Source organism: Microcoleus sp. D3_18_C2 (genome assembly GCF_036702395.1).
GTDB lineage: Bacteria > Cyanobacteriota > Cyanobacteriia > Cyanobacteriales > Microcoleaceae > Microcoleus.
On record NZ_JAUBTG010000021.1, the window covers coordinates 1 to 49,694 of the forward strand.

Here is a 49,694-nt window from a genome sequence, read left to right on the forward strand (position 1 = left end):
TTTGTTGATTTTGTAAATCAAATCTTGAGTGTTTACTTATCTTAACATGATTTGGTTTTTTTACGCCTACCTACTTATTAGCCAGATTACTTGGGTGGAGGTACACAGCGCTTTTGCACGCCGTCTGCGGGATAGAAGTTTGTCTGCGGAGCGTTTTGATTTAATTGTGCAAAAAGTTAGGGAGGATTTTGAAAATGAATACCGAGTCATAGATGTCGATCAAACTTTGATAGAAACAGCCACCGAATTGGTGATGCAACATCCACTGCGGGCTTATGATGCTGTGCAATTGGCGGCTGCTTTGCGCGTTCAATATATTTTAACATCCATACCAGAAACTCAACTAATTTTTGTTTCTGCGGATAACAGATTGCTGGATATTGCTCGTTCGGCAGGGTTGGCGACGGACAATCCTAATAATTATCCGTAATCAAGCTGTTTGTAGTGAGGAATGCCAGTCCTCATACAGCGGATTCCAGGTTTATAAAGTACACCCCAGAAACCGGGTTTCTTCTGGATTTCTCGCCAGAAACCGGTTTTATTCAAGAAACCCGGTTTCTCTGTACTTCACTTACCTGGAAAGTGCTGTATCATAAAATTTTGAGGACTGGCATTCCTCACTACAAACTAATTTTAGTGCGATCGCTCTTTATAGGATTTCTTTCAAAGTTTTAACTAAGATTTGATTCTGTTCCTCCGTACCTACACTAATCCGCAATTTGTCTTCTAATCGGGGCTGATTGAAGTATCGAATCAATATTCCCCGTACTTTGAGTGTTTGATAAATTCTTTCTGCATCGCCGTTTGGTGGCCTAACTAACAAAAAGTTGGTTTGCGAGGGCCAAACTTCAAAGCCTAATTCCTGGAAGCTAACGGCTAGTTTTGCTCTGGAAGCCTTAATTTTTTCGGCGTTGGCTATTTTGTGGTCTTGATCTGCGATCGCCGCTGCCCCCACTGCATAGGCTAAAACATCTACATTATAGCTGTCTTTAATTTTATTTAATTCAGCCAGCAGCGCCGGATTTGCTATGGCCAAACCCAGCCTCAATCCTGCGAGGGAATAACCTTTTGAAAGCGTTCTCAAAACTATAACATTACTGTACGTTTCTGTCAAGTTCAAAGCATTTTCTTCGGCGAAATCTACATAAGCTTCGTCGATGACAAGAATGCCCGATAACTCTTTAGCTAGTTTCTCCAAATCTGCCACAGATAGGGCTGTTCCCGATGGGCTGTTTGGCGAAGCTACAAAGGTTACTGCCCCTCTGGCTGCTATTAATAAATCGACTGGTAACTTGTAGTCGTCGGGATAAGGAACTTCGACAAATTCTGCCTCTTGAATTTCTGCCAAAGTGCGGTACAATACATAGGTAGGCGCGGGACAAACAATCTGTTTCCCAGATTCGCCGACAGCGCGAACTATCAAGTTTAATAAATCATCGCTGCCGTTACCTACCGCAATCCAATCGTCAGGTACTCCTAAAACTTTACTAGCAGCAATGCGGAAACTTTTGCCCGTTGGATCTGGATAGCGCCGCAGCATTTCTCCGTCTATTTCCTCAAGCACTTTTAAGGCTTTGGGAGAAGGCGGATAGGGATTTTCATTAGAATTTAATTTAATAATTTTTGTGCCTAGCGGTGGCTGTTCTCCCGGCACATAGCCAGACATTTCGTGGATGCTTTTGCGAAAGTAATTCATCTATATAATTGAGTTTTGTGGAACGTGCCGGAGAGCCCGTTCTTGATAATGGTGCAAGATATCAAGTTAAACAAATTATATCAAACAATTAGTGACTATCCGCGTTATACCCAAATCAATTAACTTTTGCATATCCGCTCGATCGTCCACCGTCCAGGCTACAATGTCAACTCCCTGACTCCGGCTTTCTGGAATTAGTGCGGGGTTTTCCAGCAACACGCGGTACTGGCTGCTAATCAAATTATCCTGATGCGCCACAGCTTGAGCAAATTGAGTTTTGTATGCTTCTAGATTAGCAACAATGTGTCCGATCGCCAAATCGCCAGATAGCCGCCGCACTTGTTCCAGAAATCCATCGTTAAAGGAGGTAATAACGCATTTGTGTTGGATTTCTTCGCCCTTCAAAGTCTTGACAAAATCCGCGACATCTGCATCCGACCACTCGCAGTGCGGCTTGACATCAAAGTAAAGAAATTTGTCAACATTTTTGAGGATAGCTAATGATTCTTTTAAGGTAGGAATTTTTTGTTGTGAAAATTCATCGCTAAACCATTTTCCCGCATTAAGTGTCTGCAATTGAGACAGGGTTGTTTCCCTAACTTTGCCAGAAACTCCAGTGATTCTATCTAATGTGGCGTCGTGAAAAATCACTGGTACGTTGTCGGCGGATAGCTGGATGTCAAATTCGATCGAATGAGCTCCACGGGCGATCGCCAGTTCAAAAGCTGCTAAAGTATTTTCGGGGGCGATCGCCGAAAATCCCCGATGTGCGATAATTTCTACATTCACTGTCTTGTGCCCTCTAAAAAATCTGCCACAGTTTGATTAAAAGTTTCCGGTTGAGTCAAAAAAGACCAGTGATTCCCCGGTACTTTTGCAACAGTAAGATTTTTCAAGTATCTCTTGTATGGCTGCATTTGCCAAGCCATGCGATTTACGCCTTTTTCCGGCTGTACAAACAAAGTTGGGATCTCAATATTTTCAGTTAAACCGGCAACTTTCATCACTTCTGTAAATATCTGATTTCTGGCTGTAATCGCAAATTTACTGCCCCAATTTCCGTCGGATTTTGGTTCGATTTGCTGTTGGAATACCATTTGCTGCACATCACTCCAATCTGCGAATTCTCCCGATTGTTTTGCCGCTGCTTCTGCTTGGGATAAAGTCGCAAACGGGCCCACACATTTGAGACAGTCTAATTTTCGGTAAACAATTGGCAGGGTGAGTTTCATCGCGGCGGGCATTTTGGTGATGAAGATGGGGTCTACTAAAATCATACTGCAAAAGCGATCGGGATTTTGCCTCGCCCAAATCGGTGCTAGTTTTCCCGTCCAAGAATGTCCTAAAATGTGGGCGTCTGGCCAGTTGAGATGTGCCATCAAAGCTTCTAAATCTGCGATCGCACTTTCAAAAGTATAGCCTGTTTTCGGTTTGCTACTCTCTCCGTGACCGCGCATATCTGGCGCTACAATATGATAGCGGTTGGACAAGTAATTGCCCAAGTTAGTCCAGACACACGCACTATCTGCTAAACCGTGTAACAGCAGCAAACGGGGAGATTTTTCTTTCCCTGTGTCTGGCTGCCATTCTAGGTAGGAAAGTTCAATGTCTGGTAAGTGCAAAGTATTACGAGTTGGCATAATTAGGGTATTTTATAGTTGGATAAATGTAATTTAAATTTTTTATGAACAGGCAAGATGCCTGTTCCACAAAGAGTGAATTTTTTTGTACGGTTTTCATCAACAGGCAAGATGCCTGTTCCACAAAGAATAAATTTTATTGTGGGGTGGGGTGGGCTTCTAGCCCGCCCTTCTGACTTAACCTTTGCCCTTCAAACTCAACAAGATAAACTGAGTTTTCTGCGCTTCATCAAAATTGTCATCGCTGACCAAAACTAAACTCTGGCTGCCATCTGGCAAGCGCGGGCCGAGGGTCATCCCCTCTAAATTGTACAGCGGAATTCCGAGTTGGCTTAAGTCTAGGAGCAACTTTTTCTTAACAGGTTCGACGGCCACTCGTCCTTTGAAACTCTGGATTCTCGAAGTATCTGTAGCCGCCCCAACCGCTACTTGATAAATCCTAGCGCTGTATCCCGACAGGCCAAAAGAACGTTCTAAACTCAGAATCTGACCGCCACCGATTGTCACTAATTCTGTTAAACCGTTCAAAATAGTCATGGGAACCTGGTCTAGTGTGTAAAGATTTTCTGAGACTAATTGCGGCGTTTTATCGACGATGATATAATGTAAAAGACGAAGTTTGCTTGCCTGTTCTGGGTCTAAATCTTGCATTAACGGGGCTTCCGTAGCTGCGAACAAACGAAACGGGTCTAGACCGCCTGGACTAAAGGTTTCTGGGTCGATAGTTAAAGATTCAAAACCTAAATTGTCCACCACTCCTTGCTGCTGTTTTTCATCGCTGGCATCGGGAATATAGCGCTTTGGTATCGGCAAATTTCCCCGCATTTGCCCGGTTTTGAGGTCAAATTCTCCGAGAAAAGGAGGGATGCCCACATGAGTAACGCCTTCGCTGGCGACAAATATTGAATTGCGGGGAGAAAGGGCGATGCCTTCGGGATTTATGGAACCCCAAGAGAAGGTTTCACCGTCTGATTTTTTGAGGGAGGTAACGCCGTCAACGGTAACTTTTTTCAGGCGAATATTTGCTGGGTCACTTGATGTGAGGTCGAGTCGGAGACTGTAAAATCTCGCTTCTCCGTTTTCGCTGGGGTCGTCGGAAAGAGCGTAAAAGCGATAAGCTTTGGAAGTGACTTCGCTAATACCTTTGGGATCGTAGGTAATTCCTGACAAACCGCCGACGGGTACTCCTTCAAAATTCATTTTTGGCAATTCGTACTCGCCCAAAAATTCTAGGGACAATTCTGGAAAAGAGCGGTCTTTTGCAACTGCGGGAGGGGGGGCGCAAGCTGTGCAAACAGTTAAGAGAATTAGGGCTAGACTAAATAAGCGTAAAATGCGTTGGCGAAGCCCGCCCCTACGGGGGCTACGCCAACGAAGAGGATCGCCCAGCGTCTTTAAATCCCAATAATTGCTCAGTGCGGTGACATTTATTTTGTTGCTCTTGTTGAACTGTTTGCTTTTGTGCCATCTTTGTGACATAATTTATACCGTTTTGTAGATATGCAAAACTTGATGTTTCCAGAAAAGATGCCGAATCGCGGCAACCAAATTTTAAGAATGAGAAGTTCTGTACCAATTGGGTGCTTGCTTTTCTTGTGGCTGTGTGCTGGTTCTATTGCTAGCGCCCAAACTAATCCACCAGCCCTCGATCAATTTTCTCCTAATCCTCTAGAAATTACCACACCCGATCCCCTAGCTCCTGCTAACGAATCTTTGAGCAGCACTCAGCGGGACGAACTGACAGCGGCTTTGGAAGAGTTAAACTTAGAAGCAGCGACTAAACTGCAAGCTGGAGACGGCGCGGGTGCTTTTGAAATTTGGTTCCGAGAATTGCGGCTGCGGAGGTATCTGGGCCCGGCGGCGGAAATTGCTGCTTTGAGTCGGGTGGGAAGTGTTGCTTGGAGTAATGGTAAAAACCTCGAACTACAGCTTATTACCAAACGGTTGCAAGCAATTCAAAAAGAAGTCAAATCCCAAGTACCACTTAATACTGAGTTGCTACCCGCCTTCGCTGCGGCTTTTCAGCAGGTGCGCGCTAAAGGGCCGACTGTAGAAGTTTACCAAGAAATTCTCGAAAATGCGCGCCAAAACCAAGATATATTGGCCCAAGGTCAGATTTTAAAGGCGATCGGGCTAATTCACATTAATTGGTTGAGTTACGATAAAGCTGCTCCCGTGTATGAGGAATTGGCAACTTTAATTCAGGAAAACCGCGATTTATTTGCTGCTAATTCTGCTGTGCAAACTTCTGCTGTTGTTGCGGGAAACGGCGCACCGCCACAGCCTGTAACTCCTCCAACTGAGGTAGATACTCTGAGACAGTTGGCCTATGTTTACCAGCAGTCGAAACAACCCCTAAAGGCGATCGCAGCAAGGGAAAAACTAGCCTCAGTGTATCTTAACTTACAAACTCCCAGCGCTATACCACCGCTCAAAATTGCGATCGCCAGTGATTACCAAACCATAGGTCAAATCAACTTAGCAGCTCAATACTATCAGGAAGCCTACAATTTAGCCGTCCCCATTCAACAGTATGCCCAAGCTAGCGAAGCTTTAGATAAATTAGCATTACTTTATCGATCGCAAAAGCAGTGGGAGCCGACTTTGCGGATTTATCAAATGCAGTTGCTGTTAGAAGAGCGGGCTTACAATTTCTACGGATTGATGAACACTTATGACAATATCGGTCAAGTTTATCAGGAGATGAAGGCTTACGATAAAGCTTTGGAATCCTATCAAAAAGGGTTGGACGTGGCTAAAAAATTGGGACACAGACAAGAGTATTTTGCTAAGAAAATTCAAAAAGTTAACAAGCAGTTGCAAAGGACTTCGTAGTTGTCAGCAGGAAATAATGACAAATTGCAATGTGAGTAATTTAAATGCAGTAAGGTGTGCAACGCACGCCTTACAAAACTACTTTTGCCTGGTAACTTTCTCGCGATATAGAATAATATAGTACATCAGTTTCGTAATAACGAGCATTTTTTTCATATTTCATGCCAACTTTCTGTATTACCCGCTGGGAGGCGATATTTTCTGGGCGGGCGATCGCAACTATTCTCTCCAACTTTAATATTTTAAATCCATAGTTGAGACTAGCAAAAGATGCTTCAGTCGCCAATCCTTGATTCCAATAAAGTTTGTCTAGCGCATAGCCCAGCTCAACTTCCGGTGTCTGATCCAGAAAAGCCAGTCCGCAGCGACCAATCATTTTATGGTCTATTTTATGTACTAAAGCCCACATTCCGAAGTTGTTTTCTGCCCAACGTTTGAGCATAGTATGAATGGCGATTTCTGTTTCTTCTATAGTTTTAACTCCTCTCAAGTATTTCATTATTTCTGCATCACTGTAGATGCGGTACAGCTCATCTAAGTCGTCTGGCGTAAATTGTCTCAGATACAATCGGGCTGTCTCTATTTCTTGCATAAGTTATACCCAAAAAGGCTAATACACTTTCATTGGGACGACGGTGAAATGTAAAATCAATTTCTTCAATGCAGTGAACTGCATTTTGAAAACCCAGCATTTGACACAGTAACTAAAACCAGTGGTCAACTCTATGTCTAAAGGCATAAAGTGGCAAGTAGCGGATATCCGCAATTGTAATAAATATGGGTGACTGAGCGCTGTCAGGTTTGATAATTTGCTGGATCTGCACAATATTTCCTAATTTGACTGACTCTATTTGCTACAATTATTAGTTGGATATATTGTACAGCTTTTTTGCTCAAAGCTGAGCGAACTGATCTCGCCCGCGGGCCCTACAAGCCGCGCAGCGAAAAAAAAGCTCGATATCCTCACAAAAAGCCGCCGAATTTAGCAGCATAATAGCTTCTGCAATCTAAAATCTAAAATCTAAAATCTAAAATCGGATGACTCTTTCCTCACCAGTAGCAGACACCAAAAACAAATCCGGCCAGGAAACAGACTGGCGGTTATTCATGAGGTTGGCATCTTACGCAACCCGCAGCAAACGCTTGCTGATTATTTCGATCGCACTATTAGTACCGCTAGCAGTCTCAGGAGCAATTCAACCCATTCTCATCGGACAGGCAATTTCGGTAATTCGCTCGGAACCTACCTACGAATTCTTGCGGGGAGTGCCTTTATCTGGTGCATTGAATATTTTGGCTATTTTGCTCATGCTAACTATAACACTTAGATTAGCACTGCAATCACTTCAAGGGTATTTAGTCACGAAAGTAGGGCAAATAATTACTACAGATATTAGAAATGATTTGTTCGCCCACGTCACATCGCTAGCAGTGAGATTTTTCGATCGCACTCCTGTAGGCAAATTGATGACTCGCCTCACCAGCGATGTAGAAGCTTTGGGAGAGGTTTTTTCTTCAGGGGCGATCGGCATTGTCAGCGATTTATTTTCAATTTTAGTAATTGCTATTTTCATGTTTACCATGCAGTGGCAACTAGCTTTAATGTTGGTGCTGATGATGATACCAATTACCGCTGTCATAGTTTATTTCCAGTACCAATATCGCATAGCCAATTACAATACCAGAGAAGAACTTTCCGAACTCAACGCCCAACTGCAAGAAAACTTGACTGGTATTGGCGTAGTGCAGCTATTCCGCCGCGAAAGGTTCAATTCACAATTGTTTCGTGTCACCAATAAACGGTACATTAAAGCAGTTGACAAAACTATATTTTACGACTCAGCCGTATCTGCGACATTAGAATGGATTGCGTTAGTGGCGATTGCAGCCGTTTTGTGGATGGGCGGCCAAAGGGTTTTAGCGGGTAATCTTAACTTCGGTACTCTCTCAGCATTCATTTTATTTGCTCAGCGTCTCTTCGATCCGCTGCGGCAATTTGCTGAGAAATTCACTGCAATTCAAGCAGGATTTACCGCTGTCGAACGGATTAGCGATATTCTCAACGAACCGATCGAAATTAAAGATCCAACTAGCGGGAAGAAGGAAGGGCACAACACGGATTTTGACACGGATACACGGATGTTTGAAGCCAGAGGGAAGAGGGAAGAAGGAAGAAGGGCAGGTTATTCACCGTTGTTGATAACTGGACATCCAGAGTCAACGGCTTACAACTTGTCTCCGTTCGATCGAGAATTGCCAGATAATCATCAAAATCCAGCAAGTTCCGAATATCGTTTAGTGCCTAACAATCCCAACCCCCCGAAGCTTAGGGGAGGAGAAAATGCCAAATGGCATAATTCAGAATCGGGAGAAATCCAATTTGACAACGTGTGGTTTGCTTACAAACAAGACGAATATGTCTTGCAAAATCTCAATTTCACCATCAAATCCGGCGAAAAAGTAGCATTAGTTGGCCCCACCGGTGCGGGCAAAAGTTCGATTATCCGTCTCCTGTGCCGCCTTTACGAACCTAGCCGAGGACGGATTCTGGTTAATCATGTGGATATTCGGGATTTGCCTCAAGCAGAGTTACGCAGGCACATAGGCGTGATTATCCAAGATGGCTTCCTATTTGCTGGTGACGTGAAGAGCAATATCAGCCTGGGAGAAAGTTACTCGATTGAGGAAATTCAAGCAGCAGCAGAAAAGACAAATGTTGCCCGTTTAATCGAACAGTTGCCTCAAGGTTATGATACGCAATTGCGGGAACGGGGAACCAATCTTTCGGGGGGACAAAAGCAATTATTAGCCTTTGCTCGCGCGGCTATTCGCAATCCCAGTATTTTAGTTCTAGACGAGGCAACTGCTAGTTTGGATGTGGGGACGGAAGCTTTAATTCAAGAAGCTCTAGAGCGTTTGATGGCTGACAGAACGGCGATAATTATTGCCCACAGGCTCTCGACTATCCGAAATGTCGATCGTATTTTAGTGCTCAAACGCGGGCAGTTAGTAGAGTCGGGCAGCCACGAAGAGTTGTTGCAGCTAGAAGGGTTGTATGCCAGTTTGTACAAGTTGCAAATGCTGGGAAGTTAATATACTGAGATGTTGCACCCTTCTCAATAAGCTTTTTATGAACAGGCTTTTCGGCCTGTTCCACAAGACAATTCACTCTTTGTGGAACAGGCCGAAAAGCCTGTTCTTGAGAATGGTGCAAGATGTGAGTATATGAAGGAGGGCACGACACGGATTTTGACACGGATACACGGATGAATTATCGATAAGAGGGAAAATTATCCGAATACCCAGATACCCGACTTCTTGAAGAAGTCGGGTATCTAAAAGAATCTAAAATCTAAAATCTAAAATCTAAAATCGGCTCACTTGCCTGAAATTATTTTCCCCAGGGTTTCCGGCAAGTGAATTATATGTTGGAAAAGCTGGTTTGGGCCGATGCCAAACAATAACTGCATCGCCAGCACAATTGCTGCTAAACCAATCGCTGTCCCGATGCTGGCTTTCAATACTTTAAAAGCCCAATTAAAGACTAGCCAAGATACAAGTAAGGAAGCAATTAAGATAATTATTTCTATTGGCATATAACATTTTTAACTCTATTTTAACTCTACATAAATTACGTATCAATACCAAAGAAAGCGGGTTTTTTCTCTGTGTTAAAAGCTCAATTTCAGTATTTCCGTAAAAAACCCGCTTTCTGCGGCCAGGACTGTACTTATTACTTTAAGCAATACTGCCGCGCTTCCGTGTTTCCTTATAAGAAATTCCGACATTTTTTAAGCCGGCTTTAATCATTTGCTGCTCTAACAAAGCGAAAAAGCGAGTTCGATCGCCCCCCGTGACTACCGCTTGATTGTGAGCTTCTGCTAGCGTCACCGGATACCCGCCGCCTTTATGTACTTGAGCCAGCATCATTCCTAATGCTAAATCTAGCTGTGCTGTATCTTGTGCTACCCATTCCGGCACTTCTATTCTAGCAATTTCTGTGCCAACGTGAACGTAACAGAAATAGACGGAATTAATGCCGTACAAATCTAAAATTCGAGCTTGGGATTTCCACAAAGGGCTTCTTTGTCCCGGTGACAGGATTGTTGCCCACAATATGGCATCCCGCAAGGGTTCAAATTCTTGACAAGGTGCTTTGTCGGCGAAAGAAATTGTGGCGGCAAATCCGACGTTCGGGCAATTTGTCATGCAGTCTGGTACTTCGTGGGTGCAAGCTTCAAACCGCAAAAAAGATAAACTTTCGCTGCTGCGAGAAGCGCTTAAGTATCCTAACAGCGGAATTCCTGCTAAACGCAACTTGTCCCAAGATTCTAAAATTGGCAGCAAAATTTGATCGCGCGCTTCGGTGGGTAACTGTTCCAAAAACCAATAAATCAGGGAACCGTCTACCATTGCTAAAGCTGGCGCGGGCAATTTATTGTCGTTAACTTTTGCCCAATTGCAGCCCATTTCTGCTAAGGCAATTGCTTCGGAAACTGCTCGCCGATATCCCATCCATTCTTCGGTTCTAATTCCCCACTGTCGCGAACCGTACAAGTCTTCGGGTTTGTAGAAAACCTCGGGTACGCTGTCTAAAACTGGGTGGCGACTTTGGCCGTAGTGTAGCATGACTGTGCCGACGTTTAGCAGGTAGCAGTAGGCTATTTCGTGATGGTTGGGGGAAATTTGCGATCCGTCTGTGGCAAAGACTGTGTGAGAGGCGGGGGGTGCGGTGATGTAGGTGCGATCGTCTAAGGGCTCGATCGGCGTGGCAGCATTGAATAAAGTGCGATCGCGCCAATTCTCTTGCAATTCCACCAATTTTTCCTGTTCCGCTGCAGCCTTTACCAGCAAATTCTGAGCCACTTCCAAACGTTGGCGAGCGGCAGCCGCTTCCACATTCAAATGTTGGCTCATTCCCTGCATTGCCTTGGCTGCTTTAGTTAAATCGAGCATGGGTTTTAAGTCTCAATATTAGAAAGCTTTCAAGCTGATAAATTATCAAAACACTTTTCAATTTTTTGGTTCCGAATCTGGTTTTTTTGTGATAGACGCGGTTTAATTAACTAAAACACTTCGTGCGTGCGCGCCCCCAGAAATAGTAAAAAAACCAGGTTTTTGAGGTCAAGAGTACCTGCAATAGTCTAAAAAAAAACCTTTTTTTTTTGTCGATCGGCTTGCTTTTTTGAGAAATTTCTGTTATATTTATCTTATAATGGGATGGTGGCAAAAATAATATTTTTGCCACCATCCCATTATATTAAAATACCATGTCTACGCCGCAAAAGTCAACCAAAAAAATGTAAATTTTTGTGATTTTTTTTAAAATCTGAAAAGCGAAAAAAATCACCACTGTGAACAAATCTAACATCAACAGTCGATCGGCAGCCAATCGGCAAAATCTCCGGCAAACTGCGACAGAGAAAGCAATTGAACTGGTGGATTTTGAGCCACAGATTCCCGTTCTGGCAAAGTATTGTAACCCCAATCAGCCAAAAATAACCTCACCTGAGATAAATCCGGCTGCTGCTTCACCGACAGCAAAGTTTTTAACCTGTCTTCCACAAACCAAATAGTCGAATCTTTGCCAGACGCAGCCAAAAATTCCCGCAAAATTTGGTGTTTCGGCTTGTTGTATTCCTTACCAAAAATTAACTCCTGCGGCATTTGTACGCCTGCTAGCTGCAAAAGTTCCCGCACAAAACGGCCTTCCTTTGTAGTGACGATCGCCACTTTCACAGAACTCCCTTGCAACGAATGCAAGCGATCGGCAACCCCTGGATAAAAGCGGTGCAAAGACAGCCACCCAGATAAATCCTCAGCAATCCAATTATCGCGCAATCCGTCTAACATAGCACCGACAGATTGCGCTTTTAAATTATTTTCGGTCAACAAATACGGTACTATATTGGGCCACTCTAGCAAAATTTGCTCTGGAGAAATTCCTGTCAGCAGTGCGCGGATTAGCAGTGGCATTTCCCAACCGGTTTCGATGGCGGGCCGCACTCGGTAAAAACTCAAAGCTAAATCTGGATCGGGCACTGTTTCGACTGGTTTCCAGATTTGACAGTAGGTACGCCAAGCGGTTTGGAAATATTCGATTAGTCCGTCACAAATCACACCGTCAAAATCAAGAGCTAGAATTGTCGGAAAGTTATTAGCCATCAATCGATTTTAGATTTTAGATTTTGGATTTTGGATTGAAGAATTGAAGAATTGGAGAATTGAAGAAAGCGATATCACTGATGAATCCGGGGACTGGTTATCGGATAGTATTTTTGGGTTGTACCAGGATAAGAACGGGGGCTTGTACCCTGGCTGCTTTCGGTCACTGGATTGAATAATTGAAGAATTGACTATGCAAACACTCAGCAATGATTGGTCAAGAGTCGTTATTAAAAAGACTGAACTAGCGGTTGATCTGCGATCGATTCTAGTCCTTGGGACTGCAACAATTGCGTCCACTCGGTCGTCAGCCGCGAATCATTGGGTGCGAGGCGCCGCATTTCGGCTAGAGTAGCAAGAGTCTCGTACCAAATCCCATTTCTAGCATAAGCAATCACCTTAGCCATAGGGTCGGGATTTGCCAAATCGTTCTTGAGATTTGCCGGGGGTTCAATTCGCTGCATCCATCCTTTAACAATATAATCTCCAGAACGCTCCAGAGGATCGCAGGCTAGTGCAAACGACCACACATATCGCTTACCAACCTCAATATTTTTTGTCTTGTCTTTCTCAGAAAGGCTAACTCCAACAATTCCGGCTTTGTCATTTTTTAAAGTAGTTTCGTAAACTACTTCGGATTCATCTTCGTTTAGCAAAATAAACTCTACTTGAGCCGCTGGTTGAGAAACATATACAAAAAATGTTGGCGACTCTGTTAGCGTTAAACCAATATTGCTTTTAGGTATTAAGGGAGTAATGGATAAACCTTCCCGCAACTGACAGCCTCGATGCGTCCCGCCTTGCCGGTTGTCGGGGGCTGTTACATCGGGAGGTGTGAAATTAACATTCTGACTCAGCAGGATTGGTGCGGGTCCAGCCTGCATCGGTGTCAGCAAACTGGGGAGAGTAACGGCGATCGCCAATACAGTCATCACCAGTGCAGTAAAATTTATAAAACGTTTCATTTTTCCACCAACTTGTAGAAATATTTATAGAGTACATCTCTAATGTTAACCCGGAGTTTTAGCTCCGGGCGCGATCGAGTAAATTTGTCAATCGATTTTAGATTTTAGATTTTAGATTTTAGAGGCGACCCTACGGATAAATGCTCTTTCTTGAGGATTTTCGATTTTGGATTTTGGATTCATTCCACGGATAAATCACGTGGCGGGTACCACATGAAGAAATTCGTGGTCAATTTTCACATCGCCATCGGCCGATCGACAAAACTTCAAGAAATAGCGAGATTTAAAGAGGCGCAACCAGTGGTTGAGCTGCAACTGATTCCAGTCCTTGGGACTGCAATAATTGCGTCCACTTGGCTGTCAGCTTCACATCCCCCGGTGTCTGGCGCCGCATTTGGGCTAAAGTAGCGATAGTTTCGTACCAAATCCCATTTTGAGCATAAACGTTGAGCCTAGTCATGGGGTCGGGATTTGCCAACTCGCTCTTGAGATTTGCCTGCGGTTCAATTCGCTGCACGAACCCTTTAACAACTAAATCCGCAGATCGGTCTTCGGGGTCGCAAACTAGCGAAAATGACCACACGTATCGCTTACCAACTTCAAGGGATTTGTTGTTGTCCACGGTAGCAGGAATAGTAACTCCAACAATCCCAGATTTGTCTAGTTTAAATGTTTTTTCGTAGACGACTTCCTCTTCCTTGTCGTTGAGCACAGTAAACTCTATTTTTGCAGAGGTTTGAGGAACATAGACAAAAATTGTGGGAGAATCCGTTAGGGTTAAACCGATATTAGTTGGAGGTACTAAAGGAGTAATAGATAAACCCGCTGGACAAAGCTTGTTGCCGCGATGTGTTCCTCCTTGTCGGTTGGCGGGGGCTGTTACATCGGGAGGCTTGAAATTAACATTTTGACTCAGCAGAAGCGGCTGGGATTGTGCGCGCATCGGTGCAAGTGAACTGGGTAGGGTAGCTGCGATCGCAGATACGGCGACGGCAAGTGTAGCCCGATGTAGAAAACATTTCATTTTGTTGTACCTTTCACTATAATTGCAAACACAGGCATTCGCTGATGGCCATAAATATTTTTGAGATGCTAGTCGAGGGCGCAGATACACAATTTATACCTTGACATATCATCAATAACATTAATTAATTCGAGCGGCAAGTGGATTCTCTGTCGGAAAAATCCGGTTGCCTAGGTCGCAAGTATCATTGGATACAGTTGGTCGCTACGTAAGGTAAATTTTTGTAACAAAGCGGTCGGAGTTTCCGAGTGTTCTAAGATGGAGGAAGTCTCCGGCAGGTGGGGAATGTGAAACAACTGCTGTTCCAGAAACGAGTCAAACTTTTATGCTGGGATAATGAGTAAAATATCTAACAAAATTCGATCGGCAGTGGCTCAAGTGAGTCAAAGGTATAAACCATCACTCTTCTTGGCTAAGTCTGTATTAATTGCCAGCGCGGCAGTAACATTATCCTTGATGGGAGCCAGACAGCTAGGAATACTCGAACCAGTAGAATTAAGCGCTTACGACCAAATGGTGAGGTGGCGTCCCGATGAACAGCCAGACTCGCGTTTGCTAGTTGTGGGGATTACCGAAGCAGACATTCAGAAACTGAATCAGTGGCCAATATCCGATCGCAAAATAGCTGAAATCTTACAAAAACTGGAAAAAATGCAGCCGGCAGTCATCGGTTTAGATGTACTGCGAGACGTACCTTTAGGAGACGGGCGCGAGGAATTGACTAAATTTTTACAAAAAAGCGATCGAACGATCGGGGTATGTTTAGTCACCGACGGAAGCCCGGACAATCCCGGTTCTCCGCCTGCGCCGGGGCTGCCACAAAACCGGGTGGGATTTGCAGATTTCGGAGTCGATCCCGGTGGCATACTCCGCAGAGCTTTATTATTTATGAAACCGCCGAAAATTGAGGGCAACTCTTCTGCCCAAAAACATCTTTGCAATGACAATTCTCAAGTTTTATATTCCTTCAACCTCCAGCTAGCACTCCGCTACCTGCAAGGGCAAAAAATCTATCCCAAACTGGCACCAGATCAATCTTTATGGCTGGGAGAAACTCAATTAAAACAACTAGCAAGCAATGACGGAGGATACAAAAATGCCGATGTCAGGGGATATCAAATATTAATTAACTATCGTTCCCGGCGGCCAGTCGCAAACCAAGTCAGAATTACCGATGTTTTAGAAGGGAAAGTTGACCCGAATTTAGTTAAAGATAAAATAGTTCTCATCGGTTACACCACAGAAACCGTTAAAGATTTATTTTATACTCCTTACAGTGGGCGACAGCAAAAAAACCAATTCATGCCGGGGATCGTGGCACACGCACAAGTAGTCAGCCAAATTCTGAGTGCAGTTTTAGACAACAGACCGATGTTTTGGTTTTGGCCGGAATGGGCAGAAATCATGTGGATTTCGGCATGGTCAATTGTGGGAGGAACCTTGGCATCCCGGATGGCTCACCCAGCGAAGTTGACGGTGACATTTGGAGCACTGCTGTCCGGGTGCTGCGCGATCGGCTTTGGGATTTTTCTGTTGGGAGGGTGGGTGCCTGTGGCAGCGCCAGCCTTAGCATTAATCGTAACTGGCGGTAGCATTGTATCAGCAGAGAGATTTAATAAAGCCGGATACGGGAAAGCAATTAGCGATCGAGTAAAACAAGTCTTCAAAATCGAAATAGACCAAGCCAAAAAAGAACAGCAAGTCGCAGAAATCACAGAATCTGATTTCTTTAAAGAATTGCAGCAAAAGAAAGATAAACTGAGGATTGGCAAACAAGAAACCTCTGAAAAAAAACTTTCCGAACCCCAAGAAATAATTGCCATTACCCCAGAGCTTCCCAAGGTCGAAAGTCAGACAGACGATTACTTAGCTCAGTTGCAGGAAAAAGCCAAACAGCATCAGCAGCGGGCCGCCGTGAGTGAATCGGAAAGCGGCTCTCAAACGGGTGTCCCGATAGATACCGGTTGTCGTGCTAGTTCAGCCGAAACTAAACCTGATGACGAGTTCAGCGATTTGCAAACCAAAGCCAAACAGATGCGGCAGCGCAGGGGCGGCCAAAAGATGATAAAAGATGAAAAAATTGATAGTTTAGCAGACAAGGAGGATTTGGGGGACAAGGAAGAATGACCGACAACTCGACTGTATCATCGAGAATTGCATCATAATGGGTTCTCCCCGTTTCTTACCCTCATACGCAGATCATGTCCAAAATCATCTCTGTCCACTCTTACCGGGGCGGAACTGGCAAATCGAACACGACAGCAAACCTGGCATCTATTATCGCTCGCGGCGGAAATCGGGTCGCCATTGTGGACACAGACATTCAATCACCGGGGATTCACGTGCTGTTCGGTTTCAGCGAGAGCAATATGGATCGCTGCTTGAACGATTACCTGTGGGGCCGATGTCCGATCGCGGATACGGCCTACAATGTGAGTTCCCTGCTGCCAAAATTAGCCAGTAACGGCAGCCTCTACCTGATTCCTTCGAGCATTAAAGCAGGCGAGATAGCGCGAGTTTTGCGGGAAGGCTACGACGTGGGACTGCTTACCGACGGCTTTCAAGAACTGATCGAGGTTTTGAACTTAGACTACCTATTTATAGACACGCACCCGGGGCTCAACGAAGAAACCCTCCTCAGCATCACCATTTCCGACATCCTGCTGCTGATTCTGCGTCCGGATCAGCAAGATTTTCAGGGAACGGCTGTCACGGTAGATGTGGCCCGCAAATTAGAAGTTCCCAAGATTTTGATGACGATTAACAAAGCCCCAGAATCGCTGGATTTCGAGGATTTGAAGCAGCAAGTAGAGAGTATTTACGACATCCCAGTGGCAGGGGTACTGCCCCACAGCGACCAGATGATGCTGCTCGCCAGCAAGGGGGTGTTTGCGCTGCACTTCCCTAACGACCCTCTAACTAAGGTTGTGGAAGGGATTGCCAAACAGATTGTGGGATAATTGGTGCAGCGAATGCCGAGATCCGCCCAGGAGTTTCGCTTTCGCTCTCAATTCTTGGGGAGCGATGTCCTCCTGCGTATCCCGAATATTTGCTTAGAGAGTCAGGAGAATGGCGACAAAATGAGATACAAATAGATTATGAGAATTTGTTAAAAAACTTTAGGAGGAGAACTCATGGATTTTGACTTCCGCATACTAATAGTATTGATGCCCGTATTGTTGGCGGGCGGCTGGGCGGCTTACAACGTCGGCGCTATAGCTCTCAAACAAGTGCAGAAATTGTTGAACAAGCAAGCATGAACTAAGCATTATCACCAGTAATTTCGCAGCCGGCTGTTTTTAAAGATACAAAACAGCCGGCTGATTTGTGCATGGGCTCTGCTTAAGTGATGGCTGATTTTTTGTGGGCAATTTACGACTGCAGAGAGATGGGGCAAAACCCAAAAAAAGTTAAGTTTAAAGGTTAGGCAGAAACCGGCTAGGCTCAAGCAACATACTTTGTTGCAGCAAACGAGCCTGGGTAAAAAAACCTAGCTGTGAAAGTAGGGCGATCGTGTAAGTTCGGATTTTGATGTGTTGAACTCTACTGAGGATTTATGAGTAGAGTTATAAAAATATGGGGTCAGCACGCGATCGCAGAAAATATGAGACAATCACAAAAGTATTTGCCCTAACAATCCCCCTAAAAACTACGAAGTTTAACTGGTAGGGAATATCGGTCAAATTGTCAATGTTAAATTCCTATATCTTTAGATAGATTATGCTTTTTCCCCGATCGAGCGGCATATTACTCCACCCCACATCCTTTCCCAGTCGATTTGGCATTGGGGACTTGGGAATGGAAGCATATCGCTTTATTGACTTTTTAGTAGAGAGCGACCAGCTATACTGGCAGCTATTGCCGCTGGGCCCGACAGGATACGGCAATTCTCCTTATTCGTGCTATTCAGCAATGGCGGGAAATCCGCTGCTGATCAACCCAGAACTGCTGCGGGACCAGCAATTGCTCGCAGATGAAGACTTCGCTAATTTACCAGAATTTCCGCTGGATTATGTAGACTTCGATCGAGCGATCGCCCTGAAAGTGCCTTTGCTCAAAAAAGCTTGCGAAAACTTCAAAGCCAAAGCATCCCAGATCCAGCAAAAAGAATTCTCAGGTTTTTGCGAAAGCAAAGAGAATTGGCTGGAAGATTACGCCTTATTTATGGCACTAAAAGATCGCTTTGGCGGTGTTAGCTGGAACAATTGGGAACCAGAAATTGCCCGTAGAGAGCCAGAGTCGCTAGAGAAGTGGCGCCAGCAGCTAAATGCTGAGATTTATTACTACAAATACGTCCAGTTTGAGTTTTTTCGCCAGTGGACGGAGTTGAAACGCTATGCTAATATGCGGGACATTAAAATTATTGGCGATATTCCGATTTATGTAGCTCACGATAGCGCCGATGTATGGTCTCATCGCGAAATATTTTGCTTGGATGAAGCCAGCGGAGAACCAGCTTTAATGGCGGGAGTTCCCCCTGATTACTTCAGCAATACAGGTCAATTGTGGGGCAACCCCGTATACAATTGGGAGAAGTTGCAAGCAACTAATTTTGAGTGGTGGGTGCAGCGTTTTGAAGCGATTTTCTCTTATGTAGATGTGACTCGGATCGACCACTTTCGAGGATTTGACGCTTACTGGGCGGTGAAGCGCGGACAAGAAACTGCGATCGAGGGAGAGTGGATTAAAGCGCCGGGAACAGCTTTGTTGGATCTAATTAATAAGAAGTTTGGCAACTTGCCGATTATCGCTGAGGATTTAGGGGTAATTACTCCAGAAGTGGAAGCTTTGCGCGATCGATACGAGTTTCCAGGAATGAAGATTTTGCAGTTTGCTTTTGCCGGTGGTCCGGGCGATCCTTTTTTGCCTTTCAATTACGATCGCAACTCCGTAGTCTACACTGGTACCCACGACAACGACACGACTGTCGGCTGGTTCAATCAACTGCAAAACTACGAAAGAGATGAGGTTATGCGTTATTTGGGCTGCATCGATCCCCAAGGAATTCACTGGTCTTTAATCCGCATGGGTTGGATTTCTGTTGCTAATATGGCAATTGTGCCGTTTCAAGATTTGTTGGGTTTAGGTACTGACGCGCGGATGAATTTTCCGGGGAAACCAGAGGGAAATTGGGGCTGGCGGTATCGGCCAGAAGCTGTGAATTGGGAAGTGGGCGATCGGCTAAAAACTATGACTTACATCTCCGGGCGCGCTCCTAATAAACATTGATTGTCGGGAAGGGGTAATTGGTAATTGTTAATGGGTAATATCAAACCTGTTAACATCGGAATTATTCCTATCTCTCTTCTCTTTATCTGCGTGAATCAGCGTCAATCCCTTGTCCGGGGCGGTTCAGAAATTATCTTTTCTTGACCGCAGATACAGGCAGATGCAACACAGATTAACGCAGATGAATTCTATCAATTCCGGTTGCACCATCCGTGATTGTTAACCGAAAGCATCCAGGATACCCGCCACGTGATTCATCCGTCCAGAAATAAAAAACCTGTATCCCATGAAACTTGCCGAACGTATTTATCTCGCGCAAGTCAATGCTTCAATTCTAAAATCTAAAATCTAAAATCTAAAATCGATTGACTGTTGACTGGATTTGACTATTCCGATGCAACCGGGTTTGATAGAATGGGTAATTGGTAATTGGTAATGAGTGAATCAAGACGGACATTCTAATTAAACTCTGTGGACTGCCCGCTATTACCTATTACCCATTAACAATTACCCATTAACAGTCAACCTTGATTCTGGGGCGGTGCTGAAGGCTTAAGTTCGCTTGCTTTAAAAACAACTTCTTTAGCGACTCCAGGCTCTCCGAGTTGTTCGGCTTGTCCGTTATTAACAGCAACCATTACCCCGCCGGCGTTACCTGCTACCACTACCAATTGCTTTTGAGCCCCCCAGGTGCGAACAGTCCCGGTCGGCAAAGTTCCCTCAAACTCTGTTTTACCATCGACTTCAACCTGCATCCACGATTCTGCTTTAAAAGTGACGCTAACCATTACTGGTTTATTGCCAGATTTATTTAAATTTTGACCGGTTCTTACTGCTTCGACAGCCTCGTAACTATCCGGTTTCTGATTTTGTGAGGCTCTTGATGCCTCAGCAGCGGTGCGAGCTTGTTCTTGCTGCCCAAGCGCTAGTTCTTCGGCTCCCGCACCGTTTTTTGCGGTAACAGAACCGCTCATCAATTGAGATAAGACATTGACCGAACAGATAATTAGAAATGTGTAAAAGAGGTAGAGGTGCATCGGCCGCAACTGAGGCCCATCTTGCCAAGATAGCTTGGTTATCGATCGGGGCGGCGGTTCGATCGGAAAAAATTCGGCAAACTGAGTTCCGTCCAAACCCATTGCTTCAGCGTAGCGCTTGATCAAACCCTGAGTGTAGACGGGTTCGGGAAGTTGGTCGAGTTGACCGTCCTCGATTGCTTGTAGCAGATTCCGCCGAATCATTGTTACCACGGCTACTTTGTCCAAACAAATCGACTGCTGTTCGCGGTACTGACGGAGTTTAGCTCCTATTTCCGCTAGCTTCTTCTGAGCTGGTTCTGGCTCTTGGGAGTGCAGTTTCTGCTTAGTGGTTTTGAAGAATAAAAACAATAAATTCTTTGTCATATGCTGTGCTCCTGGGAATTTACTGGCACGCTTATTGATGTTAGGTTGACTAGATTCCATAAATAAATAATTTCCGCATCTTCTAGGGGTCGGCAGCAGCCTGGTGGCAATATTGGCGAACCGGGCCGCTGCAATTGAATCGGGCCAATGGCTGTGCGGTGCAGGCGCACCACGGGATATCCCAAGAGCTCGGCTGTTCGCCGAATCTGTCGGTTTCTGCCTTCTGATAGAATGACTTCTAACAGAGTTTGGTCTTGCGCGCGATCGAGAACTTTAACTTTCGCGGGCAAAGTTTTTCGGCCGGACAAGATGATGCCCTGACGCCACGTTTGTAGTATGGGTTCCGGGGGATCGCCGCTCACCCAAACCTGATAAGTTTTGGCGATCGAGTGACGCGGATGGGTCAAACAAAATGTCAGCTTACCATCATTGGTGAGCAAGAGGGCGCCGGTGGAATCTGCATCTAAGCGTCCTACGGGGTGGATGCCTTGACCCGAACGCAGTTGGGGTGGCAGCAAGTCGAGAACTTTCGATCGGGATCTTGGATCGCTGCAAGTAGAAACTACGCCTGCCGGTTTGTTGAGCAACAGATACACCTTTGCGGGTTTATCCGTTGGTTTCACCGGGACTCCATCGACTTGGATGAGATCGCGATCGGGATTCGCTTTTTCTCCTAAGTGAACAATATTGCCATTAACTCGGACTCGTCCAGCTACAATCATCTGTTCTGCAAGACGGCGAGAGGCAATGCCCCACTGGGCGAGGATTTTTTGCAGCCTTTCATCAGACATGACGGGAGTGTGGAAATCCCCAACGAGCCAGCGGTGGGGAGGAAACACGACACGGTTAATTGATTAACCGTACTAGCAATGCTCAATTCCTGGTTGGGAATAAATTATAATGCTGACCAATTATTACAGGACGTCCGGCAAGAGTGCAGATTGTCCTTGTGCCCGGTGCAGATTGTCCTGATGGCATTACCCTGAATGCTGTGCAAAAACTACGACGAAAAGACTCGCGGCAGGCACAGGTTTGCACCGTTGGTTTGCGGCTGGTTTGAAAGGTGTGGGTCTGACCCGACCATAAACCAACACTACCATAAATCCCGTACTCCTGGTTAAATTTATACGCTCGATCGCGAATTTTTCATCGGGATCGCACAACTCGTGAACTATCCAAATATCTCAAGGGGAGAAAGGTGAGAATTTTTCTGCTTCTGGCGTTGCTGATGCCAGATTTCTGCTTGATTTTGGAGTTAATCAGACTTGTGTTCATCAACCCGGTTTCTCAGGAAAATCAGAGGTTGACAGCGGTATATCTGTGCAGAAACCCGGTTTTTGAGGCCGGAGGTGCAAGTTCTAGTTAAATTTCTGTGCTTGAATATTAAGGTTTATATTCTGAAATTGTTTATGACTGTCGATCGAAACTCTCTTCAATTTGACAATAGAGATGGCGCTGCTGGCTCTGGTGAGACTGTTAATCTGGGCGAGGAACCGGGGAGAGCTTCGCCGAGTCAAGGCAGCCGGATCGCGAGCGCGGTGCTGTCTCCGGCGGTGCAGTTGTGGCTGCGATCGCAAGTTCAGCAGGTGGACGACTTGAAGGTGAAAATTGAGGGGAGCGATCGACAAATCTTCAGCGGTGCGATCCCCAAAGTCACGGCGGCCGCGATCGGTGCTGTGTATAAAGGACTACACCTAACTGACGTTGCCATAGAGGGCTGTGGCATTCGCATCAACCTCGGTCAAGCTCTCAAAGGCCAACCCCTGCGCCTCCTGGAATCCGTTCCCGTAACAGGCGTTTTGAGGGTCAGCCAAGCGGATTTGAATGCGTCGCTGAAAGCGCCTTTGCTGGCTGATGCTTTGAGCGAATTTTTGCTCCCCCTGCTGCCACTAACAGATAGGGAAAAGTCGCTGAAGTTGCAAAATTCGCAGATTGCTATTGAGGGGGGTTTGTTAACGCTTTCGGCGACAATTTTGCGCGCTGGCGGTAGGCAAATTCCTTTGGTATTGCGGACTGGTTTGCGGATAGCCAGCGGTCGCGAATTGATGTTTGAATCACCCGAAATCGAAATGGATGGAGAATTAAAGAGCAGTGATTTCAATGGTTTTAACATTGATTTTGGGCCGGAAGTTGAGATAGAAGAATTGATGTTGAGTCCGGGGGAGATTGTTTGTCGGGGGGGAATTAGAGTTTTGCCTTAGTTAGTTGACTGTTGGCTTTAACCTGGTTCTTCGGTAGATCCTGGGAATAAATACCCAATGCCCTGTTTGGCCAATGCCCTGTTTGGCCAATGCCCTGTTTGGCCAATTCCCAATTCCCAATTACCGATTAATTAAAAAAGAGTCGATCGCGGGCAATAGTAAAGTGACAAAATAGTAGACTAAGGGAGCCGTAAAAACATAACTGTCGGTGCGATCGAGAATGCCGCCGTGACCGGGGATCAACTGTCCCGAATCCTTAACGCCGGCGTCTCGCTTCATCATCGACTCAGTTAAATCTCCCAACAGGCTAGCAACCCCAATCAACAGACCAAAAGCAGCCCCAGTATACAGCCACCCCGGCCAGTGTAAATACCAAGAACCAGCGACTGCCACGGCGATGCTGCCGCAAACTCCAAATACGGCACCTTCAACGGTTTTTTTGGGGCTGATGTGGGATAGGCTAGTGCGCCCGAAGAATTTGCCGACAAAATAAGCCCCAATGTCAGCGGCCCAGATGCAGAAGAAAGCCAGCAGCAGCGAAGTCAATCCTAAAGATATATGGCTAGAAGTTGTCCAAGACGGCGGCGAGTAAATGTTAACGGGCAAATTGCTTGCTACTGCTTGCGAAAATTGGGTTGTAGCAAGATTGGCTGGGTCGAGGCCGACTCGCAGCCGTACCCAATAGCTGGGCAAATAACCGCCGTAGAACAATCCTAAAACTGAGGAGGCAATATCGGCGATCGTCGATAATTTAGGTTGGAATAACAGGTAGAAACAGATTAAGGTTCCCGCTAGAGGGAACATGGCATCTACGAGTTCCGGTGCTAGGGCGGCAGTAATTAATAGCCCTTGACTGACGGCTAAGGTAGTTTTGGCAGCGGGTGCAATACCTTTAGCCCTGGCTAATTGAAAATATTCCAATTGGCCTAGGTAGACGATGACTCCAAAGCCGACGGTGAAGTACCATCCGCCCATAATAATCATTCCCAAAGCAAGGGCGATCGCAACTATTCCACTCAGGATACGAGACCAAGGCATAAAATGAATTTCTCTTGCAGACGGCGGTGGATCATTCGATTTTGGATTTTGGATTTTGGATTTTGGATTTGAGATTTGGGATTTTTCTAGAGCACGAGTTGATCCCTTGCACAACTAACCCCCATCCCCCATCGGTCATCCAATATCTCAAGTCAGGCGGTCAATCCAGCTATGGTGGCCCCTATTCTTAAGTATGAAGGTTAAGTGAACTTAAAAAAGATTAAGAATTACATTTAGGAATGGGCATAGGGCATAGGGCATGGGGCATTGGGTATGTATTCCCAGGATCTGCCGAGGAACCAGGTTAAAGTTAACTGTCAACTGTCAAGTGTCAACTGTCAACTAACTTCTAATCCAGCTTTTCGCCGCTGAGAATAAATATGGGATTGACGGCGGCAAAGGTTTGACTGAGGCCGCGAGTCTCCAAGCGGTTGACGGCGGACTGGACTACTTCGATGTTGCGGACTTGTAACTCGGCGAAACCTTCGGAAAGGGCGTAAAGATTCTCTAAATTCGATGCTGTGGCGACAACTCTACCGTGGGGTTGCAAGTACCGCCAGACTTCTTGGAGAATGGCTTTAATGGGGCGACCTCCTTCGATGCAGACTCGGTGGGGGGGTTGGGGCAGGTTTTCCAGGCATTCCGGGGCACTGCCTTCTATGACTTCTACGTTGTCGAGCTCGAATCGATCGCAATTTCTGCGAATCAAGCTTGCTACTTCTTCGTCCCTTTCGACGGCAATAATCCGACCTTTGGGACACAGCAAACCTGTTTCTACGGCGATCGTACCAGTACCTGCACCGATGTCCCACACGACTGAATCTGCTTGCAGCCGCAGGTGGGAGATTAACAGCAGTCGGACTTCTCGCTTACTCATGGGAATTCCCGGTAAACGTTCAAATAAGTCATCCGGGATGCCTGGAGTGACGTAGGGCCAAAGCATAGTTATATTTTTGAATTTTGATTTTTGATTGAAGCAAGACCGAAGTTGGAACTCGCGGAAGAAGTAGAAATTCTGCCAATTTCCCCCAAGCCTTCATATTTACTGTCGCACAACCTTGAGAGTTTGGAGGCCGGGATCGCTACAACCTGTGATTTTTCCGCCGGCGGCCAGGATTTGTTGCAGGTAGTCAACGGCTGCTGGGGTAATGATTTCACCGGGCATTAGGACTGGTATTCCTGGGGGGTAGGGACAGATGAGTTCGGCACTGAGGCGATCGACTGCTTTGTCTGCGGGTACTGTTTCCGCTGGAAAAAAGAAAGCCTCGCGGGGGGAGAGGAGAGGGGGAGAGGGGGAGAGTGGGAGAGTGGGAGAGTGGGCAAATCTTCCATCGGACATCGGACTTCTTCTCTCGGACTTCTTCTTTCTTCCGACGGACATCGGACTGACATCCGTTACATCCGTTACATCCGTTACATCCGTTACATCCGTTGCCGAACTTCCTTCTTCCTGACATCCGTTACATCCGTTACAGAATACGTTGCCGAACTTCCTTCTTCCTTCTAAAAGAGTACAAGCTTTAACTAAATTGTCAATATCTAATTCTGTATTTCCCAAGCTGATAATAAATGTTAAATGTTGAGGCATGGGAAGTTCTGCGGTGACGCCGAGTTGAGAGTGCAAAATTTCATCGGCGGCAAATCCTGTGATTCCTAAATCTGATACTTTTACTGTTAGCCTGGTGCGGTCTAATGCTGCAAAACCCGGTGTATTTAAGGGTTCTAAAACTGATAAGCCGGGAATTAGACTGATTCGCGATCGCGCTTTTTCTGCTAGCTGTAAAGTTTGCGCTATTAATTCTTTGCCGTGGAGTGCGATTTGTTGGCGGGCGGCGTCTAGGGATGCTAATAGTATGTAACTCGGACTGGTAGATTGTACTAACTGCAATGCTCTATTTAATTTTTGGATATCTATGCGAGATCCCTTGACGTGCAGCATCGATGCTTGTGTCATTGCACCGAGGGTTTTGTGGATTGATTGTACTGTTAAATCGGCACCCGCTGATAGTGCCGGTTCTGGCAAGTTTGGATGAAAGTTAAAGTGCGCGCCGTGAGCTTCGTCTACTAATAACGGTATGTTGTATTGATGGGTAATTTGGGCGATCGCCCGCAAATCCCCGCAGACGCCGTGATAGGTTGGGTAAACCATCAATACTGCTTTGGCGTCGGGATGTTGTTCTAGGGCTGCGGCTGTAGCTTTTGGGGTGATGCTGTTGGCAATATCCCAATCCGGGTTGTACTCTGGATTGACAAAAATTGGAATTGCACCGGATAAAATTAAACCAGAAATCGCCGATGAGTGGATATTTCGAGGTAGGATAATTTTATCTCCTGGGCTGCAAGTCGCTAAGATGGCGGCGATAATTCCGCAAGTCGAACCGTTAGCCAAAAACCGAGTTGATTTTGCTCCAAATGCTGCGGAGGCTAAGTCTTGAGCTTCAGCAATTGCACCTTCTGGGTTAAAGAGATTGTCTAATTCCGGCAATTCCGGCAAATCCGCTCTAAATACTGCCGCACCGAATAAGTCAATTAGGGGTTGAGAGATTCCTTGTCCGCGTTTATGTCCGGGGGCGTAGAATGGGGCGTGCGGATGATTTGTGCGATCGCGCAAGGCATCTAATAGGGGAGTTTTTGTTTGAGAGTTTGCTGGTGACACGCTTAATCCTGATTGCTGTATTTGATATCTAAGTAGAGCGATATGAAAAAACCATAATATCTTCTAGGGACGGGTTGAGCTAGTACCTTTACTTTCAGGCAGTTTCTTGCTGTACTCACGCGATCTACCCATCTCATGTTTATTTGTAACCACCTACTTAGTTTAATGCTAAAGGCATAAATTTATGCGGAAGTAACAGTTAATTATAGCTATTTAGATAGATGTGTTCACTGCACTCTTGAGTTTAAAATTATGAGATAAAAGAGTACCACAACTCAGTTATTTTTGTTGAAAAATATAGCTAGAAGTGGCTAGCAAATGTTTTTGAAACATCTCTATTAGCGAGCAAAACACTAACATGATTTTTCCCAACCCTACTCCATTTCCCGGCCCGCAGATTCCCAGCACCGAACCGGGGCTGCCGACTATACCCGCATCGCCACCAGTGCCGGGCCCCGTTCCCGAACCGATTCCCGGCCTTGTACCGGAACCGGTACCTGCGCCAATTCCCCAGCCAATTCCCGAACCGGTGCCGGAAACTGTACCCTCTCCGATTCCTCAAACAGTGCCGGAGCCTATTCCTCAGACAATCCCTGAACCTGTTTAAATTATGTTTTAGTCGATCGCGAAATTTAAGATTGTTTGTCAGGCCGATCGCAAAAACCGACTTTCTCCAAAGTCCCCAATCTTTTTGATGAATATCAGACTTGAAAAAACTCGGTTTTTGCCTAAATTATCGATTAACTACTTACTGAAGTTGATCGACGGCGCTGTACAAAAGTTAATACCACGCAAATCAGACTGTGTGCCGTCAGAGTATGTGGCCATGATATCAAAAACACAGCCATCCGAGATATCATCCTCGTACTCAGCTGAATCAAATTCAAAAGGGACAGTGTCCTGATAGGCAAGCGGACCGTCTAACAGGTTTTCTCCCCAATCATCGTCGGAATTACTCGACTGGAGGACTGTCATCGTCTTGCCGCTGTTGTTAATCACCGAAAGTTTGACCATTTTAGCGAAAACGCTAGCTGCTGTGAGCCCTAACAGAGGCAGCGACAGCCCCACAGCCATCGTTACTTTGCTTAACCATCGGTTAACCATTGAGCCATCTACCTCAAGTTGTATATTTATTCAAGCCTAGCAGTGGAAGTTAGAAAGCACAAGTCAGATATATTGCTATTGCTTATGATATTTTGATACAGTGATATGTTTCTAAATAGCTATGCTTACTGCCGGAATTGTCGGACTGCCTAATGTTGGCAAATCTACTTTGTTTAATGCTCTGGTTGCTAATGCCAAGGCGACTGCTGCTAATTTTCCTTTCTGTACGATCGAGCCAAATACGGGTATCGTGGCAGTGCCAGACGAACGGTTGAAGGTGCTGAGCAATATTTCCAATTCCGCGCAAACTGTGCCGACGCGGATGGAGTTTGTGGATATTGCGGGTTTGGTGAAGGGGGCGAGTCAGGGGGAAGGACTGGGAAATCAGTTTTTGTCTCACATTCGGGCCGTAGATGCGATCGTCCATGTTGTCCGCTGTTTTGACAATGATGATATTATTCACGTTGCCGGTTCTGTCGATCCCCAGCGAGATATTGACATTATCAATCTCGAATTAATTTTAGCAGACTTAGCTCAAATTGAACGCAGGCTCGATCGCACTCGCAAGCTGGCCCGCAACAACAAGGAAGCTCAGGCCGAAGTGGATGTACTCGAAAAATTAGTCGCTGTTTTGAATGCCGGGAAACCGGCGCGGCAGTACAATTTCACAGATGAAGAAGCTGAATTAGTTAAAGGTTTGGAATTACTGACCAACAAACCAATTATCTATGCTGCTAACGTATCTGATGACGATTTAGCAACGGGAAATAGCTATGTCGAACAAGTGCGGGAAGTAGCAGAAGCCGAAAATGCTAAGGTTGTCATAGTTTCGGCGCAAGTTGAGTCAGAATTGGTGGAGTTATCCGAGGAAGAACGAACGGATTTCCTAGAATCTCTGGGGGTCAAAGAAGGTGGCTTGAAATCTCTGATTCGAGCTACTTACGAATTATTGGGTTTGCGGACTTATTTTACTAGCGGCCCGAAAGAAACTCGCGCTTGGACGATTATCGCGGGAATGTTAGCACCCCAAGCTGCAGGGGTGATTCACTCTGATTTTGAACGGGGTTTCATCCGGGCAGAAACTGTAGCTTATGAAGATTTGGTTGCTACGGGCGCGATGAATGCGGCTAAGGAAAAAGGCTTAGTTCGCAGTGAAGGAAAAGAGTATGTTGTACAAGAGGGGGATGTGCTGTTGTTCCGATTTAATGTTTAGCTTTTTTAAGGAGATTGGCACATGGATATTATTTCGCTGGTAATTGCTTGGCTAGTTACTTCCGTGAGCTTTTTTATCATTTCCAAGTTGCCCATCGGGGTGGATATTGACACTTTTGGAAAAGCGATGATTTCGGCGGCGGTTTTTGGATTGCTGAATGCTTTGGTGCGGCCGCTTTTTGTGGTTTTGGGTTTTCCATTGCTGTTGGTAACTTTTGGTTTGTGGATAATTGTTATCAACGCTGCTATCTTTGGATTGGCGGCTTGGCTAGTGGATGGATTTCGCTTGCGGTGGGGAATTTGGAGTGCTTTGCTGGGTGCTATAGCCCTCGGTTTTATCAACTCTTTGCTCTATGAGCTGTTGCGGACTCTGCCTAGTGTAAGGTAAATCCGGGTAATGCGGGGGGCGGAAGGAAGGGGCGGGTTTATTCATCCTGTTAGTTATCGCCAATATTTCAGGTGAAACCTGCCCCGACGGCAAATATTTTAGGTGTAATTCTCCCATATCAGGTATTTGTTTTTTGGTATTGGTTGAGTTATTAGCCTTCGCAGTAGTCGATAAATTTGTCGGGAACTAGGCGCAATTCGCCCGATCGAAAGCGCTCGACGGGCATCCAAAATGCAGTATGTTCCCCATCTCCGTCTGCAAAATCCAGACTCTCCAATTCATAAAATTTGCGATCGACAAAATCGCACTGGTATAGTTGTATTAATTCGTGTCCGGCTTTGCCATTATAAACAAAGAAGTTTTCCAAACAAGTCAAATATTTGATATTTGTTAACTCGGCTTGAATTTCTTCTTGAAACTCTCTTTGCAAAGCGTCGGTGCTGTGCTCTCCGAATTCTACGCCGCCGCCCAAAGCGCGGTAAAATGTGTCTTTTGTGACCGGATCTTCGCATTCTGACACGAAGATGCGATCGCCCGATCGAATTAATCCTAAAACAATGACGCGAATTTTACCTTGCATAATATAGCCATCAGTCATCAGTCATTAGTCATTACGCATCAAAACCAAAGAAACCGGGTTTTTTGCCCTTCAAGCGTTGTAACAAAGTATTCAAGGAAAAAAACCCGGTTTCTGATTACCCGTGCGTCCAGGACTATATTATCCGTTTATCCGTGTCATCCGTGTCGTGCCAAGGTTTAATTATCGGCAGCAAAACCCTCTCTGCTCCTCCTATTTTCAATGGGCCAGTCTGTATTTTCCCCGCCAATAATTAGTTTTTCAATCGTTACGAATTCTTTGCTGAGTTGCTGGAAAACATTAATCAAAACATCGATTCCAATGGCATCGCTAGTGCCCAAATCAAACCAGCAGCGAGCCCAATAACCTTGATACTCCATTTCTCCCATATTGTGCATCAAAGCCATCATGCTTTGGTCGGCTAGATTAACATCGTAATTCATATCACTGATGTCTAAGCCTTCATCTTGAACTTGCAAATTTTCCGCATTAAATCCTCCAAGTTTTCCCAAGAAAAACCAAGAGTCAAACACTTCTTCAACATACTGTTTTTCACCGTTTGAAGGCACGTTGCTGAACTTCAGCCAAATCCAGAGGTCAAAGGGGTTAAACTCGCGAAACTCTACTTGCATAGTTTTTTGGTGTTTTTATAGTGGTGGTAAGGCTGCCGGCCCCCAGACTCCATCTGCATCTCTGATTTTATCGCGCATCGGGTCGCAGGCGCGAGATTGGCTGTCGAGACGGTTACGGGTTCTGCACTGCTGAAAGAAGATTTCGGCTACTAAACTGCGCGGAAGTTGGTCGGGTTTTGCTAAGGCTGCGTCGAAGTTTTTTCGGGCTTCCTCAAGTAAGGTTTTGTTGCCGTTGTTCCTCTGGGATTGGGAAAACAAGATTTGTGCTTTTAGATAGAGAACTTCGGGATTATTTGGCGTTTCTGCTAGGGATTTGTTCGCAAATTCTAAAGCGCGATCGTACTTTTTTAAGTCTCGATATCCTACTGCCATGCCGCGATAAGCTAAGTAGCGGGGAGAGGCTTTTTGTTCGAGTCTTTGAATTGCTTCGTTGGGGTTGGAAAAGGGTAGGTTTGTGGCTAGCATTAAGTCCATGTAGCCTTTGATCAGGTTTAGTTCTGGGTCGTTGGGCGCTATTTTATCGGCCGCTTCTAGGTATTGAAATACTACTCGCAATTTACTCAAAGCTTGGGGCGCGCCTTTGGCTGTTCCTTCTTTGGCTATAATGTTCGCCCCTTCTAGAAAGTGACCTGCTGCTGTGTAAATATTGCCGCGCAATGGATTAGTTTTCGCCAATTTTTCGCCGACTTCGCGGGTTTTTTGCGCGTAGGAATTCATCGAGTTTAAGTCCTGCTCGATGTAGGAGAGGGAGGCTGCCATTGCATAGGCTAGTGGCTCGTTTGGTTCGGCTGATAGTGCTTGTTGAACTTGTGCTTTTGCTTGTTTGTAGTTTCCTTGCTGAAACATTGTTTTGAAAGCGGTTTCGGTGTTGGGCCCGATCGCCTGCGGGTTGCTGCTGCGAAAGGGATCGCCCGCTAATGCTGAGTTAATGCAGATGCCCAGGGCGATCGCTCCTGCACAGGCGATCGCCCGCACTGTCTGTTGAGAACTTAACATTTGCTTGCCCACCGATGCTAAAGGAGTTTTCGTCATCGTCAATTCTCTCAATGTAATATACTGTAAACTAGAAACAAGAGAGTTAAATTTTCAGACTTTCGGGCCGCCACCAAAAAAAGAGTGAAATTTGCTTGATTTTTTGTGGTTGTTGAGGTATATTTTAATAATGGTAGTGTGACTTGTAATATATTGACGGACAGATTTCCATTATTAAACTATACCATGAAAAAACAGAAAAATCAAACGCCACTCCTGAAAAAAAAAGGAAATTTTTGTTAAGATTTATGTAAAATAATTGTGTGCGATCGACCCCTGCCAAAAACCGCCTTAACTATCAATAGCACAACCAGAAGTTCCCCCCTCCAACAATAACTATTTTTCTGATTGTTCACTGTTGAGTGTTAACAACTGCCAACTAGCAACTGCCAACTGCCAACTAACAACTGCCGTTAATGCTTTATCTAAAAAACTTAGTATATCATCCTACCGCCTGTCCGAATCCTATTCTGAAAAATATTAACTTAGAACTGCCATCGCAGCAAATGGGGCTGATTGTGGGTCGCAGCGGTTCTGGCAAAAGTACGCTATTAGAAATATTAGCAGGTTTAGCCGAAAAAACTAGCGGCGACATCCGCTGGCGGGAACAAGAATTAACACCGGAACACTTGCAACAGTTAGGAGGGTTAGTGTTCCAGTTTCCAGAAAGGCATTTTTGCGGAGGCACAATTTTAGAAGAATTGCGGTTGGGGCATCCTGAATTGGGACAAGAACAAATTAACTCAGCAATGGCAGAAGTGGGACTAGGACATTTGCCGCTGCGCGCTTCCCCCCACGCTTTGAGCGGCGGACAACAGCGCAGGGTAGCCCTGGCGGTGCAGCTAATTCGGCAGCCGCATTTGCTACTTTTGGACGAACCGACGGCGGGTTTGGATTGGTCGATGCGGCGGCAGTTGGTAAGCCTGTTGAGTAAGTTGAAAAGTCACTGGACTTTGTTGATTGTTACTCACGATGCTAGCGATTTGTTGAGTGTAGCCGATAAATTTTGGACTCTAAACCACGGGGATTTGCAAGAGGTCGATCGGGCTAAATTAGAAGCTAAGGAAACGAGTTTTGTTAGTCATTAGTCATTAGTCATTAGTCATTAGTTAGTGCGGGCGGGTATATCGCATTATGAAGCATTTTTAAGTGCAGAGAATTCGCAGAGCTTACAAAAGAGTGGGAATAGAAGATGAATCAGATTACAATGCCTGTGTTGCCCCAGATGAACGAGTTGTGGCAAAAAACGCTGAATTGGCAGCCGGATGAGTCGCAGCAGCAACAATTTCAGCGACTTTATGAGTTAATTGTCGAGGGAAATTGCTCCTTGAATTTAACTCGAATTACCGAACCGATGGAGTTTTGGGAAAAACATTTGTGGGATTCTCTGCGGGGAATTGCGAAACTGCTGCCAGCTAATCACAATTCGGCGGAAAATCCCGAATTTGTCGCCGATTCGGTGCAGAAAGCGATCGATATTGGGACTGGTGGGGGTTTTCCGGGGTTGCCGATCGCGATCGCCCTGCCGCAACTATCAGTTACTTTGCTCGATTCTACCCGCAAAAAAATTACTTTTTTGGAAACAGTTGTGCCGTCTTTAGGGATAGAAAATGCGGCAACTTTGTTGGGCAGAGCCGATGAAATTGCCCGACAGCCGCAGCACAAACAAGCTTACGATTTAGCATTTCTCCGAGCAGTGGGAGCCGCTCCTCTCTGCGCTAAATGTGCGCTGCCTCTGCTAAAAAATGGCGGTTTGGCGGTACTTTACCGTGGGAATTGGACGGTGGAGGAAGAGACGGAGTTGCAAAGGGCGATCGAGCATTTGGGCGGCACAGTTGAGTCAGTCGAAGCATTCACAACGCCCACGAGTCAGGGGGCGCGGCACTGCGTTTACTTGCGGAAAGTTGTACAGCAGTTCGATCGTCCCGTGCGCTAGTAGGGACACGGCACTGCCGTGTCGTGTATTTCATCGGCCGTGTCCTGTATTTCATCTAATTGAAAACTACCCGATCGCCTGTTCGTAGCGCTTGTTAATTTCCGCCCAATTAACAACATTCCACCAAGCTTTCAAATAGTCGCCGCGCAAGTTTTGGTACTTGAGATAATAAGCGTGTTCCCAAACATCGTTACCCATAATTGGATAATTTCCCTGCATGAAAGGAGTGTCTTGATTGGCAGTAGTTGTAATCTCAAGTTTGCCAGCTTTATTACGGACTAGCCACACCCAACCGCTGCCAAAACGCTTGGCGCCGGCATCGTTAAATTTTGTTTTAAAATCGTCCACACTGCCGAAATTTTGCTGGATTGCTGTTGCAATTGCCCCTGTCGGTTCGCCGCCGCCTTTGGGACTCATGATTTCCCAAAACATACTGTGATTTAGGTGTCCGCCGCCATTGTTACGCACGGTTGTGCGAATATCTTCCGGCACTTTGCTCAAATCTCGCAGCATATTTTCCGCAGTGATATTTTTGAGTTGCGGGTATTTACTAACAGCATCGTTGAGATTTTTAACGTAGGCGGCGTGGTGTTTGTCGTGGTGAAATTGCATTGTCCGCGCATCGATGTGCGGTTCTAAAGCATTGTATTCGTAGGGCAGGGGTGGCAGTGTAAAAGCCCCCGAAGTTTGGGCTATTTTTGGGCTTTCTGCAATTGGACTTGCTGGGGATACATTATTTCCTGATGCTTGGCAAGCACCTCCGGTAATAGCTCCAACGCTGGCAGTCAGCAAATACAAGAAATCTCGGCGTTTGAGAGTCATAAAAAGTACCTAAGTGAATTATTAACTGTTTTATCTCAAATTAAAGCAAAAGGGGAGTGAGTTGAGAAAAAAGTTGTATCGCCCGAATGGATGAGACGGATGGGCGATGGTGGTGAGAGTTTCTCAAGTATAGGCTAATTGTATGCGCGTAACTAACTCACGTGCTCCGGTTCACCAACCCGGTTTCTGTCTCGAAACCGGGTTTTTTTTTGATTATTCTTGGGACAAGCGTTGGATGGCTTCGCCTCCAAAAAGCCGATCGGCTGCTTGGAGAATACCGGGAATTTTAGCAGCGTGGGGACTGTGGGCTAGGCAGCGGCGCAAGTCTAATTCATCGAGGCGATGGCGTTCCGCCCCGCAAGCTACGGCTTTTTGGCCGGGGAACCAGTGACTGGCATTACCTAAAAGGTTGTAGCGCATCTTGCAATAGTCGATCGTATCGTAAGCCTGCGCCAAATTCCACAGCCACAGAATCACATAAATATTAATACCTCCGGGAGTATTTTCGATAGTTGGTAAACCGACGTGCCAAGTCTTAAACCAATCTTCTCCTAATTTATCAATTGCTGCTTTTTCTAACTTTTCTAATATCGGTGGCAAAATTTCATCGGCTCTATCTAACAATTCTACAGCTTTCAAATGCTCGTTAAAATCTTCAGGTTTGGCGGCGCCCAAACTTAAAGTGTGTACTTGCGGATGCGACAAACAAAACAAATCATTAAACACCATCGGACTCAACGGATAGCACAAGTCTACCAATTTTTGCGGCGGGCTGTAAAGTTGACCGCCTTTATCGGAAGGACTGATAATAAAAACGCCCATATCGTGACGTTTAGCAGCTTCGATAGCAGGCCAATTACTTTGATTGATGTAGTACCAGTGCAAGTTAAGATAATCAAATTGATTAGTTTCAATTGTTTTGACTATCACATCAGTCGGGCCGTGAGTCGAGAAACCAATAAACTTAACTTTGCCTTCTGCTTGCAACTTTCTCGCCACATCCATGCAGCCGCCCGGACGGATAGACTCCTCTAGCAATTCCCACGTATTAATGCCGTGTAGTGACAGTAAATCGACGTATTCCAGTTGCAAATAAGCTAAGGATTTATCAAATTCTTCGCGGAACTCTTGGGAGTTTGGTTTAGGACTAACTTTCGTTTGCACTATCAATTTTTCGCGGGGAAAGTTCGGCAAAATTAACCCCAATTGCATCTCGGAAGTGCCGTAACCGCGAGCAGTTTCTATGTGATTGATGCCGCATTCAATCGAGTAACGAATCGTCGCTTCTAGATTTTGTTGATTGTCTGGGGGAATTTCATTGGCTGGCACGTCTTGCCATTTGTACTGATATCTCATGCCACCGCAGGAAAAGACGGGCATGGATAATTCTGTGCGACCGAATCTGCGATATTGCATCATCATAATCAAAGTCAATCGATTTTAGATTTTAGATTTTAGATTTTAGATTGAAGCTTTGACTTGCGCGAGATAAATACGTTCGGCAAGTTTCATCGGATACAGGTTTTTTCTTTCTCCACGGATGAATCACGTGGCGGGTATCCTGGATGCTTTCGGTCAAAGCTATAGCAGAAGGAAGAAAGAAGAAGGAAGAAAATGTAACAATCGCAAGGGTTTCACTGATTAAGAACTTCTTAATAGTCTTGGCGGTTGCTATAGGGTAAAAAACCTTGTTTTTGGTATTTTTGCGGGTTGTAACTCCCATATGGCAGCCTTCTCCTGAACAGGCAAGATGCCTGTTCCACAAAGAGTTATTGACCACCACTGGGGCAGTTTTGACTATTTAGAAATCTCCCGTACTACTGGTTTTCCGTCTTGGATTTCCCCGACTAACACCAAATCTGTACAGTCTACAAACAAACCATTTTCTAAGACACCGGGAATATTATTCAAGCTTTTTTCCATTTCTCCGGGGTTGGCAATGTCATCAAATTTGACATCAATTACCATATTACCTTGATCGGTAATTACGGGGCCTGCTTTTTTCACACCCATGCGGAGTTCGGGTTTGCCGCCCATTTTTTCAATGGCGCGCATCACTGGTGTTAATGCCATGGGTATAACTTCGATGGGCACGCGAAAAGTCGAACCCAATTTATCTACGATTTTGGAACTGTCAACTACTACAATAAATTGAGTGGCGAGGTAATCGACTACTTTTTCGCGGGTGTGGGCTGCGCCGCCACCTTTAATTAAGTTGAGGTGGGGATCTACTTCATCAGCGCCGTCAATAGCTACATCTATTCTGTCAATTTCATCTAGTGTTGTCAGCGGTACTCCGTACTGTTTGGCTAACACTTCTGATTGAAAAGATGTCGGCACTCCCTTGATATCTTTGAGTTCACCGGATTTTATGCGATCGCCCAATGCTTGAATAGTATAAGCTGTAGTTGACCCGGTGCCGAGTCCGACAATCATACCAGATTTTACGCGATCGGCGGCTGCAAAGCCGACTTGCTGTTTCATCAATTTTACGGGATCTTGTTCTGTGGTCATGTTCGGTACTCCTTAATAGTTTTAAGATTATACCATTTATTATGGATTTATTTAACCGCAGAGAGCGCAGAGAACGCAGAGAGGAAGAAGATGAAGAGAGGGAACTGGCAAATTATTTCAATTGGGAATTTCTCTCTTTTTTCTCTGCGCCTTCTGCGTCCTCTGCGGTTAAATAAAAAAATCTAGTTCACAAATCGGTGGATAATTGCCACAATGAAAATCTGATTTCTCGATCTCGAAATTCGTCAATCTGTTTCCATAACCAGATTCAACTATTTTAAAGCATGAAAGTACACCAAATATACGACAATGATAACCAGCTTTTTTTTGTCAACTTTACCGCCAGTGCCAGGAAACAGAAGGCGTCGAGTACGTCGGTTCCGTACCGCAACCCGAACTCGTCCGGCAACTGCGTTCAGTGGCGGTTTTAGCTTACTCGAATACCTGTTTGGAAACGTCATCTATTGTCGCGATGGAGGCGATGGCCTGCAGTTGCCGGATTGTGACGAGTGAATTGGCAGCTTTGCCGGAAACAACTGCTGGATTTGCCCGTCTAGTTTCCATGTCAGGGGTGGAAAATTTTGCATTGATAAGTAATTAGAAGCGGGCAGGTAAACCAGATTGGGAGGGATATACAAGGCGGTTTTCAGAGGCCGTAGTCGGAGTTTTAAATGATGGCACGGGTGCGGGCGGCGCCACTGCTGAAAATCATCGGAGACAGCAGGTAGAATATAGAAATCGAGGGTGTACTTGGTCTGTGCGTTCCCGACAGTGGCTAGAATGGCTGAATAGTATTAGTGTAAAACCTGTAAGAGTGGCAGAGCAAATGATCGGGAATTCTTTAGTAGGTTTAGAGGCAGTGAGAGATTATTTTCAAAAGGGGAATTGGCTGAAAGATCGAGGCGATCTCGGTGGCGCAATCGATAACTATCAGAAAGCTTTAGAGTTTAATCCAGGAGATGCAGAAGTTCATAAAAAGTTGGCGGAAGTTTATGTTTTGCAAGGAGAATTTGAAAAGGCGATCGCCTCTTGTAATGTCGCTCTTCAATTTCAACCCACTTTTGCTCCTGCTTACTTGACAATGGGCAATGCTTTGCACAGTCAAAACAAGCTGGAAATGGCCATTGAAGCTTACTTGCAAGCTTTAAAATTTCAGCCGAATTTTGCCGAAGCTAGCGCGAATCTTGGCAGTATGTATTACAAGTTAGGGCAATTGGAACAGGCGGGGAATTATTACCAAAAAGCTCTGGTAATTAATCCTCAATTGTGTTCGGTCAATATGATGCTGGCAAGCGTTTTGCAGCAGCAAGGAAAGTTAGATGCAGCAATTAATTGCTATCAAAAAGTGCTGCAACAGCAACCGGAAGATGCCACCGCTGCTGAGAAATTAGCGAGTTTAATCGCACAAAAAGAGCGGGCAACTACTGACAGCAACTTTATCGAATTAGAAACAGAATTAGGGGAATCGCAAACAGTATCTGTCAACAAAGATGAAGGCTACGGCTTGCAGCCTTCGAGCCTCAATTTGCCGCCAGCACCAACCACTGAGACTTTAAATACTCCGTTTACAAATCCCGCCGAACTTTCCGAACAAGTTACATCGTTAAATGTTCCCGATGCCGGACAAGTTGCCAATTTTCAAGAAGTAGAACCTTACAAAAAACTGGCAGAAAACTTTTTAGTTCAAGGTAAAATTAAAGAGGCGATCGCAGCTTGTCAGCAGGCGCTAAAAATTCGACCAGATTTCATCTACGCTTACGTCACTTTAGGCAATGCCTTGCAAGCAGGAGGCAAAACAGAAGCTGCAATTCGATCGTATTCTCAAGCCCTAGAATTGCAGCCAAATTTTGCGGAAGTGCGGGCCAATATCGGCAGTATGTATTTCAAAATGGGGCGTTTGGAAGAAGCGATCGCCCATTACCAGCAAGCCATCGCCCTGAGTCCAGATTTAGCGGGAGCTCACTGGAATTTAGGGAAAGTATATCAGCAACACGGCAACATCGAAGCAGCGATCGCCTGTTTTAAAAGAACATCCGAACTCAACCCGCAGCTAGTCGGTGCAGACTTCCACTTTAACTTAGGTAATCGACTTTTCAGCCAAGGAAAGCGCGATGAAGCCATCGAATGCTACGAAAAAGCGATCGCCATTAAACCGGATTGGGCTGAAGCTTACGGTAACATCGGCAGCGCGCGATCGCAACAAGGCAATCTCGACGCCGCCATCGCTTACTATCAGAAAGCTGTAGCTTTAAAGCCGCACTTAGAAGTTTTGCACTTCAATATAGCCAATTCTTTTTTACAGCAAAACAAGTACGAAGAAGCCATTACTAATTATCAAAACACTCTGAAAATCAAGCCCGACTGGCCGGAAGTTCACGCTAACCTCGGCAGTTGTTTTTCCATGCAGGGGCGACTGGAAGAAGCTTTAGCCAGCTATCAGCAAGCTTTGGCATTAAAACCGAATTGGGCAGAGGTTTACTGCCGGATGGGACACATTCAGAAACAAGATAAGCCCTTGGAGGCGATCGCCAAATTTGAAAAGGCGATCGAATGCAACCCCAAATATAGCGAAGCCTACCAACAACTGTGCGACTTGCTAAGCCATTCCACCAACCTCGCCGGAGCCCGTAGCATAGCCGACAAATACTGCGAAAACTGCGGCGATGTCGCCCCAGTCATGTCAGCTACAGCCTACGTCTTTTCCTACCTGCAATCAGGTGTCAGCAAACAGGCAATTCAGAAACTCGAAGAAATCGAAAAACTCTGCTACGAAAAGGTCGAAACCTTTAGCGGAATCGAACTAAAACTACTCTACGAAATCTTCCTGTTTGCAGTTTCTCACCTGCGAGACAACCGCGAAAAGAATGCCAGTTTCTACAGACTCATTGCCAAAGAATACTACCAAAAAGCCGTCCCGAAGCGCCAGGAAATTAACAGAAGCAACCTAGCCAAGTACCAAACAAAAGAACAGCGTCCTTTAAAAATCGGCTTCCTTTCCAAACACTTTCGCCGCCACTCAGTAGGCTGGTGCAGCGAAGCTTTAATTCGCGAATTAAGCCACATCACCCCCCACGTTCACCTTTACGTCACCGGGAAACTCCACCGAGATGAGGTTACGCAGCGGTTTGAAGACATGGCGGGCAAGTTTTACTGGCCTAAAAAATATCCAAACGGCTTTGCTGACGGCGGTGAAATCTTCGCCGAAGTAGCGCAAGACAACTTGGATGTTTTGATAGACTTAGACTCGATGACAGTACCCACAAATGTCGAAGTGCTGTATCAATATCCTGCGGGAATTTGCGTTTCTTGGCTGGGATTTGACGCACCCTACATTTCTGATAATCACTACTTTCTGTGCGACGAACACACTCACCCCCCTGGTGTTGAAAAAAATTACTTAGAACAGTTAGTAAGATTGCCGGCAGGTTCGGTAGCAATTGGCGCACTGCAAAGCATTCCTGTGAATCGAGAGGCGATTAGAAATGCTCTCGGAATTGGCTTAGATCAAATGACTTATCTGTGCGTTGCGCCAGGGAGAAAAACCAATCCAGAAATGGTACGAGCTCAAGTTAAAATCCTTAAGGAAGTACCAGATAGTGTGTTAATCCGCAAAGGTCAAGGCGACCCCGACGTTATTCACAGCACTTACCGCGAAGAATGCGAAATTCAGGGAGTAGATTTTGGTCGGATTAAGTTTATAGGTCAAACCAGAAGTGAAGAAGAACATCGGGCTATTTATTATGTAGCCGACGTGCTTTTAGATTCCTATCCTTACAACGGCGGGACTCACAATTTAGAGGCTTTGTGGGCGAATTTGCCAGTGGTAACTCGATCCGGCGACCAATATCTTTCGCGGATGGGTTACGCTTTTCTCAAAAGTGCAAATCTTGATGTTGGTGCGGCGTGGAGTTGGGAGGAATACACGCAGTGGGGAGTTAAGTTTGGCCGCGATGCGGGTTTCAGAAATGCCGTGAAAGAGCATTTAATAAAATCTAAGCAGCCAGAACATCTTGCACCTTTGTGGAATCCTAAAAAGTTGGCTGAGGATATGTATGAGGTGTTTCAAAAACTGTTAGCTAAATAGGGGGGGAATTGGGAATTGGGCATCGGGCATCGGGCATCGGCCAAACAGGGCATTGCGAATTGCTGCTATGGCAATCCCTCATCAGTGTGTGAACTCCCTTCTTTCTCCCTTCTCTTCCTCTGTGCCCTCTGTGCCCTCTGCGGTTCAATAAAAAAAGAGAGATCAGGTAGAGAAACGTGGTTTTTGGATATTTGTACGCTACTCACCGTAAAGTTTTGTAAAAAAATCCGTGAAAATGCGTAAAAATTCTGCGCCGAATCTGATAGATAAATAGCTGATTCATAGTACCGCGATCGCACTAACTTTATGCCAGTTAGGGCGATCGCTTTTTTGTGATGCCAGTTTGAAAAAAGAATGCAACTTTAGACAAGCTTTAAACGACCAGCTTCATCAGTCATTTCCAATTCTAAAATCTCAAATCTAAAATCTCAAATAACCTGACTACTGACTAATCACTAATCGCCACTCGATCGCGCCCGCCAGACTTAGCTCGATAAAGCGCCTTATCCGCAGCTTCAATCAACATTTTTGGGGAATTTTGACTTTGCGAAACGACCGCAACTCCCAAGCTGAGAGTCACATAATCGCCGACAACAGACTTGATGTGGGGAATTGCCAAGGCTTTGACGCGGCTGCGGATTCCCTCAGCAACAGCCTGTGCAGCCACGATATCCGTATTTGGCAAAATAACCCCAAATTCCTCGCCGCCGTACCTAGCAGCCAAATAAAGGCGTTCTGCGGGTGCGTTTGTGCAAGCATCCCCGATCGCCCGCGCCACTTGCTGCAAACAAGCATCCCCGGCTTGATGGCCGTAATTGTCGTTGTAAAGTTTAAAACAGTCAATGTCGCACAGAATCAAAGATAGCGGTTCCAAAGAGCTCGACTGCTCCCATTCTCGGTTGATCACCTCGTCAAAACGGCGGCGGTTAGCTAGTTGAGTCAGACTGTCCAAATTCGCCAACCCGTCCAACCGCTGGTTGGCCGCAGCTAGCTGCTGGTAAAGTAAAGATTGTTCGATCGCGATCGCAACTTGAGTACCCAACTGACTCAGCAAATCCACATCAAACTGCTGCCACTGGCGGGGTCCCGAACAGTGGTGGGCAATCAGCAAACCCCACAACTTCGGCACTTGACAAGAACCGTTACCTTCCCTAGGTTCTATTCCCTGCTGAACAATCGGCACCACCAAATTTGCCTTCACCTGACACGCCTCCAAAAAATTAAGGTGACACTCGCTCAAATTAGAAGCATGAACATCCTCTATGGCACGAATGCGGCCCTTTAAATACTGTCCGATGTAAGTATTGGCAAAACAGCAATCGTCAATTCCCATCCCCTTCAGTGGCATCCATCCTTCTGCAACCGACTCCACCACCACATCTCCGTTCCAGTCGGGTCGGAAGCGGAAAATCAGCACGCGATCTGTTACCAAAAACTCCCGCACTTCCGCTACTGTAGTGTTGAGAATATCTTGGAGATCCAGAGAAGAACGGATGCGCGATTGAATCTGTCCGATCAAACGTTCCCGTTCTATTTGTTGCCGCAGCGCGACTTGGGCTTGCTTACTTTCAGTAATGTCCCGACCTTCCGGCAGCAACAATACTATTTTGCCAGTTTCATCCGCGACCGGTTTGAGAGAAAAATCAACAGTTGCCGTCCGATTTACACCTTGAACTTCCACTTCATAACGGACAAATTCACCTTTTGCCGATCGAGAAATCGCCTCTTGCAACTGTTCCTTAACTTCCTCAGAATCTCCCCACCAAGGCAACCGCCAAAACGGTTTATTGGCAACATCCCGTAGCTTAATTCCCGCAAAATCCAGAGAAGTTTGGTTAGCTTCCAGCAGAGTGCCGTCCGGTTTCAATAAGCTCACAAATTGGAAAGAAGAATCAAAAATTGCCCGAAAGCGTCTTTGAGAATCTCCCAACATTGCCGTCACCTTTTCGCGAGAGGTAATATCCCGGAAGCGCCACACCCTGCCAATAATATTTTGTCCGACTCGAATTGGCTGCGTATAGCGCTCAAAAGAGCGGCCGTCTTTAAACTCTAGAATATCGCAACCTTCCGACTCCGCATCGCTATAAAATTCTTTAACTCTCTGCAAAAAAGCCCTCGGATCTTTCACTTGCTTCGTGAGAAATGCCAGTCGCAGCGTTCTATCCATTGAGTTTCTAACTTCTTCATAAATTCCCCACATTTGAACTAACTTTTCGTTATAACTAATCATTTCTCCGGCGGTAGTAACGGCGAGAATGCCGTCTGCCGTTGCTTCTAAGGTAGCGTGCAGCAGAGAGCGCGATCGCTCTAATTCTGCTGCGAGCAATTTGCGTTCCGTGAGGTCTCGGACTGCTTTCACCTGGACTAAACGACCTTCCCAAAATACGAATTTACTGCGAACATCAGCAGGAAAAGCAGTTCCATCTCGCTTGAGAAAAATAGTTTCACAGACTGTATTGCTGGCTGCAGAAATCATTTGCGACGCCTGTTTGTATGATTTCGGCGACAGTAGTTCCAGCAAGCTCATTCCCACCATTTCCGCAGGTTCGTAACCGAAAAGTTGGGCAAAATTGCTGCTGACGCTCAAAATTGTGTCGCGGTCAGCCACGGCAACAGCTTCAAAATAAGCTTCGCATTCGAGCAAGCGCGCTGCTGACTGGCTGCTGCCATTTTCCCCAGAGGAATAGCTGTTGTTAATTAACTGTTGCAATTGCGTATTTGCCGAGTACAAAGCGGTCATGGCTTGCCTGTACATAGCAGTACGTTTTTCGACTTTTTGTGCGAGGCGATCGCGATATTCTCGCAGTTCTTTTTCGACTCTAATTAAATCAGTAATATCTACGGCAAACACGATGACGCCAGCGACTTTACCGGTTTCATCGCGGTAAGGTATTTTATCTGTCCGCACCCAGCATTTTTGACCAGAGGCTGTTGGCAGTAGTTCGACTTGCCCCTGTTTGGGAACGCCGGAATTGATTACTTCCAAATCTTCTAAATAATATTGCTCTGCTTCGTCTGGATAGATTTCATAAAAAGATTTACCTTCTAATTGAGCTGCGGGCAAACCTCTCGATGCAGCGGCGGCTTGATTAATTCGCAGCAGGCGACTTTCGGTATCTTTGAGCCAAATCATCGCCGGCACGGAATCAAAAATTATTTGCTGTTCTTGTTGCTGCAGGCGTAGTTCGGCTTCGGCTTGTTTTCTTTTAATTATTTCTTTTTGCAGTTTGTGGTTAGCTTTTTTGAGTTCAGCCGTGCGTCTTTCTACTCTTTCTTCTAGTTGATCGTAGTATTGGCTTAGCAAGTTTTGCTGTTGTTCGTGCCGCATTGCTTCTAATTTTAACTTTTCGCTAGCTGACAAACTTGAGGATACAAAATCTGCTAATATTTGGGTAAATTCGTGTTCTTCTTCCGTCCAATCACCGTCCGAACCCTGGCGTTCGGCGCTGACTATTCCCAAGCTTTTACCTGCTAGCACAATCGGTACGTTCAACAAGGAAGTCGCGCCCCGATCGAGCAAATAAAGACCGACAAGTTCTCGCGTTCTGGGGTCATTTTCTGCAGCCACAGTTGCGATCGCACTTGCCGATTTTAAAGCTTGAAAATATGCCGGACAGTCGGCTGCTGTGATGATTATTTGTACGGAATGGAGTTTAGTATTTTGTTCGTAAAGGTCAATGCAGTGAAGCTGCGTTTTGTCTTCGCCATACAGCCAAATACTGGCTCGATCGCAGTTGACAATACTGACAGCGGTTTCTGTTACTTCGCGGATGAAGTCTTCTATATTGTGGCGTTCTTTTAGTTGACTTTTGGCTAATTTTGCGATCGCCAAAGTTGGACTGCGCCAATTTCCTCTCTGGTTGGGCGGCATGGGTGACTGCGAAGCGGCCTTAATTTCTTCGCAAACTAACAGTACAGCCGGCCGTTGGAAATTGGCAATTGAACGACCATGAGTATTTTCCTCTATTTTCCAATCAACCGTCGGCATTGGGCGCGCGGTTGCTTTTACCCTAATAATCTTGCCGTCTTTGCAAGTCAAGCAGCCTTCCCAACAGGCAATTTTTGGAGTTGACGTACCGTTTTCCGGCTGGGCCAATCCAGCAAATTCTGCCTGCATTTTGCCTTGTTCTTGGCAGTAAAATATGTTAAAAATTGAATGACAAATTAATTCCTGCGATTTGTAGGCGAGGCGAGACGCGCCGAATTGATTGAGCGAAAAAACTCTTCCCAAAGCATCTAGAACGAAGTAAATGCCCGGAAAATTCTCGTAGAGAGTTCCATACCAATCTTGTTCGACTTGTTGGCTGCACGCAAGTTTTGCTGTCGCGAACTCGCCCTCTGTGTCGAGCAAGTGAGAATAGTTGGTTTCGGGGTTGCTTGAATTACTTTTTTTAGCAAACACTTTTAGCTTAACTCGACTGTAATTAATTTTACTTTCTGGAATTTAACTTTTTTGTGAAACTAAATTAAACCTGTTGTTTGAAAAAAGTTACAAGTTGTAACAAAAATACCACTTGTCCAGCACCCTGATTTTCGCTTCCCAATGCAACCACTGTGTTTGTTTGTAGTTAGTAGACCGTCTGCCGACGATATTTCCCGCTAGTTGCAATGCCAGCAGGTTTAGCTGCAATTACCCGGTCTGTACTTTTAGCATCCTAGACAATAAAAAAATCGGCAATCACTGATTTTAAGTATATACGATAACACTCAAATACCTAGATTCGGACTGACCTACTTCGGATTCGGTTTGGGATATTTGCCGGGGCTGCGGATGAACCGGGCGGCGGTTGCAATTATCGAGTCAGATGAGTGCTGTGGCTTTTGGGGATACTCGACCTGAAAACTGCTTGGGAGGCGATCGACCCCAGTACGATGTTTTGTATTGGGAATGACGAGGGTGAATCTAATTAATTAGACTGTTTAATAAATATTTATAATACTTAAGTTAAGTAAATCTTATAATGCACAATCGGCCACCGACTTTAGTCCTATAGTTTATACTTAATCTTGTCCAGCAAACGCTAAGGAGGCAAGGAACAGTGACTACCCAACCCGCTGCGAAACCCAGACTTAATTCTGCGTTCAAACAACTGATGTCCTTACACTGGGTGATGTCAGCTTGCTATTTAGTGCTGTTTATTGGCGGTATGTTTATGGCTCGATTGCCGAGAGGCTTGTTTATTCGAGGCCCCCTTTATGATTTTCACAAATCCGTAGCGGTGCTGACAATGGCTTTACTGACTTGGCGGATTTTAACTCTGTTGCGGGTATGGTGGAAAAAATATACAAAACGCCTGCCAAAGTTTACGAATGAATGGTACAAAAATTTTGCTTTGCACGCAACTTTGTACGTTTTTATGTGGCTAGTTCCGGTTACAGGCTTCTTTTTTTCTAACTCTTTCAAAAGTAACAATGTGAAATTTTTCGGCATTGTTTTACCCGATGTGTTTCCGCAGAATTCCGCAATGGTTGATTTGGGAAGGAGTTTGCATTTTTGGCTGGCGTACACATTTTTAGCGTTCGTAATTTTGCATATTTTAGATCAGAAGAAAGTTGTGAGAGCTAATTGGCGCAGGTTGACAAATTTTGTTAACAGTAAGTTCCCAAAGTCTCAAAAGGTTGGATAAATGTCCGATGGGGTACTATTCTCCATTGGCAATGATAAATTTACTGCAAAACTGGCTATTTTCCACGGCGATATTGTGAAACTTGTCCCATCGTCTGAATTCTGAGGCAAATTTATGGGTTGTTCTAATAAATCGACAGGCTGACTAATCGCCAAACCCAAATCGCTCTTTAATTCCAACTTTGCCTCTTCACCGTGACACTCGTAACACCGCAAAATCCACACATTAGAATCATCTTCCGATTGTTTGAATGCCATCAGCACTAAATTTTCGGCGGACAAATCCAAGAAATTGCCAACTGCGGGCAGAGTCTTGTGGTCATTTTTCTCTAACTTGGGCAACACCTTTACTAGCAGTGGTAAATTCAACTCGTAGCCCTGTCGAACTGTGTCGGCTTCTTGCCAATTTCCAGCATGGGGATAAACTGCACAAGTAAATTCCGAAACTCCTAAATCTGCTTGTTCATCCGGCCAAGTCGAACCCCGAAGCAAAGTCAGCCGAATTCGATTCGGTTGAAGGTCGCAACCGTATTTGCAATCATTGAGCAAACTCACTCCAAAACCGTCATTGCTGATATCAGTCCAGCGCAAAATCGGCACTTCCCATTTGGCTTTTGCGGCGGGTGTTTGCGGCTTGGTTGTGCGTGCGATCGCACCGCCGGGAATTTCGCAAGTTGCAAAATCTGCTTCTACATTTAACCCAAAGGCTGCTTTTACTAAAACGTGAGTTTCTTGCCAATCTGCCACTGTCTTGATTTTCAGCAGCGGCGAACCTATTTCTACTATATAATCTTGGCAAAACTCCGACTTGCCAATTTGTCGGACTACGCGCAAACTCTGCCGTAATTCCCCCTCCTCTACCCAACAAATATCTTTGAGTATCGGCGCGGGTAATTGATGTTTTTCATAATTTGGGTCAATGTTCCAAGCATCCCAATATTGGCCGCTGTCTTGAAATGCTTGCAGTTGATTGCCACCGGCTGCATTCAGGACTTCTCGGTTATTTACTTTATCCCAAATGCTGGATAAATCCCCAGTTTTGCCGTCTATTGTTGCCCGAATAAATTCATTTTCTAGAACCATTTCTGCGGCTGCAAAATGCGTTTCTTGACAAGCTGTGTTTTTTTGTGCTATACCGTGTGTAAGTTTTGATAAATCTGTCTTTTTTTCGGTTTCTGGACTCGCGGACGCATGATCCACAGTTTGAGCGTCTTCGCGACACAGCCAAAACACCTGGTAGCCAACGGCGGGGATATTATTTGCCCAAAATAACAGTGTAGAGTGCGATTGCGGTCGATCGCCCCTGACAATCTGCGAAGCCAATCGCCGTCGGGAAAAATCGTAAATTTGCCAAGCGGAATCAGCGGAATCGGGAAGCGGTACGGCGACAACCTCAGAGCGCGGCCAATTGAGAGTATTGAAAATCAAAATCGGTTGAGCGTCAGGCTGCGGAGGGGAAGGGAGAGAAATTTGAGCCGAGATGGCATCCAAAGATTGTAGCAGGATTTCGCGACAAGTGCGATCGACCTCAGCAAAAGCTAGATTAGCATCCGCGTAGACTGGGGCGATCGCAGAACCGGGCAAAATATCATGAAACTGGTTAAACAAAATTTGTTTCCAAACTGATTCTAACTCAGATTTCGGATAAACCGCACCAGTACAAATCGTTGCCAGCGAAGACAGCAACTCCGCTTGGTAGAGCAATTCTTCGCAGCGGCGGTTTTGTCGTTTTTGGTCGGCGCGAGTCGTGTAGCAACCCCGGTGGAATTCTAAATAAAGTTCATCTTTCCAAACGGGAAGAGTTTTGAGTTGTGAGATGGGAGGATTTGCATCCTTGATTGGCGACAAGTTTGACAATTCTCGCGCCCGCAAATTTTCCTGATTGTCCGATTCTGGAACATCACTTTCCTGCGAACTTTCCCCAACTTCCGGCAAAAACTGACTCTCAATCAAAGACAAATAATCAACCGCTGTCGCAAACTCCAACCTTGGGAAAAAAGGCGACATTTTCCAGCGTTTCGCCACCTCCAACATATCACGAGTCGGGCCACCGCCGTGGTCGCCAACTCCAGGCAACCAAAGAGCATCTTGCAAATTAGTTTTAGCTTGCCAGTCAAAAGCATAACTTGCCATTTTCACAGATTCTATGCCTTCACCAATGGGAGGAGACATCATACTAAATATTTTAGTACCGTCCAACCCTTCCCACCAAAACACACCGTAGGGAAATTCCGTTGTATCATTCCACCGCAACTTTTGCGTCACAAAATAATCAACTCCACCTTGCCGCAAAATCTGAGGTAATTGCCACCCAAAACCGAAAGTATCAGGTAGCCAAGCCACCCGCATCAATTCCCCAAAATTTTCTTTTGCATAACGCTGTCCATAAAAAACTTGCCGCACCATTGACTCAGCAGAAATCAAGTTTAAATCCGGTTCTACCCACATCCCGCCGACAACTTCCCAGCAACCCGCCGCCACCTGTTTTTTAATCGCAGCAAATAAGTCCGGCCGATGTTCTTCTATCCAAGCATAAAGTGCCGGAGTTGAATGGCAGAATATCAAATCGGGAAACTCCGATTGCAATTTCAATACCGACTCAAAAGTTCGCTGTGCCGCTTCCCAAGTTTCCGGGACAGGCCACAGCCAAGCCAAGTCTAAATGAGCGTGACCAACCAAATAGATTGTACCTGTATATATAGATGTCAGCTCACCGCTTTCTCCTATATATATAGATGTAGCATCGCTATTGTCTCCAACCTGAGAAACCTCCTCCCTTCTTCCTCCCTCTGCGCCCTCTGCGCCCTCTGCGGTTCCCACATCTAAATTCCCAGAAAAAGATGTCAGCTCACCGCTTTCTCCTATATATATAGATGTAGCATCGCTATTGTCTCCAACCTGAGAAACCTCCTCCC

General features: G+C 45.6%; 41 protein-coding genes. 16 read left to right on the forward strand and 25 right to left on the reverse strand.

All coding sequences use genetic code 11. The features are described 5' to 3' along the window. The first annotated feature begins 46 nt into the window (after positions 1-46). Entirely contained in the window at positions 47-430 is a 384-nt protein-coding gene (locus tag QUA88_RS14810) for a type II toxin-antitoxin system VapC family toxin (protein ID WP_333272377.1), read from the forward strand. A 219-nt stretch (positions 431-649) separates the two neighbouring features. On the opposite strand, the gene hisC is transcribed toward QUA88_RS14810, so the two are convergent. From hisC to QUA88_RS14830, 4 genes are all read right to left on the reverse strand, one after another. Then, a complete protein-coding gene (gene hisC / locus QUA88_RS14815) occupies positions 650-1,696 on the reverse strand; it encodes a histidinol-phosphate transaminase (protein ID WP_333209728.1) in 1,047 nt (348 codons plus the stop codon). A gap of 75 nt (positions 1,697-1,771) precedes the next feature. After that, positions 1,772-2,485: a glycerophosphodiester phosphodiesterase family protein gene (locus tag QUA88_RS14820; protein ID WP_333260132.1), complete on the reverse strand. Its 714-nt coding sequence runs from the start codon at positions 2,483-2,485 to the stop codon at positions 1,772-1,774. Next, complete coding sequence (locus tag QUA88_RS14825) at positions 2,482-3,336, reverse strand: alpha/beta hydrolase (protein ID WP_333053021.1); 855 nt, start codon at positions 3,334-3,336, stop codon at positions 2,482-2,484. Before QUA88_RS14825 ends, QUA88_RS14820 begins: the two co-directional genes overlap by 4 nt. A gap of 177 nt (positions 3,337-3,513) precedes the next feature. Continuing rightward, positions 3,514-4,815, reverse strand: coding sequence for an esterase-like activity of phytase family protein (locus tag QUA88_RS14830; protein ID WP_333053023.1), 1,302 nt, complete (start codon positions 4,813-4,815; stop codon positions 3,514-3,516). A gap of 21 nt (positions 4,816-4,836) precedes the next feature. On the opposite strand from QUA88_RS14830, the gene QUA88_RS14835 reads away from it, so the two are divergent. Continuing rightward, positions 4,837-6,171, forward strand: a complete 1,335-nt coding sequence (locus tag QUA88_RS14835) for a tetratricopeptide repeat protein (protein ID WP_333209725.1) — start codon at positions 4,837-4,839, stop codon at positions 6,169-6,171. Positions 6,172-6,241: 70 nt separating this feature from the next. Here the strand turns inward: QUA88_RS14835 and QUA88_RS14840 are convergent, their stop codons facing one another. Then, positions 6,242-6,763, reverse strand: a complete 522-nt coding sequence (locus QUA88_RS14840) for a GNAT family N-acetyltransferase (protein WP_333053027.1) — start codon at positions 6,761-6,763, stop codon at positions 6,242-6,244. Positions 6,764-7,209: 446 nt separating this feature from the next. On the opposite strand from QUA88_RS14840, the gene QUA88_RS14845 reads away from it, so the two are divergent. Next, entirely contained in the window at positions 7,210-9,264 is a 2,055-nt protein-coding gene (locus QUA88_RS14845; protein WP_333272384.1) for an ABC transporter ATP-binding protein, read from the forward strand. A gap of 284 nt (positions 9,265-9,548) precedes the next feature. Here QUA88_RS14845 and QUA88_RS14850 read toward each other — a convergent pair whose 3' ends face one another. From QUA88_RS14850 to QUA88_RS14870, 5 genes are all read right to left on the reverse strand, one after another. Further along, positions 9,549-9,767, reverse strand: coding sequence for a hypothetical protein (locus QUA88_RS14850; RefSeq protein WP_333053030.1), 219 nt, complete (start codon positions 9,765-9,767; stop codon positions 9,549-9,551). 142 nt (positions 9,768-9,909) lie between these two features. Next, positions 9,910-11,127, reverse strand: coding sequence for a DNA double-strand break repair nuclease NurA (locus QUA88_RS14855; RefSeq protein WP_333053031.1), 1,218 nt, complete (start codon positions 11,125-11,127; stop codon positions 9,910-9,912). 414 nt (positions 11,128-11,541) lie between these two features. Further along, the gene (locus tag QUA88_RS14860; protein WP_333053032.1) at positions 11,542-12,336 is read right to left on the reverse strand and encodes an HAD hydrolase-like protein; all 795 of its coding nucleotides are present in this window, start codon (positions 12,334-12,336) and stop codon (positions 11,542-11,544) included. A 230-nt stretch (positions 12,337-12,566) separates the two neighbouring features. Next, a complete protein-coding gene (locus tag QUA88_RS14865) occupies positions 12,567-13,301 on the reverse strand; it encodes a DUF928 domain-containing protein (protein WP_333260147.1) in 735 nt (244 codons plus the stop codon). Positions 13,302-13,584: 283 nt separating this feature from the next. Then, positions 13,585-14,325: a DUF928 domain-containing protein gene (locus QUA88_RS14870; protein ID WP_333053034.1), complete on the reverse strand. Its 741-nt coding sequence runs from the start codon at positions 14,323-14,325 to the stop codon at positions 13,585-13,587. A 336-nt stretch (positions 14,326-14,661) separates the two neighbouring features. Here QUA88_RS14870 and QUA88_RS14875 point away from each other — a divergent pair, with 336 nt between their 5' ends. The 4 genes from QUA88_RS14875 to malQ all read left to right on the forward strand — a co-directional run bounded on the left by QUA88_RS14875 (position 14,662) and on the right by malQ (position 19,554). Further along, positions 14,662-16,452 carry a CHASE2 domain-containing protein gene (locus QUA88_RS14875; protein ID WP_333232029.1) on the forward strand — a complete coding sequence of 597 codons (1,791 nt, stop codon included), beginning with the start codon at positions 14,662-14,664 and terminating at the stop codon, positions 16,450-16,452. A 74-nt stretch (positions 16,453-16,526) separates the two neighbouring features. Next, positions 16,527-17,285: a MinD/ParA family protein gene (locus QUA88_RS14880; RefSeq protein ID WP_333053036.1), complete on the forward strand. Its 759-nt coding sequence runs from the start codon at positions 16,527-16,529 to the stop codon at positions 17,283-17,285. Positions 17,286-17,459: 174 nt separating this feature from the next. Further along, entirely contained in the window at positions 17,460-17,585 is a 126-nt protein-coding gene (locus QUA88_RS14885) for a photosystem II protein Y (RefSeq protein ID WP_333053037.1), read from the forward strand. A gap of 460 nt (positions 17,586-18,045) precedes the next feature. Next, a complete protein-coding gene (gene malQ, locus QUA88_RS14890) occupies positions 18,046-19,554 on the forward strand; it encodes a 4-alpha-glucanotransferase (RefSeq protein WP_333053038.1) in 1,509 nt (502 codons plus the stop codon). Positions 19,555-20,075: 521 nt separating this feature from the next. Here the strand turns inward: malQ and QUA88_RS14895 are convergent. After that, a complete protein-coding gene (locus QUA88_RS14895; RefSeq protein WP_333053039.1) occupies positions 20,076-20,957 on the reverse strand; it encodes a RodZ domain-containing protein in 882 nt (293 codons plus the stop codon). Continuing rightward, complete coding sequence (locus QUA88_RS14900; RefSeq protein ID WP_333053147.1) at positions 20,954-21,748, reverse strand: pseudouridine synthase; 795 nt, start codon at positions 21,746-21,748, stop codon at positions 20,954-20,956. Before QUA88_RS14900 ends, QUA88_RS14895 begins: the two co-directional genes overlap by 4 nt. 618 nt (positions 21,749-22,366) lie before the next feature. On the opposite strand from QUA88_RS14900, the gene QUA88_RS14905 reads away from it, so the two are divergent. Beyond that, complete coding sequence (locus QUA88_RS14905; RefSeq protein WP_333272389.1) at positions 22,367-23,158, forward strand: DUF2993 domain-containing protein; 792 nt, start codon at positions 22,367-22,369, stop codon at positions 23,156-23,158. A gap of 120 nt (positions 23,159-23,278) precedes the next feature. Here QUA88_RS14905 and QUA88_RS14910 read toward each other — a convergent pair whose 3' ends face one another. The 3 genes from QUA88_RS14910 to QUA88_RS14920 all read right to left on the reverse strand — a co-directional run bounded on the left by QUA88_RS14910 (position 23,279) and on the right by QUA88_RS14920 (position 26,852). After that, positions 23,279-24,196, reverse strand: a complete 918-nt coding sequence (locus QUA88_RS14910; RefSeq protein WP_333232025.1) for a phosphatidate cytidylyltransferase — start codon at positions 24,194-24,196, stop codon at positions 23,279-23,281. 349 nt (positions 24,197-24,545) lie between these two features. After that, a complete protein-coding gene (cbiT, locus tag QUA88_RS14915; protein WP_190659397.1) occupies positions 24,546-25,139 on the reverse strand; it encodes a precorrin-6Y C5,15-methyltransferase subunit CbiT in 594 nt (197 codons plus the stop codon). A gap of 99 nt (positions 25,140-25,238) precedes the next feature. Then, positions 25,239-26,852: an aminotransferase class I/II-fold pyridoxal phosphate-dependent enzyme gene (locus tag QUA88_RS14920; protein WP_333053045.1), complete on the reverse strand. Its 1,614-nt coding sequence runs from the start codon at positions 26,850-26,852 to the stop codon at positions 25,239-25,241. A 358-nt stretch (positions 26,853-27,210) separates the two neighbouring features. On the opposite strand from QUA88_RS14920, the gene QUA88_RS14925 reads away from it, so the two are divergent. Continuing rightward, on the forward strand, positions 27,211-27,459 hold the full coding sequence (locus QUA88_RS14925) for a gamma-aminobutyric acid A receptor, epsilon-like protein (RefSeq protein ID WP_333053047.1): 249 nt from the start codon (positions 27,211-27,213) through the stop codon (positions 27,457-27,459). Between the two features lie 137 nt (positions 27,460-27,596). On the opposite strand, the gene QUA88_RS14930 is transcribed toward QUA88_RS14925, so the two are convergent. Then, positions 27,597-27,956 carry a hypothetical protein gene (locus QUA88_RS14930; protein ID WP_333272393.1) on the reverse strand — a complete coding sequence of 120 codons (360 nt, stop codon included), beginning with the start codon at positions 27,954-27,956 and terminating at the stop codon, positions 27,597-27,599. Between the two features lie 121 nt (positions 27,957-28,077). Here QUA88_RS14930 and ychF point away from each other — a divergent pair, with 121 nt between their 5' ends. Both ychF and QUA88_RS14940 read left to right on the forward strand, forming a co-directional pair. Beyond that, on the forward strand, positions 28,078-29,169 hold the full coding sequence (ychF, locus tag QUA88_RS14935) for a redox-regulated ATPase YchF (protein ID WP_333244213.1): 1,092 nt from the start codon (positions 28,078-28,080) through the stop codon (positions 29,167-29,169). Positions 29,170-29,190: 21 nt separating this feature from the next. Beyond that, positions 29,191-29,556 carry a phage holin family protein gene (locus QUA88_RS14940; protein WP_333209713.1) on the forward strand — a complete coding sequence of 122 codons (366 nt, stop codon included), beginning with the start codon at positions 29,191-29,193 and terminating at the stop codon, positions 29,554-29,556. 151 nt (positions 29,557-29,707) lie between these two features. On the opposite strand, the gene QUA88_RS14945 is transcribed toward QUA88_RS14940, so the two are convergent. The 3 genes from QUA88_RS14945 to QUA88_RS14955 all read right to left on the reverse strand — a co-directional run bounded on the left by QUA88_RS14945 (position 29,708) and on the right by QUA88_RS14955 (position 31,797). Next, positions 29,708-30,154 carry an NUDIX hydrolase gene (locus QUA88_RS14945; RefSeq protein WP_333053053.1) on the reverse strand — a complete coding sequence of 149 codons (447 nt, stop codon included), beginning with the start codon at positions 30,152-30,154 and terminating at the stop codon, positions 29,708-29,710. A gap of 158 nt (positions 30,155-30,312) precedes the next feature. Continuing rightward, on the reverse strand, positions 30,313-30,765 hold the full coding sequence (locus QUA88_RS14950) for a DUF3531 family protein (protein WP_333209711.1): 453 nt from the start codon (positions 30,763-30,765) through the stop codon (positions 30,313-30,315). Positions 30,766-30,780: 15 nt separating this feature from the next. Next, positions 30,781-31,797 (reverse strand): Sll0314/Alr1548 family TPR repeat-containing protein, encoded by a 1,017-nt coding sequence (locus QUA88_RS14955; protein WP_333053057.1) that lies wholly within the window; start codon positions 31,795-31,797, stop codon positions 30,781-30,783. A 416-nt stretch (positions 31,798-32,213) separates the two neighbouring features. Between QUA88_RS14955 and QUA88_RS14960 the strand changes: the two genes are divergently transcribed. Both QUA88_RS14960 and rsmG read left to right on the forward strand, forming a co-directional pair. Next, positions 32,214-32,885: an energy-coupling factor ABC transporter ATP-binding protein gene (locus QUA88_RS14960; RefSeq protein WP_333053058.1), complete on the forward strand. Its 672-nt coding sequence runs from the start codon at positions 32,214-32,216 to the stop codon at positions 32,883-32,885. Between the two features lie 104 nt (positions 32,886-32,989). Then, positions 32,990-33,733 carry a 16S rRNA (guanine(527)-N(7))-methyltransferase RsmG gene (gene rsmG, locus QUA88_RS14965; protein WP_333053061.1) on the forward strand — a complete coding sequence of 248 codons (744 nt, stop codon included), beginning with the start codon at positions 32,990-32,992 and terminating at the stop codon, positions 33,731-33,733. 66 nt (positions 33,734-33,799) lie between these two features. Here the strand turns inward: rsmG and QUA88_RS14970 are convergent, their stop codons facing one another. The 4 genes from QUA88_RS14970 to rpiA form a co-directional block, all read right to left on the reverse strand. Continuing rightward, a complete protein-coding gene (locus QUA88_RS14970; protein ID WP_333053062.1) occupies positions 33,800-34,555 on the reverse strand; it encodes a Fe-Mn family superoxide dismutase in 756 nt (251 codons plus the stop codon). Positions 34,556-34,768: 213 nt separating this feature from the next. Further along, positions 34,769-35,974, reverse strand: coding sequence for an aldo/keto reductase (locus QUA88_RS14975; protein ID WP_445251566.1), 1,206 nt, complete (start codon positions 35,972-35,974; stop codon positions 34,769-34,771). 28 nt (positions 35,975-36,002) lie between these two features. Further along, positions 36,003-36,278 (reverse strand): hypothetical protein, encoded by a 276-nt coding sequence (locus QUA88_RS14980; protein ID WP_333053063.1) that lies wholly within the window; start codon positions 36,276-36,278, stop codon positions 36,003-36,005. 74 nt (positions 36,279-36,352) lie between these two features. Next, on the reverse strand, positions 36,353-37,069 hold the full coding sequence (gene rpiA / locus QUA88_RS14985) for a ribose-5-phosphate isomerase RpiA (protein ID WP_333053065.1): 717 nt from the start codon (positions 37,067-37,069) through the stop codon (positions 36,353-36,355). Between the two features lie 409 nt (positions 37,070-37,478). Here rpiA and QUA88_RS14990 point away from each other — a divergent pair, with 409 nt between their 5' ends. Both QUA88_RS14990 and QUA88_RS14995 read left to right on the forward strand, forming a co-directional pair. Further along, a complete protein-coding gene (locus QUA88_RS14990; RefSeq protein WP_333053151.1) occupies positions 37,479-37,670 on the forward strand; it encodes a hypothetical protein in 192 nt (63 codons plus the stop codon). 156 nt (positions 37,671-37,826) lie between these two features. Further along, positions 37,827-41,153: a tetratricopeptide repeat protein gene (locus QUA88_RS14995; RefSeq protein ID WP_333272399.1), complete on the forward strand. Its 3,327-nt coding sequence runs from the start codon at positions 37,827-37,829 to the stop codon at positions 41,151-41,153. A 448-nt stretch (positions 41,154-41,601) separates the two neighbouring features. Here QUA88_RS14995 and QUA88_RS15000 read toward each other — a convergent pair whose 3' ends face one another. Continuing rightward, positions 41,602-45,555 (reverse strand): PAS domain S-box protein, encoded by a 3,954-nt coding sequence (locus tag QUA88_RS15000; RefSeq protein WP_333272402.1) that lies wholly within the window; start codon positions 45,553-45,555, stop codon positions 41,602-41,604. Positions 45,556-46,192: 637 nt separating this feature from the next. On the opposite strand from QUA88_RS15000, the gene QUA88_RS15005 reads away from it, so the two are divergent. Beyond that, positions 46,193-46,780, forward strand: coding sequence for a cytochrome b (locus tag QUA88_RS15005; RefSeq protein WP_333053073.1), 588 nt, complete (start codon positions 46,193-46,195; stop codon positions 46,778-46,780). Here the strand turns inward: QUA88_RS15005 and QUA88_RS15010 are convergent. Further along, entirely contained in the window at positions 46,765-49,650 is a 2,886-nt protein-coding gene (locus QUA88_RS15010) for an alpha-mannosidase (protein ID WP_445300593.1), read from the reverse strand. The two genes, QUA88_RS15005 and QUA88_RS15010, sit on opposite strands and share 16 nt — an antisense overlap. Positions 49,651-49,694: the final 44 nt, after the last annotated feature.

Excerpts from the sequence above, each read along its gene's own strand:
- QUA88_RS14810 (WP_333272377.1), top strand. The coding sequence starts at position 47 with ATGATTTGGTTTTTTTACGCCTACCTACTTATTAGCCAGATTACTTGG.
- hisC (WP_333209728.1), bottom strand. The coding sequence starts at position 1,696 with ATGAATTACTTTCGCAAAAGCATCCACGAAATGTCTGGCTATGTGCCG.
- QUA88_RS14825 (WP_333053021.1), bottom strand. The coding sequence starts at position 3,336 with ATGCCAACTCGTAATACTTTGCACTTACCAGACATTGAACTTTCCTAC.
- QUA88_RS14830 (WP_333053023.1), bottom strand. The coding sequence starts at position 4,815 with ATGTCACAAAGATGGCACAAAAGCAAACAGTTCAACAAGAGCAACAAA.
- QUA88_RS14835 (WP_333209725.1), top strand. The coding sequence starts at position 4,837 with ATGCAAAACTTGATGTTTCCAGAAAAGATGCCGAATCGCGGCAACCAA.
- QUA88_RS14840 (WP_333053027.1), bottom strand. The coding sequence starts at position 6,763 with ATGCAAGAAATAGAGACAGCCCGATTGTATCTGAGACAATTTACGCCA.
- QUA88_RS14845 (WP_333272384.1), top strand. The coding sequence starts at position 7,210 with ATGACTCTTTCCTCACCAGTAGCAGACACCAAAAACAAATCCGGCCAG.
- QUA88_RS14850 (WP_333053030.1), bottom strand. The coding sequence starts at position 9,767 with ATGCCAATAGAAATAATTATCTTAATTGCTTCCTTACTTGTATCTTGG.
- QUA88_RS14855 (WP_333053031.1), bottom strand. The coding sequence starts at position 11,127 with ATGCTCGATTTAACTAAAGCAGCCAAGGCAATGCAGGGAATGAGCCAA.
- QUA88_RS14860 (WP_333053032.1), bottom strand. The coding sequence starts at position 12,336 with ATGGCTAATAACTTTCCGACAATTCTAGCTCTTGATTTTGACGGTGTG.
- QUA88_RS14865 (WP_333260147.1), bottom strand. The coding sequence starts at position 13,301 with ATGAAACGTTTTATAAATTTTACTGCACTGGTGATGACTGTATTGGCG.
- QUA88_RS14870 (WP_333053034.1), bottom strand. The coding sequence starts at position 14,325 with ATGAAATGTTTTCTACATCGGGCTACACTTGCCGTCGCCGTATCTGCG.
- QUA88_RS14875 (WP_333232029.1), top strand. The coding sequence starts at position 14,662 with ATGAGTAAAATATCTAACAAAATTCGATCGGCAGTGGCTCAAGTGAGT.
- QUA88_RS14880 (WP_333053036.1), top strand. The coding sequence starts at position 16,527 with ATGTCCAAAATCATCTCTGTCCACTCTTACCGGGGCGGAACTGGCAAA.
- QUA88_RS14885 (WP_333053037.1), top strand. The coding sequence starts at position 17,460 with ATGGATTTTGACTTCCGCATACTAATAGTATTGATGCCCGTATTGTTG.
- malQ (WP_333053038.1), top strand. The coding sequence starts at position 18,046 with ATGCTTTTTCCCCGATCGAGCGGCATATTACTCCACCCCACATCCTTT.
- QUA88_RS14895 (WP_333053039.1), bottom strand. The coding sequence starts at position 20,957 with ATGACAAAGAATTTATTGTTTTTATTCTTCAAAACCACTAAGCAGAAA.
- QUA88_RS14900 (WP_333053147.1), bottom strand. The coding sequence starts at position 21,748 with ATGTCTGATGAAAGGCTGCAAAAAATCCTCGCCCAGTGGGGCATTGCC.
- QUA88_RS14905 (WP_333272389.1), top strand. The coding sequence starts at position 22,367 with ATGACTGTCGATCGAAACTCTCTTCAATTTGACAATAGAGATGGCGCT.
- QUA88_RS14910 (WP_333232025.1), bottom strand. The coding sequence starts at position 24,196 with ATGCCTTGGTCTCGTATCCTGAGTGGAATAGTTGCGATCGCCCTTGCT.
- cbiT (WP_190659397.1), bottom strand. The coding sequence starts at position 25,139 with ATGCTTTGGCCCTACGTCACTCCAGGCATCCCGGATGACTTATTTGAA.
- QUA88_RS14925 (WP_333053047.1), top strand. The coding sequence starts at position 27,211 with ATGATTTTTCCCAACCCTACTCCATTTCCCGGCCCGCAGATTCCCAGC.
- QUA88_RS14930 (WP_333272393.1), bottom strand. The coding sequence starts at position 27,956 with ATGGTTAACCGATGGTTAAGCAAAGTAACGATGGCTGTGGGGCTGTCG.
- ychF (WP_333244213.1), top strand. The coding sequence starts at position 28,078 with ATGCTTACTGCCGGAATTGTCGGACTGCCTAATGTTGGCAAATCTACT.
- QUA88_RS14940 (WP_333209713.1), top strand. The coding sequence starts at position 29,191 with ATGGATATTATTTCGCTGGTAATTGCTTGGCTAGTTACTTCCGTGAGC.
- QUA88_RS14945 (WP_333053053.1), bottom strand. The coding sequence starts at position 30,154 with ATGACTGATGGCTATATTATGCAAGGTAAAATTCGCGTCATTGTTTTA.
- QUA88_RS14950 (WP_333209711.1), bottom strand. The coding sequence starts at position 30,765 with ATGCAAGTAGAGTTTCGCGAGTTTAACCCCTTTGACCTCTGGATTTGG.
- QUA88_RS14955 (WP_333053057.1), bottom strand. The coding sequence starts at position 31,797 with ATGACGAAAACTCCTTTAGCATCGGTGGGCAAGCAAATGTTAAGTTCT.
- QUA88_RS14960 (WP_333053058.1), top strand. The coding sequence starts at position 32,214 with ATGCTTTATCTAAAAAACTTAGTATATCATCCTACCGCCTGTCCGAAT.
- rsmG (WP_333053061.1), top strand. The coding sequence starts at position 32,990 with ATGAATCAGATTACAATGCCTGTGTTGCCCCAGATGAACGAGTTGTGG.
- QUA88_RS14970 (WP_333053062.1), bottom strand. The coding sequence starts at position 34,555 with ATGACTCTCAAACGCCGAGATTTCTTGTATTTGCTGACTGCCAGCGTT.
- QUA88_RS14975 (WP_445251566.1), bottom strand. The coding sequence starts at position 35,974 with ATGATGCAATATCGCAGATTCGGTCGCACAGAATTATCCATGCCCGTC.
- QUA88_RS14980 (WP_333053063.1), bottom strand. The coding sequence starts at position 36,278 with ATGGGAGTTACAACCCGCAAAAATACCAAAAACAAGGTTTTTTACCCT.
- rpiA (WP_333053065.1), bottom strand. The coding sequence starts at position 37,069 with ATGACCACAGAACAAGATCCCGTAAAATTGATGAAACAGCAAGTCGGC.